Origin of the sequence: Rhizobium sp. NFR07 (assembly GCF_900111905.1) — a bacterium.
Lineage (GTDB): Bacteria > Pseudomonadota > Alphaproteobacteria > Rhizobiales > Rhizobiaceae > Neorhizobium.
On record NZ_FOKM01000011.1, the window covers coordinates 169509 to 227179 of the forward strand.

The following is a 57671-nucleotide window of genomic DNA, read 5'->3' on the forward strand; positions in this document are numbered from 1 at the left end:
CTTTTACAGCAGACAGCGCTTCACCTTGAACGTGACCCGCGCCGACATGATCGCGGCGGGATGGTCGCCAAGCGTTCGGCTGTTCGAAGCGGCTGCCTGCGGCACGCCGATCATCAGCGATGATTGGCGAGGGCTGAGTGAGCTTCTTCCAGAGGGTGAGGCGATCTTCATTGCGCGCAGCACTGATGATGTTGTTGCTGCCCTTAAGGCGATGGAGGAGCAGCATCGGATCGCTATGAGCAGGGCAGCCCATGCCCGGGTTATGCATTTGCATACCGGCAGTGCCCGCGCTCTTCACCTGGTCTCAGCGCTAGAGAGTCTTGTGATCCACCAACCCGCACAAGTCGAAGCGCTCGAACGTGTTCAACATGAGGACCGAGGAGAACGGAATGTTGCAAAAAGTGCATGACGGTAAAACCAGAACTGTCCTCGTGGCTGGCGGAGCCGGCTTCGTTGGCTCGCATCTGTGCGACGCGCTTCTGTTGCGGGGTGATAAAGTGATATGCGTCGATAGCTTCCTGACAGGATCAAGGGCTAATGTTCGTCCGCTGGAAAATCACCCCAAGTTCCGTCTCGTTGAACAGGATGTGTGCCATCTCTTAAACATCGAAGAGCAGGTTCATCAGGTCTACAACCTGGCCTGCGCGGCATCTCCACCCTCTTATCAAGCCGATCCAGTCCATACGATGATGACCTGCGTGGCTGGAACGGGCAACTTGCTTGCTCTCGCGGAACGCCATAACGCGTCGTTCCTGCAAGCTTCGACGAGCGAAGTGTACGGCGATCCTGAAGAACATCCACAGCGTGAAGATTATCGTGGCAACGTCAGCTGCACCGGGCCGCGGGCTTGCTATGACGAGGGCAAGCGTGCCGCCGAGGCACTTTGCTTCGATATGTTACGGGCCGGTCGCACCGACGCGCGCGTCGTGCGCATATTCAACACTTATGGGCCGCGCATGCAGCCAAACGACGGTCGCATCATCTCGAACCTTCTAGTACAGGCGCTGTCGGGTGACCCATTGACTATTTACGGTAGCGGCGAGCAAACGCGGTCTTTCTGTTTCGTGACAGACCTCGTAGCAGGTTTGATGGCACTGATGGATGTTGATCCGAATCCGGGCGCGCCCGTCAACATTGGTAACCCGGGCGAGTTCACCATCAATGAGCTTGCCGCGATGATCCTGACGATGGTTCCCGGAAGGTCCGAAATCGTCTACCGGCCCCTGCCCAAGGACGATCCGCAGCGTCGTCGCCCAGATATAGCCCGTGCCAAGGAATTGCTCGATTGGGAGCCCAAAGTCCCGCTGTCGCAAGGGCTGCAAGAGACAGCGGATTATTTTGCTTCAGTTCTTTTCGAACCTGGACTGCGTGCGAGGCCCTCAAGAGAAAAACCACGCCCCGGTCTAACCGGTGCGCTGCAGATTGGAGCCTGAGGAATGGACGCTGCAAGAAAAGCAGACGATGACATCAAGCGCCGGCTCGCCGAACTTGGGCCCTGGTTCCAGAACATCCACGTGCAGGGGGTGCCCACCGCCCCCGATCATTTCCTGGGCGATTATCCAACTTTCAAATGGCAGGGGTTCAAGGAGGTGGTCCCGCAAGACTTGGCAGGACGCAGCGTTCTCGACGTCGGATGCAATGCCGGCTTTTATTCCTTCGAGATGAAGAAGCGCAATGCCGGTCGCGTATTAGGGATCGACGCAGACCCACACTACCTTCGGCAGGCCCGCTTTGTGGCCGAGCAGACTGGCCTGGACGTGGAGTTCCGCCAGATGTCGGTTTACGACGTCGGAAAGCTTGGCGAAAAATTCGACCTCGTGATTTTCATGGGCGTGCTTTACCATCTGCGCCACCCTCTGCTTGCGCTCGACCTTCTCTATGAACATGTCGTAGGCGATCAGATGTTGTTCCAATGCCTACAACGCGGGGATGAGCGACTTCCGCAGCTTCAGGAGAACTACGATTTTTCTGAATGGTCCCTGTTCGACCGGCATGATTATCCCAAACTCTTCTTTGTGGAAGAGCGCTACGCTTCCGACCCAACCAACTGGTTCATCCCCAATAGGGCAGCCATGGAAGCCATGCTGCGCAGTTCTGGCTTTGTGATCGACGCCCATCCGGAACGGGAAGTCTATCTTTGTCACCGCAGTGAGCGGCATTATGCGGTCGAAGTGCCACCTCAGATCTGCTGAACAGGCGGCACTGAAAGCTCCTGCAACGACAGCCGCTGTTTTGCAAAATAAGCCGGCTCGGAAACGTGTCGTAGGAGGTGAACTTGCAGAGGAACAGTATCGAAACTGAAAGCCCGACAACAAAGGCTGCTGATGGCCTCACGCCGGCTCTCGCCCGCAACATCGACGCGGTAATGCAGCGGCGGCGCGAAACAGCCGACGCGGCTTCATTGCAAGAACGCGCAGCTGCCGCAATTAGTCGGTTCGCAGGATCAATGCCCTTCGTCTACATTCATCTCGTATTATATGGGACGTGGATTGTAGCCAATCTAAACTGGCTGCCAGGTGTGCGACCGTGGGATCCGTCGCTTGTCATTCTCGCGATGGAAGCGTCAGTCGAAGCCATCTTTTTATCGACCTTTGTTCTGATCAATCAAAATCGGATGGCGGCCGAAGACGATACGCGTGCCGATCTCGATCTACAGGTCAGCCTGTTAAACGAGCATGAAACGACGCGTCTAATCGCTATGGTGGAGGCGATCGCCAAGAGGCTGGATGTGCCGATTGAGGCTGGCGAGGAGCTAAGCGAGCTGAAAGAAGATGTTGCCCCCGAGGCTGTACTCGATCGAATTGAATCCGAAGAGACGCGTTAGTCGGTCATGCAGCCTCTCGAACATCTATCACGTCCGTGTGGGCGCCAGATCATTCCCGCCAAGGGTGACCTTCTACAAACCTTCGCCTCTGAATATGCTGTAGTCGCAAAACCGAAAACCTGTGGAAGCCAATGCTGGACTGATCAAGACCAGAGGTGGCTCGCGATCAGCCCAGCTCATATCCTCTTTGAACAAAACACACGGCATAGAGCACGCGACAAACGGTGGAGCTCTCGTACCCGCCGAGTTTATGCTCACTGCTGCTTTGCCTGTTAATATTCTTCGTCGTCCCAAGACGAAGATTGCTCGCCTGCTCCGGCTTTTCCGGCTTCCCATTCCTTGGTCGCCTGAACCCAGTGCTCCTCGTGGTAGCCGTCCGGCCGGCCGGCCTCCTCCCACAGCTCATACGCCCTTTTTGTGATCCATCCTTCGCGGTCAACTACCATGGCTTCCTTCCTTCACTGTCATCGCCCTTCACACCCGGGCCACACACGAACCATCGGCCTCGAAGATAGTTTCTTCAGTATCTCATTCGAAATTGGGGAGCCTCCTGTGAGCACCACGTCAACCAGCACCCGCCACCTCCCGAGGAAACTTGTCTGGGCCGGTATCGCTCTCGGCTTTGGGCTCGGCGGCTTTTTCGACGGAATTCTGCTTCATCAGGTTTTGCAGTGGCACCACCTCCTTAGCGGGCTGGAGGATGCGCGTCTTGATCTGCGAACCTTGATCCTCACGGACGGCCTGTTTCACGTCCTGATGTACATCATAACCTGCTGTGGGTTATGGGCGCTCTGGCGCAGACGAAGCGATGTAAACTGGCTTGTCCCTGATCGGACAATGGTCGCATTCGCAGCAGCCGGTTTCGGGCTCTGGCATATCGTTGACAGCATCCTTTCTCATTGGCTCCTCGGTATTCACCGCGTCAGAATGAATGTCGAAAACCCTCTCCTTTGGGACCTGATATGGTTTTTCGCCTTCGGGGTGATGCCGGTGATCGCCGCAGCTTACCTAACGAAATTTCCGCCCGCACCACGCACAACAATCTTGAGTTCGCCCCTAGCGCTTGTCATCGCGACCTTCACTACGGGCTCTGCCGCGCTCTTGCCCGCTCCCCAGTCGGGCACGGTGATGGTGATGTTCCGACCCGGCATGAACGTCTCACAGACAGTCGCAGCCATCGGCTCCATCGACGGAAGAATTGTGTGGACCGACGACACGATGCAGGTTTGGGCGATCAAGCTGACAAAGCCCGAAAGGGCTCTTGAACTCTACCTCGAAGGAGCGATGCTCGTCGGCAACTCGATCCTGCCAGCCGGGTGCTTCGGCTGGACAAGCCCTAGCGTAGATAAAGCAGGCCCGCGGCCGCAATCGCGAGAACGATAAACACAAGAAGCCCAAAGCGAAAAATCCCGGATCGCGCCCCCATCGGTCCGACGAGCCGGAAAAACCAGTCCGGGCCTTGGTTGCCAGAGTGGGACATGTTCAAGTTCCTTTGATGAGGCCGTAGCCGGGATGACGGATCTAAGCCCAAGGGCGGTGAGCGCCACGACGAAATCGCCTCGCTACTACCAACAACATTAGGCGGTTCAGGGAGGAAGTTTCACAAAGCGTCCACCTGAAACCGCGTTGGGGTTGCATTGTTCCTTAGCTAGGAGCCGCTAAGTGTGGCTGCTGTAATAGGTTGCCTGGAACGCCGACGCCTGAACGAGACCTGTAGTTACCGACAAGTCGTCAACGACTTCCGGGAAATGAGGAGAGGGCGCACCTCTATCGACGGTGCCGGGCGACCGCTTGTTGGTCTGGGATCATCGCGCGCAAGGCCGTGACGATCTTCACCTATTCTCTGGCACCGCGTGCGAAGAGCCGCTCTGCAATATGATGAGCCGGCGGGAACTCTTCCTGTGGAGCAGGGTTCGTTTCCATCGATCAAGAACCGCGCGAAGCGCGTGACCGGACAGGAGTTACGATGACCAATGCCAGAGTAGGATCGCCACACAACGAGGGCACGAGCACGACCGAGAACCAATTCGGCCGGTCAGTCGAGAGCCAGGCACAAATTGCTGACGCCGAGAAAATTGCGACCGCCACAGAGGTTGGCGAGCTTTTGAACATCTATCGACTGGAACCTGTCGCGCCGCCCAATGATTTTCGCTGGGATCAGGCACCTTCTTTGGGAACCGTGGTTGTCGCTGCGCGGACCGCTGGCGATGCTCGCATTGTTGCAGCTGGCGCGGAGTTGGATTTCCAAGAAATAGACGCCCTTCCGGCTGAGGATGTCTCGACAAGGAACGCGAGCGCGTTTCGAGACGAAAAAGCCTACACCGTCATCGAGGTGGAACACGGGCGGGAAGGCTTGCAGCGAGGCGTGCTCCAGGGCGAAGTCCCTGTCGATCTCGTTCGACCAACGCAGGTCTGAGCTTGCGGCTGGGGTCCGCGCGAGATCACCTTCGGACACTACATTTGGTACCGTCGTGAGCGCCTGATCGGGCTCAGCGGATAAGGGCGTGTGGCTGGTGAATTCAGACTGACTGACTTGAATCTGACTTTTTCGCTTCCTAGCTCACCGGGCGATCGGGGTTTTGAGCTCGGTCCCTTTCACACGCGCGTATGGAGTGAGACTGCATGGAAGACCAGATTGAAACCATCAAGAGTGCCAGCATCCACGAGAGAGAAGAGATCATCACCGATTTCGCTCGATGGCTTGAGACGGCCTCTCAGGATGCTTTTGTCTATGGTGAGGGGCGTTTCGCTTTGATGTCGGCCAGCATGGCTGAAGCGATCCGATTAAACGCCGATGAACTTGCTCGCGAGACGCCCGAAACCGCTGAACGCGTGCTGCAGCAAGCTTGGTCTATGATCTCCCGGTTCAAGGCGGCGTATCCTCATCCCGTTATAAGTCGATCGGTACACTGACGCCGGCCAATTTTTTTCGCAGCAGATCTTGAATCAGAAAATCGGAAAACCAAAATCGATTGTCACCAGCCGCTGAACCAAGGGCTGGTATTGCCGGGAGCGCCGCTTTTGGCATTCCCGTACCCATGTTGCTTCAAGGAGGATATGGCTATGGCAACATCTTACGACTACGCACCTCTCTACCGCTCGAGCGTCGGCTTCGATCGGATCTTCAATCTTCTGGAAAATGCTCAGCGCGTCCGCTCGCCCAATGACTGGCCGCCTTATGACATTATCAAAACGGATGACGACACCTACCGCATCTCGATCGCGGTCGCGGGCTTTTCCCAGGACGATCTGGACATCACCTTTCAGTCCAATCTCCTGATGGTTACCGGCAAGAAGCAGGACGCCGTAACGGAGGCCTACTTGCATCGCGGAATTGCTGGCCGTCCGTTCGAGCACCGCTTTGAACTCGCCGACCATGTTCGGGTGAACGGGGCGGATCTGAGCAATGGGCTCCTGACGATTGAGCTTGTGCGCGAGATCCCGGAAGCTCTGAAACCGCGAAAGATTTCGATCCGGAACGCGCCTTCGTTGACCTCGGTCGCGCCTGCACAAATTGAAGCGCACAAAGCGGCTTGATCCTGAAGTTCGTCCATAGTGCCAGGGCGCCACCGCGGTGGCGCCCGTCAACATTCCGGGTTGGGAAGGGAGAGAGCTATGAAACCCGATATGTTCAGAGAACCCGTAACTATTCTTGTCGGCCTGGGCTTTCCTGCGAAAGTTTGCAGCGTTATGGACGCTTACCGACACCTCGTTGAATGGCCGGGGTCGTTCAGGGATGCGGCACACTCTGTTGCTCTGAATGCATGTCAGGCGGCGCTTCGTGGCGAGATCGAAGCAGACACAGCGCGCGGCCTCTTCGTAGCGTTCGCAGAAAAGCATGAGCTTCTATCGGCCGAAACGCCACTGGTCTTGGGCGCTCGATCGCGTAACGACAGCGATCCCCATGTGCAGTGAGGTGCAGCTATGGGGCACCAAGCGATCATACAGCAGTTCGTCGACGGAGCATCAGCCATCGGACCTATCGTTCTGATGCCACGCATGCAGTTAGGGCGGCCCACCGATGTGTTGCGAGCGCCGTCCCTGTCGATTGATGACAAACGCGCCATATTGGCCGCCTGGGCCTCCGATTTGTATGCCGTCGAGTCAAAACCGGCGTTGCGGCAGTTGCCCGGGACAGCAGAACCAGTCCCAATAGATGAGGTACAGTCGGCACTTATCGAACTCGACCAGCGCTGTCAGCCCTAAACGCCGGCGACTATCTCTTCGACGTGCAAGCTGATTTTTTCCCTGCCGCAGGTCCGATGCTGATCGTCCCGGGCTCTCTTGGCACCAAGGACCATCTGCTTGCGAGCAGCTTCAGACGTCGCGCGCGGACGGTAACAACCTGTTCGTGGAAGGAATTGGTTGCGTTCACGTGGCCACTGCTTCCCGACGAGCGGGCCCAACTTGCGTTCGATTTCACGGAGAACCTTTTGATCATGCCTCCGTCGAGCCGATGTCAGACGTTGGTCCGGTGCCATATGAACTCACGACGGCCAAAAGGCCTAATACGGCGACGCATGATTGGGCCCAAAGTCCCAAGCGGGAACCCGATGGCAAGCTTCTTCATTGGTGGAGCGACGAGAACCTCGTTGAATAGGAGAAAGCAAATGAACAAGAAGCAAGTCGTAGTTTTTGCCACTGCAATGTTCATGGCCGGCGGTGCTATGGCGCAGCAGTCCACCGTCAACGGCGCTGCCGGCGGTGCGGTTACGGGTGCGATTGTCGGTGGTCCGGTGGGAGCAGCTGTTGGCGGTGTTGTTGGCGCAGTCGCCGGTACGGCGATCGACCCGCCGCCGGAACGGGTTGTGACTTACGTTCGGGAAGCTCCCATGCCAGCAGATACCGTTGTTGTGAAAGAAAAGGTCGTAGTCGGTGAACCGCTTCCTTCGACCGTTATGGTTGAGCAGGTCCCGGAGAATCCGAATTATTCGTACGCGATCGTAAACAACCAGCGCGTCATTGTTGAGCCGTCAAGCCGCAAGGTGATCCAGGTGATCAACTAGAAAAGTCGGCCTGTGAGGTACGGTGGGGTGGAGTGGTTCCAGCCCACCATTTTCTTTAGTCGAGGTAGAAAATGAAGTCGCTCATTGTGGGTGTTGTAGCGGTCATGGGTGGAATGATCGTCGTACTCGTCGGCTTCAACGATCCAACAAAGCAGCCTCGCATCGGCTTCATCTCCGACGCAACGGCAAATGGCTCAGCAGGCCTGTCTTCAGAAAAACGCTGACCTATCCAGGATCGGCGTGGCGCCCCTGCAGCCTCCGGAACGTGGACAGAGTTAGTGAGAGCTCGTCGTAGTTTCGTCAATTCCGCTTGGTCTGCCAAGCAAACCTCGATGAGCAACCCTTTCGCGAAGCGCTTCGCCATAGCCACCTCAACAAGTACCGGCTCTATCCCGTTTTGGCGCAGAGGCTGTCTGGCGAGACCTCGTCACAAAAAAGCGGAGAGTTCTGCAACGGGTGTTTCAGGTCAGATGCACGACGAAGCATCTTAAAAGGACGTCTCCGTCTGGGAGACCGGCAATCGACGGCCTCCCAGGATCTCAATATAGTTTAGAACTCTTCCCAATTGTCGGTTGCCGCTGCCGTCGCAGCGCCGCTGCGGCCGCCAAAAGCCTGAGCAATTTTACCGACCATCCCCCGGGCGGGCGATGTTACCGGGGCAGAGCGCATTGAGGCCATCGCTGCAGCGGCCTGACTCAACGCGTTGCTTTGTCTGCCGGACGTACTAGCCTGGCCGAGCTGGAACTGACTAATCAGTTCCCGCAGCCTGCCGGCTTCGGTGGCAAGCGTTGCCCCAGCGGCGTTGGCTTCCTCAACCATGGCAGCGTTCTGTTGGGTTACCTGGTCCATCTGGTTAACGGCGGTGTTAACTTCCGAGAGGCCTACCGACTGCTCGCGCGATGAGGTGGCAATCGACTCCATGTGCTGGTTGATGGTGACGATATGAGCTTCGATCGCGCGCAGCGCCTCACCAGTTTCGCGTACCAACTTAACACCGGTACCTACTTCAACAGAAGATTTGCCGATCAGGTCCTTGATCTCCCTGGCTGCACTCGCCGATCGTTGGGCTAGTTCACGAACTTCCTGCGCAACGACGGCAAAACCCTTGCCGGCCTCACCGGCTCTTGCTGCTTCGACACCCGCGTTGAGGGCGAGAAGGTTGGTCTGGAACGCGATGTCGTCGATCACGCCAATGATGTTGGAGATCTGGCCGGAGGATTCCTCGATCCTGCCCATAGCTTGGACGGCATTTGCAACGACCGCGCCGGAATGGCGTGCGCTTTCATTCGCTTGTATCGCGACCTCACGGGCCTCCTGCGCACGCTTGGAGGAGTTGGAAACATTGACGGTGATCTGGTCCAGTGCCGCTGCGGTTTCCTCAAGCGAGGCGGCCTGCTGCTCGGTGCGCTTGGAAAGGTCGTCGGCGCTTTGGCTGACTTCGCGCGAACCGCTGTCAATCGAGCTGGTTGCCTGAGCGACAGAACCCAGCGTGCCGCGCAACTGGCTAACGGCGGCGTTGAAGTCCGCCCGGAGGGTCTCAAAATCATCGGCAAAGGGACGGTCGAGCTGGAAGGTCAGATCGCCGGACGAGAGATGCTTCAAGCCGGTTGCGAGCCCATTGGTGGCCTCCGCCATTTGCTCAGCGCGGATACGCGCTGCTTCGGCATTGTGACGGCGCTGCTCTTCGGTCATGTTGCGCTGCTCATCGGCCTGCCGCTCCAGTTCTTTGGTCTTCAGCGCATTGTCCTTGAACACCTTTACGGCGCGCGCCATGGCACCGGTTTCATCGGGGCGTTGCTCACCGTCAACGTTAGCGGTGAGGTCGCCCGAAGCCAGGCGCACCATGGTAGAAGTCAGTCGGCCAATAGCGTTACCGAGCGATTTGGCGAACAGGAAGAACGCGGTCAGGGCAAGGAGTGAAATAACAAGGGTAACGCCGAGCATCGTCCAGAGCGACGCACGGGCGCTTGCAAGGATATCGGTCGCATCCGTCCCGACCTCTATGACGCCAATCTTCTCACCGGCGAACGAACTGAATGGGACCGCTTTGATGAACATGTCACGGCCCTCGAGAACGTCTGGTTCGAAGACCGGCCTACCGTCCAGAGCGTCTTGCAGCGATGACGTGTCCAGAAATGCTTGGTTACCATCGGTCGAAGACTGATTGACGATCTTGCCATCCTGAACAACATTGACCGATATCTCGGCGCCGAGCCGTTCGGCCAATGGCCTGAAGTAGGGGTTCGAGAGCTCGGTTCCGATGTCGACGACACCAACAACGTTTCCGCCAATAACGACTGGCGCAACGGCATAGATGCCGATACCCGATTTACCGGGTTCGATACCTGCTGCAAGTTTGCCTGACGCAATCACCGACGCCACGGTCTTGCGACGCCCCAGGTAGTTGTCGCCAAACTTGTCGGGGGCGTGGATGCGGGCGACAACGTTGCCCTTTGCATCTGCGATCGTAACAAGCTGCAGCCCACCGGTCTGCGCCATCGAAGCCAGATTCTGCGACAGCTTTTTGATCAGCGTCTGGCGATCATTGCTTACAATCAGCCCAGGCATGTCTGGCTCGCCGGCAAGCACGAGTGCCAATGCCGATGCAGATCGTTGAATAGCGTCCATGTCCGTCTGGATGACTTGCAGGTCGCTGGCGGCTTTACTGTAAAGCGCCTCATTATTCATGGTACGCTGTTCATACCAGGCGACACCGCCAATGGCAGCGCTGGTGAAAAGCACAGCAGCACATCCGTAAAGTGTGATCTTGCGCCAGAGAGGTTTGGTGACGGTCGAGGTCGCAGTCATAGTTCATCTTCTCGCATTGCTTTGCAATGATCGATAAATGAGAAAGCTGAATTTTAGCTAAATGTAGTTCGTTTTGTCTTTGATTGATCAGCCGGATTTCGCTCGGCTGATGCGGGACGGCCAGGAAGATCTTGTTGCCACTGGTTATCTCGATGATCGCTCCCGCGTGGTCGGGACTGCATACGCCGACCGTCGATGCTCTGAGCCGGCGCCTCGGCCTCTAAACTAACTTTGGAGCTGGACCCGACTGATCCTGTCGTCGAGTGCGGTTAGATTCGGGTCGCCTAAGCCTAAAGTCGCGCCTGACACGTAAGCGATAGCCGCTTCTCGCGGCAAAGGCCGAGACAGGAGGAAGCCCTGTAAATCGTCGCAGCCGAGGCTTTTCAGCGCTGCACGCTGTTCGGCCGTCTCAACGCCCTCCGCCGTGATCTTCAGGCCCTTGGCGCGCGCCATGTCGATCATCGCAACCACAAGCGCTCGGCTGTCACCTCGATGCATTTCATCAACAAAAGACTTGTCGATCTTTATTCGGTCAATCTCGACCTTCTGCACCCTGGAGAAGGAGGAGTAGCCAGTCCCAAAATCATCGATCGCAAAACGCACGCCTGCTGTTCGCAGCGTGGAGATAGTGCGTCCGAGCTCACCATCATTGTCGGTGGTCGCGCTCTCGGTCATCTCGATCTCGAGCCTGTCAGGCCTCAAATTAAAGCGTGCAAGAGTTGTCAGTACGCGAAGGGCGTAGCCAGGGGCTTCCAGTTCACGCGCTGAGGCATTGACCGCAACTGTGATCTCAGGAAGTTCAGCCAGCGTCTTGCACGCGTCTTCAAGCACAAGACAACCGATCTCGCGGATTAGACCCATCTCCTCGGCGAGAGGAATGAACTGGTCGGGACTTATATAACCGAGAGTAGGGTGGTTCCAACGAGCGAGCGCCTCGAGCGAACAGAGCCTACCGTTGCTTGCTGAGAATACGGGTTGATAAAAGGTCTCGATCTGGCTGCAGGTCTCGACTGCGGATCGCAGGTCATTTTCAAGCGCTCTGCGCTTGCGCAGCAGTTCGTCCATATGGTCTCCGAAGATCGCATAGGTATTCCTCCCGGCAGCCTTGGCGTGATACAGCGCGATATCCGCCTTGCGTGTCAGTTCAGCCGGGTCGCATGGTCCGCGTGTAAAGGCCACACCGACGCTTGCCCCGATAACGACATGCGCCGTTTCGATCTCGAATGGCGCCTTCAAGCCATGGACAAGGGTGTCCGCGAGGTCCTCCGCAACGAGCGCGTCATCCCCCTGAAGCAGAATTGTAAATTCGTCGCCCCCAATTCTGGCGATCAGAGCCTCGGGGATGAGATCACGCATGCGTGCGGCCGCCAGGCTGATCAGCTTATCGCCAACCGGGTGGCCAAAGGTGTCATTGACAGCCTTGAAGCGATCGAGATCGACGAACAGCACAGTGTGACCTTCGTCATCCGAAGCTTGCCGCAGCCGACGATTGAGCTCTTCGTTGAAGCGAGCACGATTTGCGAGGCCGGTCAGCGCATCGTGAGAGGCCTGATGGCTGAGCTCTGCACGGCTCGCAGCGAGCCGTTCCGTTCGACGCCAAATCGCGCCTCCAGCCAAGCTGCTCCCGGCGAATAACGCGACGAATGCAAGGACCAGGGCAGGGGTGGTGGCCTCAAGGACATGGTGCCCCGGCCGAAACGGTTTCCATTCGAAGTATCCAAAGATTTCCCCATCTCGCCCTTTCAACGGCACGAATGCTAGATTGCGATCCTGGGGACGCGTTGCCGAAAACTGCAGATCGGAAAACTCGTACTCCGTGCCGATGACGGTCGGCAAATCGCCGTCGAGAAACCGCACCGCGACATGAAGCATTTCACTGCCGGCTGTCTGCTCGACATCGCCCGTGTCGGACACGATTGGTTTGACGCTCACGATCGCTGGACGAAACCCGACATAGGATAGATCCGTTTCGCCGATCGAGAGGATCTTATCGCCGGTGCCTTCGGTGTCACCGGCAGTAAGCCGGGCTTGAAGCGTCTCTGCAAGTGGCAGGTATGCGGCGCGCAGGTCGCCTGGAGTAGGAGCATATTCTACGTCAGAAGAAAATTGGTACAAAGGCACAAGGTCGGGTGTCAGCACAAGGGCGGTGTCATGACCAAAGTAACTATGCATCCACGAGCCGAGATTTGCATCGATCCATTCGATGTCTCTTGCTCGGGCATTTCTTACTGCATCGTCCCAGACCGTCGCGCTTTCCTGATCATGAGCAATTCCCGCCTTTAGTTTTGCAACTGTCAAGGTGACGAGATCGCGTTGCCTCAGAACCGCAACTTCGTCGCTGCGAGCGGCCGCCCAGCTTAAGCTGAAGAAAAGCAGACCGCACAGGACGAGAGAGGCGCAAGCCGGAAGTACCCATCGTAGTAACCACTGAGATTGAAGCTGCATTGTCATTCGCGGTACGCCATCCTGTATTTAATCGAACCGTAAAACAGTGGCTATTAAAACGGCGGCAAGCAAACTGGTTACAGGCTGGTTAAAGGGCGCTCCGTACGCTGGCGTACGGTTATGGTCGGCTGTGTCTGAAAGCGGAGCTGCGACGTTATCAGGCAAGGTTCGCACAAGGCCCAGACCACAAGAGGGGCGGGGCAACCGAGATGCTTGCGGAAGCCAAGCAGCGGATCATGAGGATCGGAAATGACCTTCGACGTCGAAATGATGCTTGACTGGCAACAGCGGGGAATGAATGCCCGAGTGCTTGGTCTTTCCGCAAGCAAGAACCCCGTCGCGCCTTATCTCGAGACAGCAAGCTGTCCGAAAGAAAAGGAAAACTGGATGGAAAAGGCGGAGGCTTGGTTGTTTGGCTGGAATATCGAGAATGCAGCAAGAGCATTCTCATGACGGGCTAGGGGCGAAAGGTAACAGCGATTAAGGACGACCGTCCGGTTTCGTAAACGCGCCGGTTTCCCGGCTCGGCCCAGTGATGTGACACCTCTCCGAGGCTGTCCTTCTTTTCGAAGAGAGCCGGATGTGACTGTCGACGAGGCTGCGGCAAGGTCGAGGGTGCGCGGTTGGCGCGATCGAAAAGCCGTATAAACCTCGCCCCTCGCGAGCTTTTGGGCGAGCCGTGAAGCGACCTGTCAAGGTTCTTCGAGAGGCCGGCACTGGGGTGTGCTGCGACAAAGGCCAAGGCAGAGCGAAAGCATCGGCGGCGGGACTGACAGCAGCGTCAGGTCAGTTGGAATAGGGCAGAGCGCTGAGGAAATACAGCATAATGAATGTGCTTAGAGCTGGCTGGCTTTCCTTCTCAATTCCTACGAAATGTCAGGCGGCTCTGAAATTTAACCTTACAAAGTAATCTTAAATTACGGACGTACTTGCAGTTGCGACGTCTGCGTGCTTCTAGACCGCAATCGGTAGAGGCTATCCATGTCTGAAAAACTTCCTCAGAGCTTTTATGATCGACTAGAGCGCGAATGGCGCATGTTGGATCCCGAGCGACCAAAACCGGAGCCCAGGCTCGAACCGACTGAACCGCTGAAGCGCCTCCGGATATCGCGCGTCGACTAACCTGCACCTGACACCGCGGTTCTGGCGCTTGCAGATCGATCGGCTTGTGACAGGTCAGCGTGACGAAATGCGAACGCGTGTTTAGAAACCCGTAAATTTGCCGAGGTAAAACGGCCGTGGGCGCTGGCTGGGGCTTGTCCCTCCCAAGATCTGCCAAGGCGGGTTTGAAACCAATTTGCAGCGCGAACCGAAGCCGCGCGGGCGCCCCTCCACTTCGCCCCTCCTTGTATCGGCCACCATGTCGCAAAGCGCATCCGTAATTCTTTATGTCGAGCAGGCGGACACTTGCGAGGAAACCCGACACCACCTACTGTTTCGCGGATAGGGGTTTGAGATAACGTGGGGGCACGGATGATTGTGCGGTATGCGCTAGCTGTAGTCACGCTTGCACTTTCGACAGCGTCTGTCCTCGCACAAGCGCCGAGCTTCAACGAAGAGCGATCGAGCGGTGAGACCGCTTATGACATGACGCTCAACCCGGTGGTGACACAGGCAGTGCTGCGGGACTTCGATGCCATTCGCGCCGAATGTGCAAAATCTGATCAGATCTATCGACCGGATTGCATAAGGCAGGGGCTTGAGCTCACGTCGCGACGGATACCCTTTCACGGTGACTATGGCGCAATGCGCCAGACGCTGCGGCAAACATCGATGGAGATCGCATCCGAAGTGTCGTCAAAGAAAGATCCGAACCGAGACCGGCTCGAAATCGATCCGGACACAAATGTCCGTTTTCGATCGAGGCGCTATTACACGCCCGTCAAGATCAGCGAAATGACAACTGTAAAGACCCGCGTGTCCGCTGCCTTGGATGCGTGTCAGTCACGTCTACTCAAGCTTGCTGACAGGTCCACCTCGTGGAACAAGAATTACACAGTCGTTGCGGTCGGGGTCTCGCGCCTGTCGTCGGTACTTCGCTGACATCGCATTGCAAGGGACGGGCTTGACCACCGATACGCCACGTCAGTGTGCAGCGATAACACGCGATCGGCGCTTTCCAGAAACAGCCTTCGCTACCATCTTCCCAGCAGTGGGCTATCGGATCAGCGCCCGGCCTTTGATCTTATTGGGACCTGCGCATCAACGTTGAATGTCGGTAGCTCGCTTGCAGGGACAGGCTTAGAAAGAAGATAACCTTGAAGGTCACTGCACCCGATCGCAATCAGGAAATCACGCTGGGCTTCCGTTTCAACACCCTCGGCGGTCGTTTCAATCCCAAGGCTTCTCCCGAGCGTGGTGATCGCCGCTGCGATCGCAGCGCCATTGCTTTGTCGGTCAAGCAGTCGCACGAATGAACGGTCGATTTTAATTCGGTCGATACCAAACTCAATCAAATGACTAAGCGATGAAAATCCGGTGCCAAAATCGTCTAAGGCGATCTTGATGCCGGCACGACGTAGACGGGATAGATTGTCCTTAACCTGGTCGGGATCATCGACGAGCGCCGTTTCGGTAAGCTCCAGCTCGAGGCTTGTGGTTGCAAGACCGCTTTGCGCCACGATAGCAAGAACCGATTCAGCAAACCCCGCATGCCGCAATTGCTTCGGCGACACATTAACGGCGATAGTTCTTCCCCCGAACTGGCGTTTGGCCACGAGGCATGCCTGATCTAAGATGAACTCTCCAAGGGCTTCGATGAGACCGCAATCTTCTGCGAGTGGGATGAATTTATCCGGAGCCAGAAGGCCAAGCCGCGGGTGTCTCCAGCGCACAAGCGCTTCTGCTCCGGAAATATCTCTCTCGTCGCCGGCTTTGTGAATGGTTTGATAATGGATCTCGAACGCCGCCTCATTGTCGATCAGGGGCTCAGAGTTCCCCCGAGCAGTCTTGAGCCTCGATATTCTGCCAAGCTCGCTGCGCAATTCTTCGATAAGTTGCTCGCGTTCTCTTTGCTCGCTTTCTAGCTCGACGCCGTAGAGCACAAATCGGCCACGCCCTGAGGCTTTGGCTTGATAGAGGGCAACGTCAGCGCGTCGAAGCAACTCATCGGCAGAGCAAGACATATCCGTGAGAGCGCATGCTCCGATTGAGCAGCCTATATTGACGATGACCTCACCGTGGTGCAGTTCGAACGGACGCTTGAATTCTGCGACAATCGCCTCAAACAGTGACAATCGATCCGCGCCCTCATCAGCTTTCGTGGTCAGGATGAGCGCAAACTCATCCCCGCCGAGACGAGCCAGCGTGTCGCTCCCCGACAGCATTGTGTTGATGCGCGCCGTTGCTTGCAACAGAAGCTCGTCGCCAGCGGCATGTCCATAGGAATCGTTGACTGCCTTGAAGCGATCAAGATCGATCAGAGCGACGGTGGTGAAACCGTTCTGGCAATTTTGCGCCTGATAACAGACCTCGAGCCTTTGGGCGAAAAGCTCACGATTTGGCAATTTCGTCAAAACATCATGGAGCGCCAAGGCACGCGAGCGCTGCTCACTGCGCCTCAAGGCGTCCCAGCTTCGATTAAGCCGAAATACCAGAAAAAAGAACAGGATGGCGAGAACGGCAACTGCTGCACAAACGTATGGCGTTAGGCGATCGATTACGCGGGAGCCCGGAAGATCTGGCGTCCATATGATCACACCTATCGGATCACCCGTTGCAGTCGCTTCGACCTGAAACGCGACCTCACTCTCCTCCGCATCCAAGGTGCGGGCGTAGCGCGCTCCATTGAGCCCCATCTCGCGACTGAAGTCATCAAGGGCCGCGCCATCGAGGAACCGGAAACCGATGAGGTAGTAGGAAGGCAACGGGACGCTTGTCGTCTGCGTTCTATGCGGATCCAACTGTTCACTAATTGGGACGATACCGACAAGTGATGGGCGGCCCTCAAGTCGCATCAGTTCGGCCTGGACACCTTTTGATGACGCGGGCGGCTCAAGCCCGCCTGACTTGCGCGATTCATTGAGCTGGACCCGTTGGAGCATGTCACCCAACAGTGGACGGACCCACTGATAGCGGCGCACCGTGTCCACGTCTTCTCGAAACGGGAAGTTGCCCTCCCGGTTGACGATGAGAAGCTTTTCGAAGCCAAATACGGATGTGACTGTGTGCCCAAAGCGCCTTGCGTCGTCAAAGCGAGGACTACGACCGTCCCGATCACCTGACACCGAAAGCAAGGAGCCATAACCCGCAGCCAGCAGACTCATGTCGTCGGCGACCTGCTTTACTTGGTCATCGAGCCGCTTTGTCACCAACTGTTTCTGTCGTTCAAGTGCTGCAAGGTCGCTCTCGGCACCCGCCCATACCGTTGCCAATACCGCCAAAAGCAACGCAGCAATGCCGCTTGCGGCAATTGGCACGAAAATCATACGGTTATTCTTGCGGAGCGAGATACCGTTCAGTAACGCCTGCGATAAACGTGTAAGCAATTCCGCCCCCTTAAGTCGAGACAGAGTTCCGCAAAAACATTTCAGAAAGCTTATGAACGCATATGAAAATCAAGCGATATGTGAACTAAATTTTTAAAGCGGGTGTGCTCCAATGCGTTCAGTCATCATGGATGGAGCAAGGGGAAGCTATGAATATATATAGACGCTGGGGGTTCAACCAGAAGCAAAAGAGCGGTTTGACCGTCTGCGTAGCTCTTGCACTGTCGGGGATGCCTCTATCTGCCGCCGTAGCACAAACCGTTACTAAGATCGCAGTTGAAGGCATTTTTCCGCCATTCAACTATCTAGATTCAAAAGACCAGCTTCAGGGTTTCGACGTCGAAATTGCCAAGGCACTCTGTGAAAGCGCTAAACTTACCTGCGATTTTGTCGTGCAGGACTGGGATGGCATGATCCCCAACCTGCTCGCGTCGAAATTCGACGCGATTGTCTCATCGATGTCGATGAGTGCCGAACGCAAGCAGCAAGTCGCTTTCACCGACCGTTACTACGACAGTCCGTCGGTCTTCGTCGTGCAGAAGACATCTGCGATAAAAACAACCGATGCGGAGGGCCTCATGAAGGCGAAACTCGGCGTCACCCTGTCGACCTCCCAGGCGAGTTACGCTGAAGATCACTATCCTCATCTCGACAGGGTGGTCTTCCAATCCTCGCCCGAACTTTACAAGGCGCTGGAAACCGGCGACGTCGATGTCATCCTCGAGGACAAGCTTGCCATCTACGACTGGCTGACCAACACCAAGGCGGGGCTCTGCTGTGAGTTCCGTGGCGGGGATGTCAAGGATGTAACATACTTTGGCGAAGGGGCAGGCATCGCCGTCCGGCCGGGCGATAAAGCCCTCTTGGACACGCTCAACCAGGCCTTGAGAGAGATACAGGCAAACGGAACCTACGATCAGATCAACGCGAAGTATTTCCCCTTCAGCATCCGATGAGGAGGAAAGCCAGGCGAACCGGTTCAATCTGCTGATTGTTCTCTGTGTTCCAAATAGGCCGCGACAAACGATTCTCGTGAGCGCTCGAGGTGACGGGAATTGGCCGTCGCGGCCATACAGACCAGGATGGCGCTGCAATAGGCATGGCCCGAGTGGTCAGCCATATCTTCTCTGAGGTAGCGGAGCGCTTCTCGCGGACCATCTATCGCGAGTTCATGACCTTGATCGTCCAGGACATAAACCACGTTTGCCCATAGTCTGCGAAAGCTTGCTTCGATGACTGAACTCAAGGCATTCTCCCTCATGGACTTGCCGCAACGGTCGAGCCGAAAGTCGTTGGTTGATGGAACAGATCAGGATCCCGCATTTGCCAGGCGGGCCAGTTGATTGCGAACTGCGCGTTATATGATGCGGTCGAACAAGAGGCTCTTTTCTTCCGGTAAGGCAAGGCCGGCTATCGACTGGGTCTTGAAACTCAGGCGACCCGCTGAAATCTTGGCTTGAATTCTTCAAGATAGAATTGGCCCGGCGATTTCGCCGTTGCCATCGCCTCCGCCGCAGCCCTCGAGACCCCTTCAAACAAACCATCCCTTCCATCGGAAAATCGCAGAAGAAGCTTGCCATCGGTCGGGCTGAAATGAATGGACTGGATCATCCGGGATTGCACCGCAAGTTCGGTCGTCTTAGCCGTTGCCATAAAAAGTTGCATCCGCCGCCGACTGTTCTTCTGCTCAATGCGGCGTCGGATCCTGCGACCCATCGTCACCACCAGCAGGCCGACGAAGCAGCCGATAACACCGCCAGCCGATTTGATCAGCACATCCGCCAGGTCCGCGTGCCTTGTTGGGGAGAGGGCCTGCATCATCTCCAATGCTGCCGGCAAAACGAATGAGGCGATAAGCGCGTACCGTAGCCGCCGCGGATAGGCGATCACAACAAGCGTAACAAGGCCTGCAAAGGCGAGGAACCGATCCGTGTTGACGGTGAAGATCACCGGGGGACGAAAAGAAAGCGGTGACAATGTTGCGAATGCTATCACAATAAAGGTCACAACGATGGCGGCGAGGGCGAATTGTTTTCTCATGTAACCATCCTCGTTGCTGGATCTTTCCAACTTCTTTCCAGCCAATATTTGAATGGCCACAAGGTTAATCGTCTATTCTATTTTGATGACGCTCGTGATCTTGCCAGCCGTTGGACTGAGGGCATTGCACATGTAGAGGGAAGGGCGGGGAGATTATCTCGATGACGCAGTGCTCGCCGAATACCCTGCAACCTCATGAAGACCCGAGCGCGCCGAATGGAATGCAGCAGGCGCGCCGGATGATGGTAGGCGCGGCGGGCAGAAGTGCAACCTAGTAGTGGTTACCGTCCATCCGTTGTCGGAGTGCTTGCCACGGCATGCATCTCTTCGAGCACCGCGCCAAGGGCGAGCTCCAGGAGATATTTTGGGAACTGGACATCAAGATCTGTCGCGGTCTGGCTTGCGAACAAAATCATTCGAGTAAGAGAGGTGAGTTCCTGAAGCTTGTTGGAGTTAGCGATCTTGTCCAGACTTTCAGTTTGACGGCCCATTGTTCTCTCCTCAAAAATCAAGCTTCTATGGAGCAAGCGCGGGGTCGATCCGGGAGGCAATGGTGGATGCCGTAGGGCACATTGCAGCGTCCCGTTCGAAGCGCTAGCTCGTCGCTATAGAGTAGCGTGATAATTGCAGCGCAACCGTGAGGTGAATAGTAGGTGAGGTAAATATATTCTCGATATATGAGACAGAACAATATCCCAGGACGCTCCGCCGCTGCGTCACGATTGCTAATCAGAAGAGGCAATGTTGAGCCGGCCCAACACAAGAAGCGACCATGATTGGCACTCTCAGCAGCAGCCAGCACTCGTCTGCGTCGCGCAGAGCCGCCGTAACGGAAAACACGCAGCCCGCACATTTCGCACAACTTGAGCCAATGGTTTTGGCCGCGAGCTGCAGAGATCATCCGCGGCTTAAGTTTCAGAGGTCAGGCACGGCGTTTAACCGGTATACTCTCGCAATTCAATTTGGGATTGAAGCCAGGCGGAACGCCTCTCGACGAAAGCCAGTAAAGACGCGCGAGGCTACAATGAACGCAGACGCAGGTCGCGACAGGGGTTCTCAGACGAGGCGTTTCTCCTGAACCGCCGTCACCTCCGATCTCTACGTCGATGAGACCGAGCTCGTCGGTTGAAGGCGAAACGATAGGCGGTGGTCGCCAGATCAGGCCTTCGTCAAACGCAGTCGCCGAAGAATCGTGATCAGCATTCTCAGACTGTTGGTCGCGCTCCATGTCACGCAGGATCCAGCGGTAGAATATCAGGATCGCGAACGCGAATAAGACAAGCGGTACGGCGTCTTGAAATTGGACCATATCGTCTGCTCTTGATGAGGAGCCGCTTCATGCGGCGATGGCCGGATTGTAAGAAGAGAACGTCTTCTTGTGATTAATTAAAACGATAAAAATGTAATAATTTGCGTTAATGCTCGACATGTCGTTGTATTTCAAGCGGATGTGCCGGCTCACGTAATGATGGGCGCTAGTGTTTTTAGTTTATCAGGGTCTCTTAGTCCCATCCGGTATAAGTAAATTACCGTTCTAATCAGTTGGCGTGCATCGACAGTACTTGGTAAGCCGGCGCCGATAAGCTCGTCGCAGACCGTCTTGATGATCCTGAAATCAGCAAGGGTTGGGTCGGGCTCATCTTGCTTTTCTGGCTTAAGCACGGATGGCAATATCAGGGTTGAGTTTGTAATAACTGCCTCCGGGCGTGTATTGCGGTCTGGCAATTAGAGCATATCCCGAGCGCGTCGATATACTACTTGTAGTACATCTAAGGGCGCCCCTAAGCTGGCAACGCCCAAGAGTAAGGCGCGAAGCTGGAGTTGTCGGAATTTATCCAGCACAAACAATCGGGTTTCAGTCATGTCAGGGCTGTGCGAAACATATTCTACGCTCGGAGTATTCGCCGAAAGAGCAGTGGTTACTGCAGCAGAAAGATATCTCCGCGCGGCGAGAGCCTCCAGGCTTAGTGGCGCTTAGAGCAAGCCCTGTTAGGCAAAAAAACAAGCGGTTATTATTTGACGTGAAAGCGAGGCGAGAAAGGCAGGCCATGCGGATTGCTTCCGCTTCAATGACCAGTTGCGCCGGGCCGTCGGTACCTGAACCAAAGTGCGCGAAAGTGAGGGTGAGTATGTCAGGCGATAAGGCGCGCTTCCATGGCGGCCGCGATGAAAGCATCGCGCGCCACTTCACTGTCGCATCTTTGCTCGGTGACGCCGATACAGGCTGCGCGGGCGGTGTGATAGTGGTAACCTCGAGGACCAGGCCACTCGGTTTCCATGAACAACAAGGCCCTGGTCGGCCCATCAATGCGTTGCGGCCAGCCATGGCGGATCTGAATGTGGACGGGTCGCTGCCACAGATAGATAATTCGATCGTCGTGCGTCGTGGATTCCATCATGTCATCCCCAGTCAAGATCGACATAAAAGCTCTCTGGTTGATGAAGATCAAGGGGGGTATGCATGCCAGCAGGAAGTGCGGGCTGACCTTCTTCTCTCCGTTTCTAATACAGGTCTTTGACAAAGCTAGACAATTGCCTTAAAGACGCGAGCATATATCACTTTTGTTGACGAAGTTTATTGGTCTGAGAGCCGCGTGGGCGCTTTTCGTTGCTTATCGATCAGCAAGATGATCTGGAACATTCGGAACGCGCGGAGAGACTGAGATCTTACTCTAGCCATGAGCCCTGGGATGCGTTGGTTGTTTCCTGCTCGAAGAGGTTGCAGCATGCTTCGATCATCTGGACAATACATTCCAGGCGATCGGCAAGGCGACGAGGATAAGGCTTGGACGAGTGCGAACTGGCGTTAACTCAAGATCCGAGCAGACCTGTCGTCAGACGAACATCTTTGTCTCACCATCGATCTTCAACACGGTCAAATTGCCGGTATAAAACGCGCCTGTATCAATCCCGATGCGACCAGGCCCGACGCTCGGTTCGTTGCCTGGTGTATGGCCGTGCACGACGGTGATCGCCCAGCCGGGACCCTGAGCGAGAAAAGGCTCGCGGATCCACATCAGGTCCTCATCATCTTGCTCTGCGATTTGAACTCTTGGTCGAAGGCCCGCGTGAACGAATACGAGGTCGCCGATTTTCAGGAGTATTGGCAAATGAGCGAGAAACTCGACATGGGATGCGGGCACCGCATCACCCAACAACCGCTTCAAATCGCCTGATTTGCTCTTCTGTCTCAGGTTTAAATGTCCGACGTCGATGCCGTAGGACATCAATGTCTGCTCTCCACCAAGATCGAGCCAATCCATGTACCGCTGCGGCTGTGCGATGAATTTGCTGAAGACGTCATCGTGGTTTCCGCACAACGCAAGCCGGCGCAACCCGAGATCGCTTGGCCGAAGAAGATGTTCGACCACCTGAAATGATGCCGGACCGCGATCTATATAATCGCCGAGGAGAACGACCAGCCCGGCGCGGCCGGTCTGACGGATGTCTTCCGCAATGCGAATTTCCGCCGCCTGCAATTCCTTTATGCAGCCGTGGACATCGCCGATCGCATATATCGGATAGGTTGCCGGCTCGTCGCCGAGATCAATTCGACGACGCGCCGGGATCGAGAAGGGAGCATCCGGGCGACGCGTCATCCAGTTAATGATCTTTTTCATATTTATCGCCAGGCCGATGCATTGGTCTCCCGCCCCGACAATGGGAATGCGCTTGCTAAGGTACCGTTAAGCTCCCCGGAACAAATCTTGCAAAGATGCAGACCTGCGATCAATTTTTCAGTGATGGCGCAGATCTGGTATGGAATGTCTCAATGACTTGCCCCCTCACTTAGTCGCGGCAGATCACCAAAACCAACGCGCTTCAATGCAAAGATCAGATTTCCCCTGGTGGGGTCGTTCAACTCCCGGCGAAAGCTGACACCGAAACGGTCGATCAATAGGGAAAAATCTTCCAGTGCGATCAGCCTCGTCTCGATCTCGTCGCGTAGCGCTTGATCGATGATCGGTAATGGCAGAAATGCGCCGGCGAAACTGACCGCCCGCGACGCAAGTTCCGGCGTCATCGTGCCGCCGTTCAAGTTAAACTTGGCTCTGACGCTGCGGGTCTCCACGGATGATCCTCGCGCCTGCAGGAAGAGGGTCGACTGGGCGTGACCGATCGGCGGCGTTAAGAACGCGCATTCCCAACTGTCGTCCTGGCTGACGAACGTTGGTGGAGCATTGGGCTCTGGCGGGGAAAGCGAGGCGCAGGTTGCAGCCGGTTGAGTGAGTGTTGTCAGCGGCCTAGCGGCATCTCCTGCGATAAACGGCCAGGACGGGGCAGGCGGGTCGATGGGCGCTGCCGGCGATGCGCCAATCTTTTGCGCGGCCTCTGGCTTTATCCCGAGCCACAGTTTCAGTACCTTGAGATTTTTTCCGTCATTCGCAAGCAAAACCGTAGCGGCAATGGCGCCAATAGAAGCAAGCAGACATAAGACAAGCGGCCAACGGTTCGCCGGCCTGGGGGGCAGGCCCGCTCTTGCCATCGGTTTGGCCTCTTCGTCCACCAGACCTTGAAGCTCTGCGCTATCCAAAGATGACGTAACCATGTTTTATCGCCAGTTTAGCGACCTTGATATTAACGGCGATGGAATGCCTTGACTATAACTTCTCGACACGACCTTCTGAGGTTCGCCATTTCCGTTAGTCGGGGGCCTTCTTCTGATAGTGCATTTCAAAAGAGCGCGAGAAACTGCCGGGAGCTGTCTGCCGAGGCGTCTGTTCCTAACTACAATTTTACCAGTGGCCTTTAGGCGCTGTGACCACTATCGAACCTGAACTCCCTTGGGCTAATGAGTGACATGACCGGCAAGAGAATAAACACCGTCCGTTCGCCAAGGATCACGTTCAGGAAGCGAAAACGGCCACTGATTAAGAACGTCCCGGAGCGACGCGGCCCATTGTCAGTGTCACCGCAGGTTGAGGAAGATTGGCCAGCCCTTGCCAAAAGACGCAAAGGCGATGAGGGGGAAATCAAAGACGACGACTAATGGCGTCACCAATGTAGCGACGTGGTCGCGAGCGCTACAGGTTTCGTCGCCAGGGTCCGGTCCATTCTCTTAGACAGACGTGTCTGGCGGTAGCGCGGTCACTGTTTCGCCGGTGGTTCGCGGCCAAGCGCCTTTGCAAGCTTTAACCAGTCGCGTCCGCTGACATTTGAGATCCGCAGGATCTCGTAGGTCGATAAACCGGCGAGATCGGCGACGGTCGAGTACCCTCTCTGCGTCAACGACAGCAGAGCGGCCGGACTTAGCTTTAGGTATGCGAGCTTCGTGTTCATCAAGTCAAACTAGGCAGGTCATCTTTCGCGGGATACCCGCAAATGGGGGATGTCTGGCCCGTTAGCGTATCTCGTTGAAAATTGCAGCATCCGAAAATGCCATCTTCGGCTCCTCCAACCTTTTTTTCTTTGGCCGCGTGTTATCCGGCGTATTAGGACCGCCGCGGATAGCCGCCACAATTCCGCCACCACGACCTGAGGGGCCGTTGCTCTCGTTACCACTAAAGGCGGGTTCCTAGGCAACAGGATGCGTATCACGAAACCCTTCGGGAGAGGCGGGACAATCTTCCGGCGCTTGGGCCAGTCGCAAGTTCATTCGCGACCATTTCTCTGCTTGAAGAGAAGAATGAGCAGTGCGCCGAAGTAACCGACTTGCATCAGCAGGAGCGAGCCAACGCCGAAGGCAAGACTCCACCCAACGCTATAGCCACTGAAGGCGCTGGCAGTTCCCATCAGGATTGCCATCAGCAACATCCTCAAGAAGGCGCATGGGATAAGAAGCGAGGGACAAAGGCGTTCCATTGGAATTAGCACCTATATCATGGTTAACGCCGCATTTACACGAGTCTACGCCAAATTCAAATAATTATTGCTATAGGAAATAACCTAATTTTAGATGGATGACGGCTAAAAACATAAAATTAAGGCGAAAGACAATTTATGATATACTAAATTTAGTAGTCTTTTATTCGGCAGTTCAGGGTGTATAGTAGTTATCATTGAAGTGAGCTTCAGCGGGAGCGAAGCGCTTGTTTTATCAGCGACGAGGCACCCAGTATGATGAAAAGCGATAGTTCAGCACGAGAAGAACTCACTTTGCCTCGGGTCTATGGGGTGGATGAAACTGTACGGCCGCATCTCTCCAGGTTCGATTATGTGATCGGCATTCCCGCGATCGTCGTCGGCGTGTTGTTTATTCTTGTTTTGGCAGTTTTGCTGGTGCCTTTCGCAATCATCCGATCTTTATTCGGACGCATCCATGACGTGCTCGAGGAGCGGCGGGTTCGGTCCAGGATACCCCCTACGTCCGGGTCGATCCATGACTCGGTCTATTCGATGTCCGACGGCGGTGTTCGAAAGCCCCGTTGACGTGGATCATTTGACGCTGCTCCGCAAGGCGCCTTGAATAGTCCTCCGGCAATTCTGAACGCTTACGACGCGCCCGGCATCCTAAGACGCAGTGTTTATCGCCTCGCAAGAAGCTTATCGGAGCGCTGCTGATCGCTGTGGACGATCAATGATCGATTATCAGACCTGCCTGGACCGCTACGAAATCACCGGCAGATCGCCGTACCATTTCCGTCGACTACGCAGCTTCTCATTGTGGCGCCTACGCTTCCCGACCGTCGCGAGCGACGTTCCTCGATAACGTTGGGGCGCCGACCGCCAAGGTGGCCAGACTGGCCTGCGCCCGGCCGTATCTCGAAATTCTGATTGCCGTAGGTACCGTAATATCCGCCGGTACCGTCAGGCTGGACCTCGAAGTTTCGGTATTGCTGTGCGCAGGCGCTATGCCCCGCGACGACTGCAAAAACGATCGAAAGTATCAGGTGAGAGCGGAGAGCTTGGCGGCCATGCGACACTGTATCGTCCTCAACGCAAGCGTGGTTTTGACCCTGGTCGGTGCCGGCCTTTTGCACAAAGCGCGTGGAAGTGCGTTTCCAGACATCGGGTGGACCAAGATCAATGAGGAGCCGGAAATTTTCCGCGAATATTGGTCATATAGAACTCTCCGGGGGACTTCGCAGATGCAAGTAAGTCCACCGTCGGTTTCGGCACGCCGATAAACTCCCGTAATGTCCCATTGGCAAGAAAGAGCCGAAGGACCTGGTTGTCTTCGTCATAAGACACAGTGTCGATCAATCTCGATTTTAGTTCTACTTGCATTGTCACCTCCAGTAAAAGGTTAACGCAATATTATGGTGCGCTGCGGAATCGTCAACGGACAATTATATAAAAGAGCGGCAGGGGTTTTGTCGTGAAACGTCGACCCAGCTCGCGTGCCTGCGGCAGCGTAGAGTGTTTCTGTCAAATCGATGGAGTGACACTCTGACTTTGAGTATTCACTTTGTGTTATTGCATTCGGATTTCAGTTTTTACCGTTTAAGAAAAATATAATTAAGAAAATATGCCGTCAGTGTTTTCGCGATACTGATTGTCGCGTCGATAATGATGAGAAGTATTCAACTTCGATATAACATTAAATATTATTGTGTATTGACTGTCGGGATTAAGGTCATAAAGTTAATTAACATCGAGTGTGTGCATCAAACGGCGTGATTACGACTATTCATCAATGGGAATTTTGCGAGATATGCCGGAGCCAAGTATTGCGTTTGCATTTGGCGAGGAGTGGACGGTGGCTTAATGATAAGAACGGTAGACGGCCAATATGAATTTCGAGCCAACTGAAATTCTGGATGTCGTGGTTATTACACCAAAACGCTTCGGCGATGCCCGCGGCTATTTTATGGAGACATTTCGCCAGACGCTTTTTGAAGAGCATATCGGTCGGCAGATATTCGTTCAGGACAATCAGTCGATGTCGGTGCAGGCTGGCACGGTGCGCGGGCTACATTTTCAGCTGGACCCAATGGCGCAAGGGAAGCTTGTCCGGTGCTTTGCCGGCGCACTGCTCGATGTGGCTGTCGATATTCGCCATGGCTCACCGAGCTACGGGAAACATGTCGCGGTCGAACTCACGGCCGAGAACGGACGGCAATTATGGGTGCCGCCTGGCTTCGCGCATGGCTTCTGTACGCTCCTGCCGAACACTGAGATTAGCTACAAGGTCACCAATTATTACAGTGCCGAGCATGACCGAGGCTTGCAATGGAATGACCCCAAGCTGGGCATCGCATGGCCGGTCGATGAGGCGAGCGCACTTCTCTCCGACAAGGATCGGAAGCAACCGACCTTAGATGACGTGCCGGCGAGCTTCCTGTTTAAGGCGACGTCGTAGCGATGGAAGACAATTTGCCAGCCGTGCTCTCAGCCGCCCGTCCAGCATCTCAGCAATTTGACCTCGAAGTAGGGGGAGATTACCGATGCGAGTTGCAGTAACGGGCGGTGCGGGTTTTATCGGATCCGCTCTCGTAAGACATCTCGTTCTCGATAAGGGCTACGAAGTCCTAAATATCGACAAACTCACCTATGCGGGAACTGAAACCTCGCTGAAGGCAGTCGGTGGACGTGCCAACTATCGGTTCCTGCACGCGGACGTCTGCGACAGAGCAGCTATCACAGATGCTCTTTTGGGCTTCCGACCGCAAAGGATCATGCATCTCGCCGCCGAAAGCCACGTCGACCGGTCAATCACGGGCGCCAAAGATTTCGTCGATACCAATGTTCTGGGCACCTTCACGATGCTCGAATGTGCCAGGCACTACTGGATGGGCCTGGATGCCGACGCGAAAGGCAAGTTTCGATTTCTTCATGTCTCCACCGACGAGGTCTATGGTTCCCTCGGGGAAAAGGGCTTGTTCACCGAGCAGACGCCTTATGACCCGAGTTCACCCTATTCGGCGTCTAAGGCCGCCTCGGACCATATCGCCAAGGCCTGGGCCCGCACCTACGGGCTTCCGGTTGTCGTGTCCAACTGCTCCAACAACTACGGACCGTATCATTTTCCCGAAAAGCTTATTCCGTTGATGATCTTGAACGCGATGGAAGGACAGACGCTTCCGGTTTACGGCAACGGTACGAATATCCGTGACTGGCTCTACGTCGACGACCATGCCCGGGCACTCGACATTATCGCCGAGCGCGGGCGGATAGGCGAGACTTACAATGTCGGAGGCCGCAACGAGCGGCGCAATATCGAAGTGGTGGAGCGCATTTGCTTGCTTATGGATGCCATGCGTCCCAGCACCGGCCCCCACAACCGTCTGATAACATATGTTGGCGATCGGCCAGGCCACGACGCGCGCTATGCGATCGACGCGACCAAACTGGAAACCGAGCTTGGTTGGAAGGCGCGGGAGACTTTCGATACCGGTATCGAAAAGACGGTCGGTTGGTACCTCGACAATGAATGGTGGTGGGCACCCTTGCGCAAAGGATATGGGGGCGCTCGCCTTGGCCTTATCGAAGCCACAGACAAGGTCGTGGCATGAGCTCTGCAAAACAGCGAATGGTTGTCACCGGCCGGGAAGGGCAGGTCGTAACATCCCTGATTGAGCGGGCCAGCGTCGCCGGACGGTTCGAGGTCATTGCCGTGGGGCGCCCAGAACTTGATCTCTCGCGGCCTGAGACGGTCGCACCTGCTCTCAAAGCGGCTCGCGCCGACGTGATTGTTGCAGCGGCCGCCTATACGGCCGTCGATCAGGCCGAGACTGATGAGCATCTGGCAACGATCGTCAACGGCGTAGCAGCCGGAAGCATCGCGAGTGCGGCGCATGAACTTGGCGTTCCCATGCTGCATATCTCAACCGATTACGTGTTTGATGGGACCAAGCTGTCTGCCTACGACGAGACCGATCCGGTGTCGCCGATCGGCGCTTACGGTCGATCCAAACTGGCAGGCGAGCGAGCGGTTTCACGTGCTCATCGAGATCACGCCATTTTGCGCACCGCATGGGTCTACAGCCCCTTCGGCAAAAATTTCCTCAAAACCATGTTGAGGCTCGCCGCCTCGCGCGACCACCTTGATGTCGTTGCCGATCAGATGGGTAATCCGACCTCGGCACTAGACATTGCGGACGCGGTGTTCGCCGTCGCCGGCAACCTACTCGACAGTAATGAGGCGCATCTGCGCGGCATCTTTCATATGACGGGTGAGGGCGATGCGAGCTGGGCCGATTTTGCCGAACAGATTTTGACGTGTTCGGCGGAGAGGGGCGGTCCGAATGCATCAGTCGGCAGGATTCCGTCGAGCGCATATCTTACGCCGGCAAAACGGCCAGCCAATTCGCGTCTCGATTGCAGCAAGCTGTTCGCTACGCACGGCGTCAAACTACCGCATTGGCACGGCTCGACGGCATTGAGCGTGGCGAGGCTTAGCTGAAAGCAGGGAGAATTGTGATCTATGAAGGGCATTATTCTTGCGGGCGGCAGTGGAACGCGACTTCACCCTATGACCAGTGTGATCTCAAAGCAGCTCATGCCGATCTACGATAAGCCAATGATCTATTACCCCCTGTCAACCCTGATGCTCGCCGGGATCCGGAACATCCTGATCATCTCGACGCCACTCGACATGCCGCTCTTCGAACGGTTGCTCGGAGATGGGTCGCAATGGGGGATCAGTCTCAGCTACGCTGTCCAGCCTGAGCCGAACGGTCTGGCTCAAGCTTACCTTATCGGTGCCGATTTCGTCGGTGATAGCCCATCCTGCCTCATCCTCGGTGACAACGTCTTCTATGGTCACGGGATTACCGAAACCATTGAGAAGGCGGTCTTGTCGGGAGGGGCGACTGTGTTCGCCTATCACGTTGCCGATCCCGAACGTTATGGCGTGGTCGAGTTCGACAAAACGAACAAGGCCATCTCGATTGAGGAAAAGCCAGCCGCGCCGCGGTCAAACTACGCTGTGACCGGGCTCTATTTCTATGACAAGGATGTCGTTGACATCGCCGCCAACCTTAAGCCGTCGGCAAGAGGGGAGCTCGAGATAACGGATGTAAACCGCGCCTATCTCGAGCAGGGGCGTCTGAATGTGGAGATCCTCGGTCGTGGATTTGCCTGGCTCGACACAGGAACACCCGATAGCCTGCTTGACGCCGCTGAGTTCGTTGCCACCCTTGAGCGCCGCCAAGGCGTTAAAATTTGTTGCCCGGAAGAAGTCGCCTTCTACAAGGGCTTCATCAATCGCGATGGCCTTGAGAGCTTAGCGCACGCTTATGGGAAAAGTGCTTACGGTAGATATTTGCGCGAGAGAGTGTTGCGTTAACTTGACGGGCATGCAGCACACTCGGGCGTTTGCGAGATTGCGAGAGAGCTACCGTCGATGATGAGTGGTTTGCCTTATTCCGCGTGAACTCAGGCCCCAGACTGCCCCGCTTCCTTTGCCACCATCATCCCTAAGGGCCAGCAACAAATGGCGGTGATGTTCATGTCGACCATTCGGCTCCGTAGCGTCGCGCCCATCTCGCCCTGCCGGTGACAGGTACTCCTTAATGATCTGGGGCATCGAAAGATGCCGGAACCTGATGGAAGCTCGCAATTTTGGTTTCCGTAAGTACCGGAATAGCCGCGGATTCTATCCGCTGGACTTCGATGTGACGGTATTGCTGAGAATATGCGGCATATCCAGCAGGGTGGCGGTGATCTGGAGGTTGCCACTTCGGATCATTCCGGCGCTGCGAGGCTTGCTGGATCGGGTCTTTGCGATGAGGAATCTCAAGGAATTGGATGGGATGCCATCTGTGGCAGCCGAATAGACCGCCATCGAATGGATATGAACCGAGATCAAAGCGCGGTCTAATATTTTCCTCGGATATCGTTGATGTAAAACTCACCTGAAGATTTACCTGAGGAAAGCAATTCGGCGGTTCGCTTTGGTATGCCGATATATTCTTACAAAGTGCCGTTCGCCAGAAATAAACGAACTAGGTGATAGCCTCCGTCATAGAAAACGGGGGCGATCGACTTGGATTTTAGATCGCTTTGGATCGCATCTAAATTAGCGGTCAAGCAATTATCATCGTGCGGTGCAAAATCGTTGATCGTAACGACCTTAACGTCGCGATCAGTTCGATGGAGGCTATTACCGCGACCGAATTCAAGCAATTTCCTAAAACATTAGTTGAGGCTAATTAAAGAGCGCAACGATCAAGTCGGAATAAAATGAGTTCCTCAGAGGAAAAGGTAATTGGCAGTCAGGAAAATCCTGATTCAGATAGTCACGGATGCTGTTCGTCAGACTATACGCTGGTATACCCCATTTAGACGCATTCAGCAGTAAACTAAAATATTCTCTTCAACCACAAAACTTGTTCCCCAGTTTTTATAGGTTAACCAATTCTTAAATTTATGCTGACAGCGACACCGTTTTCAGTCTAAATGCGGTGCAGCATTTCAGTTTGGTATATTTAAGGTGACTCTGGTGAGCAACGGGCAGGCACTACTGAGAGAAGATGGTTTTGTGGCGCCTTTAGCCCCGATTCCTGCGAACGAGAATTCGCAGTTCCATCGTCCATTGGGGGCCGGCTCCTGGGAATTTGCCGCTAAACGCACGGTGGACGTCTTTGTGTCGTCCGTCGCATTGCTCGTGCTGTTGCCGCTTCTTCTTCTGATCGCGGCCGCTATTCGCCTCGAAAGTCGAGGGAACGTCCTCTTTACCCAGACCCGCTGGGGCCTGAATGGTCAGAAATTTAAGGTCTACAAGCTTCGATCCATGTATGCCGATCGTGGTGACGTAACCGGTGTAGCTCAGACGACAGCCGACGACCCAAGAGTGACCCGCGTCGGGAAGTTCATTCGCCGCTACAATGTCGATGAGTTGCCACAGCTGCTGAATGTCTTGAAGGGCGACATGTCGCTTGTTGGGCCACGGTGTCATGCCGTTGGAATGCTTGCGGCTGGGGTGCCTTACGAAGAATTGGTCCCCGCCTATCACGGTCGCCACGCAGTTCGCCCGGGCCTGACTGGCCTTGCGCAGATGCGAGGCCTTCGTGGCCCGACGACGCGAGCCTCAAAGGCGCGCGCCCGCATCGCAAGCGACCTCTACTATGTGCAGAACTTCTCGATCTGGCTGGACTTCTACATCATGGTCGAAACCGTGCGCCGGGAAATCCGCGGCGGAAACGGATTTTAAGACAGAGCAGTCAGTCTTGCTCCTGCTCGCACATCTCGACAGCCTGCCACAACATCAAGTGAGTTAATACATATGCGGCTTCGGCCGGGCCTGGGTCATATGCTTCTCAATATAACCACTGTGATCTATGCAGCGAGCATAGTGCTGGCTCTTCTCAATTATGGTGCGGCCGATCTCCTAATTGTCACGCTTTTTATTTTTCCGATCTTCGCGATTCTCCTTGTCCTCTTGGTGACGCGCGAAATCCCCAGTCATCTTGTGCCCACTGTCTGTGTCGCGCTGACAATACTGCTCGGCAGTGCTGCCTGGATTGCCTTCCAGACTATACCACTCCCAGGTGGGCTCTACGCCCACCCCGCGTGGAAAGAGGCTGAGGCTCTGGTTCCCGAGGTTCGCGGCACTATTTCTGTCACGCCGGCGGATGATCGCGCAGGTTATCTGCGCATCGCGGCGCCATTTGGCGTTTTCTTATGTGGGCTGTATCTGTTTTCGACAGATGAACGCGCCCGCCGCGCCTTGACCTTTATCGCGGTTGCAGGAGGAGTGATGTCATTCGGATCGATCCTGCAATTCGTTTTCGCGCCCAGTACCCTCTTGTTTGCTAAGAAGATTGCTTATCTGGACAGCCTGACCGGTGTCTTCGTCAACCGCAACACAGCCGCAACCTTCTTCGGCCTCCTTCTTCTTGTCGAGGTCGCTCAGGCCAGGCGCGCGACACAGGCGATCGAATTTCGACGCATTGCCAAGCGCTTCGAAGAGGGCAGGCGGCTCTCGCCTGAGCTCAGAAGCCAAGTCGCCATTGCCGGCCTTTATCTCTGCTTAACTCTCTCGTGCGTCGTTGCGCTCCTACTCACCAAATCCAGAGCCGGGATCGGCGCTTCGTTCATCGCTGTCATCCTTCTGATTGTTTTGGCCTCCTGGGGACCAAGGATGCGGTTGCCTGGACGGTCTCAATCTCGAGGTCCCTCGGCAGGCCGCGGGGCGTCGCTGATCGGGGGGCTCATAATAATTTTGGTGTTCCTCGCATTCGGCGGTCGGGTGCTGTGGCGCGCGCAGGTACAGGGAGGTGATGACGGTAGGTTCTGCATCATACCCGGAATATGGGCTCTTGTTCGCGACAACTTTCCTCTCGGCTCGGGTCTGTCCAGCTTCATCGAGGTTTTTCCGGCTTATCGTGATTATCGGTGCGGTATAACCGGCGTCTGGGACATGGCACATAATTTTTACCTCGAAGGCCTTGTGACGCTAGGCATCGCCTTCGTCGTGCTTGCTCTACTGGCGGTAACTTCGCTCGTGCTCATCTTTGTGACCGGCTTGCGTACAAGGCTGAGTTTTCGTTTCGGTCCGGAAATTGGCATGGCGACGCTGGTATTGATCGCGATCCATTCCGCTTTTGATTTTTCTCTCCAGATATCTGGGCTCGCGATCTTTTACGCTGCGCTGCTCGCGCCATTGACCACCCTGTCTCTGAATGAGCCGGGTCGACGTATGGAGCGCCGAAGGAGCTCGGTTAGCCCTCGTTTTGCACCATCTGAGTAAGCAATGGCAGCGAAAGTCAATGTATTAATTGGAGCTAATATAGGCATTCAGTTGAACAAAAAGTTTATCACCATGTATTTGTTGTTAACGAATTGTGTCGCAGGGGCAACAGTGTGGTACTGCTGCCGAGAGTGAAATTGTTTTAAAGAAATGTTTCCTGGCTTTTACATAGCGATCAAGCATATTGCCGACTGAGGGATTCTAGGGGAATTGCATTGAAAATCTACAGCGTATCGACCTTGCTCCTGTTGGCTGCCACGGCTCTTGCCGGTTGCACGTCCCTCCCGAGTTCCGGCCCCAGTGAAAAAAGTGTAGAGCAGGGCGCTGCCATCAAGGTCACGTCTGCTGGCAAGGCAAAGGCCGTCGGTATCGATTACGCTTTGGTCGATCTCAATAAGACCGTTTTGAACTACGTCTCGGATTCTGTGACAAGTTCTCTCGCGGGAGGCTTCGGCGGTGGTCGCGGCGGTGTGCCGGCATTGCCGTTGGGGGTGGGTGACGTCGTCCAGGTTGCTGTCTTTGAATCCCAGTCGGGAGGCCTGTTCATTCCTTCTGACGCTGGTAGCCGTCCCGGAAACTTCGTAACGCTGCCGCAGCAGACGATTGCCCGAGATGGAACCGTCAGTGTTCCCTATGCTGGCCGTATCCCAGCCGCTGGTCGCGTCGTTGAGGACGTTCAGGCCGATATCGAGGACCGTCTCGCCAACCGGGCAATCGAGCCACAGGCCCTGATCACCAAGATCAGCAGCCGTTCGGCGCAGGTCGCAGTCCTCGGCGACGTCCGCGAGCCCGCCAAGATCGAGCTCAGCGAGGCCGGAGAGCGGGTCCTCGACGTGATTTCGGAAGCGGGTGGCCTGAGCGCTCCGGGCACCGAGACCTACATCACCCTGCAACGACGGGGCCGAAGCGCCACGGTGCATTACGATCACCTTGTCGCGACACCTGCTGAAAATATCTACGTTGCTCCGGGTGATACTATTCTCGTCGATCGAGAGCGGCGGACCTACCTTGCCTTTGGTGCAGCCGGGCTGAACGGCCGGTTTGATTTCGAAGAGTCCGACCTGACCTTTGGCGAAGCTTTGGGTAAGGCCGGCGGCCTGCTCGATTCCCGCGCAAACCCCGGTCAGGTCATGCTCTACCGCGTCGTCAGCAAGTCGATGCTCACCAAGCTGGGTGTCGACGTGTCTAGGTTTGCGACCGATACGGTGCCCGTCATCTTCCGGGCAAACATGCGTGACCCCGCTGCATTCTTCGCCGTTCAGAAGTTTCCGATGCAGGACAAGGACATCCTTTACGTCACCAATTCGGACTCTGTCGAACTGCTCAAGTTCCTCAATATCTTGAACTCCGTGACCTCGACCGCTGCTGGTGTACCGTCTGACGCCGTGTCTGCTCGTGACGCTGTCCGCGAGCTCGCCGACTAAGTAAAATTAGAGCGTTAACGTTCTCTTAGCCTTGTTGTTGTGTACGAATTGTTTTCATGGCAATGAAACCTGGCATTCTGAGTAACAAAACCTTTCCGTGGGGCTAACATGTTATTTAAAGCTACTATTGTGCTTCTATCTGGTTCGGTGGCGTTTGGATCTGCTTTTGCGATTGCGCACGCTCAGACAGCACCTGCGGCGGCGACGGCCGGGGCGGCTGCGGGTTGCTTTGTGTCGCCAGCCGCATTGCCTCCAGGCGATGTCAGCGCATTTGTCGCGGACCCGCCAGGCCTGCTGACCAACTACCCGACCGGCGGACTGCCAATGTCCGGGCGCGTCCGTGGTCTAGCAGGCACCAGCGCTGATACACTGGCACCACTGGTTTCACTTCTTGAGAGCGCCAACCCATCCCAGGTCGCTGCAATTGGCGCAGGGCTTGCTCGCGCAGCTCGCGCCTGTGCCCCGATCAATCCGGAGTATGCGGTACAGATCCAGGAGGCGGTCGCAGGAGCAGGGAATCCCGTGTTTGAGGCTGCGTTCCTCGGAGCCTCTGCTGATACGCAGACTGCGGCGCTTGGTGCCGCTGGCGGTGCACCAGGGGCAGGGGCTATCGGTGGAGGAGGGACGCCGGGTGGCGGCCTTAATGGAACCGGCGGCGGCAACGAAAGTGTCGCTTCTGGCAATTCGAGCTTCAGTGCAGGCGCGAGCGCGCGATTCTTTGCAAGTTCTGGGGCTGGAGCCGCGACCTTCGACTCGGTGAGCCCGAACGGTAATCAGTAGCTCTCCAATTACCGAAAAAGCCAGCTAAGACGAGTGAGGCAAGTTTGCAATTGCACAATCGAAATTTGCCAGCCGTATCTTTTGATGACGAGCTTTCTGGGCCCCCGTCCGCGATCGTTGATGTCGAGGCGCTGATAGGGATAGCACGTCGTCAGTGGCGCGTCGTCGCTCTTGCGAGTGCTGCCGGGATAGCTCTCGGTTTGGCTTATATCGTGACGGCCGTTCCAATATACACGTCAAGTATCAACGTACTGATCGACCGGGGCAACGGACAGCTTGCAAATCAACTTTCGTCGATTGGGGATGGCAGCGTTCTCCTCGATGACGAGGCTTCAGTGTTGAGCCAGGTTGAGGTGTTTGGTTCAGACACGATAGCTCTTGCTGTGGTTGATAAGCTGGATCTAATGAATGATCCCAATTTTAACGCTTCAAGCAATGGGCTTTTGAGTTCGACCTTGGGTGCGATACGAAGCGTCGCCAATATTTCTAACTGGTTCGGGGCCGACAGTTCCGAGCCAGTCGATGAAGAGGTGGCGAGGCAGAATGCGGCCCGTCGATTGGTACGTAGCCTCGAGGTGACGAGGGTTGGTCGCACATACGTCCTAGAGATCGAATACTCGTCGCCGTCGGCTGACCTAGCTGCAAAGATAGCGAATGCGTTTGGCGATGCTTATCTTATTGATAAGTTGAACTCGAAATATGAAGCCACGCGCAGGGCGAGTGGTTGGCTCCAGGAACGTATTGCAGAGCTACGTCAACGATCTTTGGACACCGATTTAGCGGTGCAGCGTTTTCGTACAGCTAATGGACTAGTGGCTGCAGGGTCTGTCCTTGTTGCAGACCAGCAGCTTTCCGAACTTAATAGTGCTCTCATCGTCGCTCAATCCGACACGGCAAGGGCCCAAGCTCGCTTGGAGCAGATACAACAAATCGTCACATCGGGAGTAAGTGACGCGATTGTCACCGATGTTCTGGGGAGCTCGGTTTCTAATGAGCTCCGCCAGAAATATTTGGATGCTTCAAGAAGACAAGCACAGATATCCGCTCGGCTTGGCGAGAACCATGCGCAAGCTGTTAGACTTCGCGGCGAAATGGCCGAATATCAGCGGTTGATGTTTGAAGAGCTTAGCCGTATCGCAGAAAGCTACAAAAGTGACCTTGATGTAGCGAGGGCGCGAGAAAAAGCATTGGCGGAAAGTGTTGCCCAAGCGACAGGCATTAGTGCAAGCGCGAACGAAACGCAGGTGCAGCTTCGTGAACTTGAACGAGAAGCAGAGACTTACAAGAACCTCTACCAGACTTTTCTGCAGCGGTATCAAGAAGCGGTTCAAAGGCAGTCATTCCCTGTAACCGAGGCACGGGTGATAACGCGGGCCACTCCATCCGGTTCGCCGAGCGAGCCGAAGAAGCCGATGGTCCTTGCGCTTTTCGTCGCTTTAGGGGCTGCGATAGGCAGTGGAATAGGAGCGTACCGGGAGTTCCGAGATCGCTTCTTCCGCACTGGGGATCAAGTAAGGGAAAGTCTGAACGCTGAGTTCCTAGGTATGATTCCGCTAGTTCCGACTCGAAATAGCGGTCATGATGGCATTACTGAGAGCAAGGCAATAGCCAAAAGCAATCCAGTTATGCGTCATGTTCTGGATCAACCCTTGTCGTCGTTTGCAGAGACGCTACGCAGCGCAAAGTTGGCGGTAGACCTTGCTTTAACGAACAGGGCCACGAAGATTATTGGAGTTGTTTCGTCTCTTCCAGGTGAAGGCAAGTCGACGGTTGCAGTCAACTTCGCCCAGCTACTGGCGAACCAAGGCAATCGCACGATACTCGTTGATGGAGATCTAAGGAATCCAGGAGCCACGCGGGCGATTGGTCGCCATGCGGATGCTGGACTCCTCGAAGCTCTCTTAGACAGAGCGAGCCCATCGAGCGTGTTTCTGCACGATCCAGTAACAAGACTAGGCTTCCTTCCCGCCGTAATACGTCATCGCGTTCCGCACTCCTCAGAGTTGCTGGCCTCGGCTTCCATGCGCAACCTACTACAAACTCTTAGCGGTCAGGCAGACTACATCGTAGTTGACTTGCCGCCGCTTGGCCCGGTAGTCGACGCTCGCGCGATTGCCTCGCAAATTGATGGTTTCATTTTTGTTGCTGAGTGGGGGCGGACGGCAAGAAAGGTCGCCAAGCAGCTTCTGGACGATGAGCACGAGATACGAGGAAAATGCCTCGGCGTCATCCTGAACAAGGTCGATCAGGAAAAGATGAAGTTATACCGCTCTTATGGATCCAGCGAGTATTATCACTCTCGGTATGCGAGCTACTATCGAGAGGCATGATTTTGCCCTTCCGATCAAGGTTTTTGCTCCAGACTGCGCTTTTCATTCCACTCGTCTCCGTGCTGGCGCTGGCCACAGTCCAGGCTACGAAGTACTCAAATTATAATGAGCTTCGACACCTAAGCAGGCGACTTGAGGAGGCCCCTCAGTCTAGAGCTACTCCTACAGATGTGTCGCTGGCTTTGGTCACCACCATGCTCGCAAGCAGGGAATGCCAGGCACGGTTTCTTTTGCCAGCAGTGACGATCTCACTCACAGCGCTTGATAAAACGCCTGCGAAACCAAACACAATTTCTAGTGATGCGGGCCTGCAAACTACTTCTACCCTCATCCATCACGCCCTTGGATGCCGCCCCACGTCCGGCAATCTTTGGCTGCGCTCGGCGATGGTCGCAGACGCGAGAGGCGCAGATACACGATCCGTATTGACATCGCTCAGTCTCTCGCAAAGGCTGTCCCCGGCGAGTGATCGGGCAATCTATGGTCGCTACCTACTATTCAACCGCCTATCTCGGAAGGCGCTGGCATTCGCAACTGGAGCCATCACACAAGACCTGAGGCTTGTGTGCTCACAATTTGTTCCGAAATGGTTCAAACTTGCTCTGCCGCCCTCGAGCGAGGCTTTTGCTTCAATCGCTGCTACACTCGTCCCATACTGTCGAATGAATACGCAGCATCCGACAAAATAAATGAAGCCAATTTTCGGCTGCAAGCGCTTATCGCAGTAACCGCGCTTGGAAAGAGTGTGTTGAGTGTCTTCCCGATCCATCCGCTGAAGTCGAGCGCCGTCCTTGCTCTCGCCAACCATTTTGGAGTGAACCTGCAAGGAGCCAAAGGAGCGCTGCTATTTTGATCGAAAAGACGGCTGTTCCCCCGATCAACAGGTTGATTCCAAAAAACAGACTGATGGCAAGACCGCACACGCGGGACGAAACCTTAGGCGAGGGGCAGGACAATGAGATAAACATCCATAAGGCGAACAGTCCGGCAACGGTCGTACTAAAAATTACGAAAGGATATCCACTGTCCATAGAACGTCTTGCGGCGTCGAGGTTGCCTACAAACATTGATCCGAAGTCGAGGGACCAAAGTTTCGATATGGTTAGGCTCAACCGCCCCGCGATGTCGTCTCCAGTGGAGGCACCCAGGATCGCGCTGAGGATGAAACCCAGTGCAAGTAGAGATGGAATGATCAAGAATTGCGAGCCGCGAGGTACTTTATGAAAAAGAAAATATCCAATCAGGAAGACGCCACATAACGCGGAGGTTGTCCTTGTGTTATTCGTTATCAACACGATTAGAATGAGCGTCACGAGGAAAGCTCGAGTGGCAGGCTTTAACGCTCTCCATCGGCAAAGGACATAAATTGACAAAACCGCGGCAAAATTCGCTAGTGACACCTGCTCAAGAAAGATAGAAGAAGTTCTCGGGCCGCTGTAAATGCCCCATGTAAATCTACCTTCAAAACCTAGCGCGTTCGCAAAAAGCCCGGTTTCATTCAATGAAAACTCCGCGATACCACGAGTAGCAGCATAGTACTGGGCTGGCTTAAGTAACCATGCATAACTTTCAAGGCTTGTAACTTCGAGTGCTAGAAAGATAGCCACTATGATTGCGCATGTGATGAAGATCTTATCGGTCGTTTCAATTCTAGTTCGAGTGCCAAGGCAATAGAATATCGATATAACTAAAGCGTTACGGATCCCTTCAGTTGGGACTGCCTCAGAGAAGATTCCAACCCACATTGCCAGCACGCACGACGTCAAGAGAAAAGCAATCGGCAGAAAATCGGTTTCAGTGATTCCGTATCGGATGACGATCATTAGACCGCAGGCAAGAATTAGGCCCTCAGTCGCAACAACTATACCGTAGCTCATTGGGATGAAGTGTGCGCCAAGCAGAGCTAAAAAAGCGTTGTAGAGCACTGCGGCTAAGCAAACCCCTGTTACCGAAGTCTTGACCGAGAAGATTGTACCCGCGCGACGGCTGTGACGGGGCGTTGATCGGCGCGCTATGCCGTACATTTCGATTTCATCCTGGTCGCTGCCCGCTGCGGGATCGCCACAGGGGAACCCTCAATTTTGCGCTGCGGCTGAGTAGCCCCTTAAGAGCTAGATGGCAAACTAATCCGAGTACGACGGAGGCTGCAACGCATAGAGCTGTGAACACAGACTGATTGTAGAAAATCGCAACTTCAAACTTATTGAACACAACCCTGCATGCCGCAAGAACGAAAACATGTGTGATGTATATTTCGTAAGACGCGTCGCCGATCAACTTGAAAAGACCAATCTTCTGATCGGTTCGAATGCTCGCCAGGCAAAAGACTATCAACGCTGATGGAACACCCAATAGCAGCCACCGGTATGAGGTTCCAAAGTATAGTTCAGCTGCGATTATGCAGCTCGTAGCGATTGCTATCCCAACACCCGTCCAAGGACGTCTTAGTTCAGAAATTCGCGGGGCGGCAGCAATTATGCAGCCATAGAAAAACTCCAGTACGATGGAACTTCCATAAAACGAAATTATGTAGTTGCTTGGAAAAATTAACCGCAAAATAACACCAAAGGCAATTATTGAGAATATGAACGCTAAGCGATATTTTTGACTCAATAGTAGGGATAAAGCTACAATAGAGTAGAAATAAACCTCATAATTTAGCGTCCAGCCAGGCACAATTACAGGAAATATCTCAGTTGGGCTGATGGGGCTGGGCCATGGAATGAAAAACAACGAAGCGATCGTGTGTGACGCGTCGAAAACGGTTGACTTCAGAATGTCCGGGAAAGCTAGAGCGATTGCCGCGGCAAAGAGTGTCGCCGACCAGTACAGAGGTATGATGCGCTTTATCCGGTTGTATATAAATGAAGCAGGTTCATACTTATTTGACTGAACGGATTTCCAGATAACGTATCCGCTGAGCACAAAGAATAGGTCGACGCCGAATTCACCAAGAGCGGGCACCGTTGTTCCGTTAAAATATATTGTTTTTTCGTATTGCAAGATGGCATGGAAATACACGACAGCTACGGCCGCAATTGCTCGGAGATATTGAAGCTGGACAAGCATTAGAAAATATCCCGGTGGCCGTAAATCACGGCAATAATGATGTCATTTCTTCCAGTGTTACAGAGAGAAATCAAGAGTCTATCTATGATAAGCAAGAACTTGATAAATCGGCGCAGTTTTTTGAATTATGCACTGGCGCTAGGCGCCCTCGGTATCACTAGAGACGTTGCGTCCGGACAGTCTCTCGAGCGGCAATTGCGGGGGGTAAACCTCTCTGGGGCTGAATTTGGAAAACTTTCAGGAGTCGGATATCGCCAGCTGTATCCGACCCGGACTGATGTGGAGTTTTACCGGGCGTTGGGCTGTACAGTCATCAGGCTGCCAATTCGGTGGGAACGTCTTCAGTCGCGCCCGTTTGGATCCTTGTCATCGAGCGACGGCAGTTTTCGAGATCTCGATTGGCTCGAAGAAATTGTTACCCTTATTACGGACGCGGGCATGGTCTGCGTGATCGATCTCCACAATTTCGGTAAGCGGAGTGTTGGCGGCCCTGCTGTGCGACTGGGGACTGCCGACTTGCCGGCCGAGGCTTTAGCTGATTTTTGGCTCAAAGTTGGAGGACTCTTTCGAAATAACCCGCTTGTGTGGTTCGGCTTGATGAATGAACCGGAAGGATATCAGGCGACGGAGTGGTCTGGGATTGTGCAGTCTACGGTGAATTCACTGAGGCATGCTCATATCGGGAACGTCGTACTACTGCCGGGGATAAAATGGTCTTCCGCTGCGCTTTGGATCAAGAGTGGCAATGGCAAAGCGTTCGAGAACTTCAACGATGAAGCGGAAAACTCAATCTTTGAGGTCCATCAATACTTCGATCCTGACGGTTCAGGTACCCGTAGCACGTGCGTTCGCGATGGTGTGCGCCGGCTTGCAGCCTTTGAGCGGTGGGCAGAAGTGAAAGAGGGCAGAAGGGGCTTTCTCGCCGAGTTTGGACTCGGCAGGACAGATCTGCCTGAAAGTGGTGAATGCGGAGAAGAGTTAGACAAGGTAGTTGAGCATCTACACCAACACTCTCAGATCTGGCGCGGATGGACGTTGTGGGGAGGGGGGCGGCACTGGCCACCTAAATATCATCTACGGTTAGAGGGGCCCTGCTGTGGAACAGAGCGGGAAGGGGTAGTGCTTCGCGCATTGCGCGACCGTTTCCGATGAATTTCCGTTCCTTGGCTCTTCTCTGACTGAAACGATCTTGCGGTGAGATAGAATCACGCCGAATTGAGGTATCGGTCGCCGAAGGCTCTTCGCCAGCTAGATTGATTTGCTCAGACCAAAGTGGTTTTCAGCCGCTCTTATAACAAGTTCTCGAATGTTCTTGCCCTCGATGCACTCGGTTGTCGCACCTTGAGCGATCGCTCGATATCACGGTCGTTTAGGGCGAAAGGAAGCGTGCTTACTCTTTATCTGCGCAGCCGATGTCGAGCCCGTGGAAATGTAAGCGTAGACCGGGTGGCTCAATGGCAACGAGAAGGGCCAGACAGGACACCGATCTCCTCGGATATAAGCTGTCCTGCCGTCTCATTGATTGTCGTGACGCTGATATTTCTTTGAAGGAGCCGCCGGCCAGTCAGCGTTTGCGATTTAGCTAGTGTTCATAGCGGAAGACATGCTGCATCTGATCTGTGAGGGGCTTAATCAGGTAGGACATGACTGTCCGCGACTTTCCTGAAAAGAAAACCTCAGCCGGCATGCCTGGATGTAAGGGTAGGCCATCAAGTTCGCGCGCTGAGAGGGAAATTTGGACCGGATAAACGTTTTGTCCCGTTCGTTCATCCACAACTGAGTCAGGGGCAATGTTCAGAACGCTACCTAGCACTTCCGGCGACACTCGTTGATCAAACGCGGGGAACCGAAGCCGCGCGTCTTGACCTACAGAAAGCTTGTCGACGAGAGACGCTTCTACCTTTGCATCAACGATCAGTTTTTCATCAAGGGGAACGAGAAGCATTAAAGTCACCCCTTCTTCAACCACTTCGTTACGAGCGTGAATGTTAAGTTGATGTACTTTACCCGACACGGGAGCCCGGATATCAAGTCGATCTAACTGATCAACGATAGCGATCCGCTTATCTTGCGCTTCCGTCAATTCTTTCATGATTTGCGCGAGTTCCTGCGCGGCGCTGCTACGATAGTCTTCGTCGAGTTGCAATAATTGCAACCCAACTTCGGCTTGTTTGGCGAGCGCCTCCGCACGCCGCGACAGCGTCTCGCCGTAAGTGCCACGAACATCCGCCAAGTCTTTCGCGAGAGCTGAAGCCCGCTGCGTGAGCCCTAGCCCCTTTTTCAAAAGAGCTTCAGCGGACGTGAGTTCACTTTGCAATATTGCGACCTGTTTTTCAGACGCATCTCTTCTAACGTCCAGAGCATTCAACTGCTCCCGGAGCTGTTCGTCACGTGACCGGAGCTGGCTCTTCATACCGTTGAGGCTCGAGAGTTTATTCCGAAAGATCGATTGCTCGACCTCTTGAAAGGCGTTGATCGCGTCCGCTTCCGCGATTACGCCAAGTCCACTGGGTGATAAGAAATTTGTCGATCCTACCAACTGTGCTCGCGCTCGCGCTTGCCGTATTGTCAATTGTGCCACTGTATTGCTGACGACTGCGAGATTCGCGCGGACCGTAGCTCCATCGAGTCTGATCAAGACGTCGCCTTGGTTGACGATTGCCCCTTCAGTGACCAAAACCTCTGAAACGTTTCCGCCAAGCGCGTGCTGTATCTTCTTGACGCGATGCTCAACAGCGACCAGGCCATGAGCTATTGCCGCTGAGCTGATTGACATTGTAGCGGCCCAACCAGCGCCTCCAGCAAACACAAAAAGACAAAGCGCGATGGCAGCCGTCGAATGCCGGACCAGCGAGCGTTCCTCAGAGGGGGGAAGGGCCGTCATGATGCGTCTCCGTGTTCGTCGCTGACCACCTTTAGCATGTGCCTATCGGAGCTTGCCGCTCTGGAGTCGCGTTGTGCAGGCGGTGCGAAGATGACTTCTTTGCGGTCGAAGGCCGTTAATCGTCCCTGCTGCATGACTGCCACAAGGTTCACATTCCCAAGGACGCTTGGTCTATGAGCAACAACAATGACGATCCCGGCGCGATCGCGTACGGACTGGATGGCGTTGGCCAAAGCGTCTTCGCCCTCTCCATCCAAATTTGAATTCGGCTCGTCAAGAATTACCAGAAACGGGTCGCGAAACAGCGCTCTAGCCAAAGCTATTCTTTGCCGTTGTCCGCCCGATAGGTTACACCCGTTGTCTCCGATTTCGGTGTTGTAGCCATTTGGTAGTCGAAGAATGAGTTCGTGGACGTTTGCCGCGCTCGCAGCCTTCAAGACCTCTTGGGGAGAAGCATCCGCAGCAAACCTCGCAATATTTTCTGCTACCGTCCCTGAAAACAATTCGACTGACTGTGGAAGATAGCCGATGTGCGCTCCTAGAGACTGGCGGTCCCACTGGTCCAGCTCCGCGCCATCCAATCGCACGGTCCCACGCGATTTTTCCCATGCTCCAATGAGTAGACGCACAAGGGCCGATTTGCCAGACGCGCTGGGACCAATGACAGCAACGCCGCTTCCTGCCTCCAACGAAAACGAGATGTCACGTACTATATCTGTAGCTTGCCCATGCGCCCGGCCAGCGAGATTGCTGACTGAGAGATGCATCGTTGGACGGGGCAGCGATAATTTCGTTTTATCGTGCGCAACAGGCACTTCAGCAAGAAGCCGGCCTAGGCTCATCCAGCTTGAGTTGATAAGGCGCCAACTCGCAATTGCAGCGTCGAGAGGAGCAAGCGCTCTCGCAGAGAGGACTGAACTTGCTACGATAACTCCAGCTGAAGCATCACCTTTGATAACAACGTATGCGCCTACTGCCATGATGACGGATTGAAGACCCAGGCGGGTGGTCTTTGAGATCGATGAATACTTTATATTTTGATCTGTAAGCCGCCGGTTCGAAGAAGAGAAGAGTTCACTTTTGTTGGACCAGATCTGGCCCATATTATTCGCCATCCCCATTGCCAGCAACACCTCCGAATTGCGGGCGCTCGCTTGCGCATGCGCAATTCTTTCGGCGCCAAATACCGTCAACTCCTTCGATGTTTGCCTCGTGGCGAAATGCGTCAACAGCGTGAGGCAAACGAGGAGTATCGCACCCCCCAAGATCGTAAGCCCGATTAACGGGTGGAAGGTAAATGACAAAAGGAGATATAGAGGTAGCCAGGGCAGGTCTATCAGCGCCAAAGGCGCTGGGCTGGCGAGGAAGAACTTGACCGCGTCGAAGTCTTTAACCTTGGACAACCGATCCGTTCCTGCAGCGGTAGCTTCAGGGGAGATCGATGCATCGAAGACTCCCAAGCGCCAGCGATGATCTAGAAGGGAGGCGATGCGGATGAAAATACGCCCTCGGATTATGTCGAATGCGCATTGAGCCGCAAATAACATTGCGCACAAACAGCAAATCGCTACTAGAGACGGCATGCTCTTGCTGGGAAGTATACGGTCATACACTTCCAGCATAAAAAGGGAGCCGTTTAGGTTTAATACGTTGATAGCAGCGCTCGAGATGACGATGGCTGCCGCAGCCTTCCTCAAACCCGAGTCTCGAATAAAAACAGACCATCCGCCAATCGCCACGACATTGCCCTTCAGAGAGAGAAAAAGCGGGCACGCAAGGCGCGCCCGCGATTGGTTTAGGCAGTCGGAGTGCTCGTAGCGGACCAATCGTGATAGTTAATCGTGATCGGATCGTGATTATCCGGGACAAGACTGGACAGGTAGTCGGTCCAGGCATCAGCGTGCCAGCCCTTATTCTTCAGGGCATCAACGATCACAATGTCCTGATGGATCGTGCCGCGCGCGCCGTCCTCGAACGAGATCGAGATTTTGAGATCGAACATCTTCTCGCTGTTTTTCGAGAATTCAAAGCCGTTGAACGAGTTGCCGGCTGCGTCAGGATCCGCAGTAACGCTCGTGATTTTGAAATTATTGCCTTCGAAGAACCGAAATGACAGCTTGTCGCTATTCGCGTCATTCATGTTCTCAAATTTGAAATCACGAATAACGTCAACGTCATTGTTGTTTGCTTCCTTCCCAAATTGGAAAGTATCTGCGCCACGACCGCCGATCAGAAGATCACTCCCGGCACCGCCAATCAACAGGTCATTTTGACCGTTGCGGCCGATGAGAATGTCGTTCCCTCCTTTACCGACGAGCTTGTTTACCCCAGCCTCAGCAACCAGGACATCGGCCCCGTTTGTACCCGTTTGTTCAATCATTGAAATCTCCCTATGGAAAACCAACAACACCGTTGGTTACAGGGATGATTAATAGACGATTAATACTTTTGCAACCGGTATAAATTTTCTCAGTATTATTGGATAATGCTTACGGTAAACGTCAAATTTAAGCGGGGAAACAATGCAGAAGGGTGGTCTAAGGCGAAAAACGTTGCAAAGTGCATTTGCAATAAGTGATACATAGTCGTAAACAAAGGCGGAGACTGTGATATTCACCAACTTACGCATGGTGATTGAGGATATTTGAAAGACTGGGGGACAAGTAATTAGAATAGTCCTTTGGACAGGAAGCTTTTTCTGATCATCTAAAGCTATGACCGCTCGCCCCGAAGAAACTGACGCCCAACCATCCACAGGAAGTGACTCAATCCTAACGTGTATCGCCGAAAAAGTCTCCGGGGCTCAATGCATAGACGAAACAACCATTCTAACCTAGCCTTTTGAACCATCGCAGGGGCACGAGGTTTGTCGCCCGAAACGAAGTCAAAATAGGCCCCCACCGCCATAAGCAGTGTGCAGCCAGTCTCCGCGCCGTGGCGTAGAAGCCATTCCTCTTGGACCGGATTGCCCATACCGCAGAGCAACAGATCGGCGCCGGAGCTTTTTATCTCGCTTGCAATCCTAGTGCTTTCACTTGCCGGGAAATAACCGTCGCGGAAACCGACAATCTCATGGTTCGGAAATCTTGTCTTCAGAGCAAGAGAAGCACGGGATACTACGTCAGGAGTAGCTCCGAGTAGATAGACACGCCAATTACGCCTGCTTGTCGCAAGGAAATGGCTAGTGAAGTCTGTACCGTTTAGGTTCTCTGGAAATGGCGACCGGTACAAAATCAAACTTGCGATGTCCATGCCGATACCGTCGTTGAAAAAGAGGAGACGCTTGTCGCGGACTAAGGTGTCGCGAGTTGCTGTAGTCGCGAAATTAGTGTTTGCGAACGCAACTATTCGTTGTTGCCCAGCTTCGATCCTGTCAAGGTGCTCCACTGCGTCATTTCGCCGGAACACAGAGACCGGCATGCCCGCAATCATTCTTACCTCGGTCCCAAGGACATTGTGGTAAATGTCGAGGACTTTATCGGTTACGCTGGCAGGACCAAATTGCTGCGTGTACTCCCGTCGCGTCTCAATGGATTTAACGTCCGCCCCACGTTCGTCCCACCATCGGCGGATAAGTATTGCTGCATCAGTTGGACTGTCGAAATCAACGATCAGGCCCTGGCCGCTTTCGCTCACGATTTTTCGATATGACGGGATATCACTCAATATACACGGCAGTCCGGCCGACATTGCCTCGATCGCTGCGACGCCAAAGCCTTCATAAGAGGACGAGCTTATGAAAGCGTCGCAATTCTCCAAGATCTGCCGAACTTCGTTCTCAGGAAGGCCGACGTGGATCTCAACTTGGCCGGCTAAGCCACGTTCCACCGCTGATTGTCGCAGTTGAGCTGCCGAGATGTCACCCTCAACGCCTATGAAGCACAACCGCCACAACTCCTCTCGAGGGAGGGAAGCCAGCAGATCGAGCAATTTTTCTGGGCATTTATTGGAAGAAAATCTGGCGATGGATACCAAAGTCCGAGTGGCCATTTCGCTGCGCGCCTGCGGAGCGAATTTTTCCAGGTCAATAGGGTTATGAACAACAACTAGGCCATTTTCGCGTAAGCTCGTGAAGTTCGAGTAGTCACCATCGCTGATGCAAACGCACGCGCCGTAGCTACGCATGCTGTTACGGGTGACCGTCTTGAAGTAGACTTTTTTGAGGGTTGCGAGCCTCTCCGTATGGAAAAAGCCTCCATGGGTTGAGACGACCATCCGCCGGCGTATCAGTGGGCCGACGATCGCAAAGAAGTCGAAGAAAAAGTCTATCGCGTGAATGTGCAGGATGTCCGTTCGAACGGTATGCAAAATCGCCTGCGGAGCGAGCGGATAGCGAGAAGAGCCGAAATGACGGAGTCGGACGATGTCAACACCGTCAATTTTATCAATGCGCGGCAACTGTTCCGATTGGCCATGTAGCCGCCGGGCAAGCGTTACGACCTTGACGGAATGACCGAGCTTAACCTGTTGGCGAGCTAGATTATGGACGGAGGTTTCAAGGCCGCCGTGGTAAGGAACGTACTGCCGCACAACATGTGTTATACGCATGAAAGCTCATATAAATCTGTTGATACTGTGTAATTTTGTGTGTTGGTATGGCACGAAGATCATTTTCGTCAAGTGGATATAGAGAAGTTAGGTAAACGTGCTGCAGATACCGCTGTGAATTAACGGTATATGAGAAAATCACTTGCGATTTTTGGGTCTAAGCCACATGGATAGGCGCCTGAGTGTGGCGGATTCCATTGCTGAAAAAGTGATCCTGATGTTCTGTTGTGTTGGAAATACCAAGATACAGCCATGCGCTAGCGAAACGTAAGGATTATTGGGCGTTCTCACTTTACATAATCGTTGTGAGCGGCGATTAACATTTGCCACGACTAGGAATGCGAAGATATGCGCAAAGTAGTATTTATTTCGGCATTTCATGACTTTCGTACGATGAAGCGCGCGAGCATCCACCATGTTGCGGCCGGTTTGGCGCAGCAGGGATATGACGTGTCCTTTCTCTCCACCCGCTATAGCTATCTCTCAAAGATTAAAGGCGATTCGCGTCTTTTCCTTTGGAACCGCTCGAATGTCGTCGAGAGCGAGCGGGGCGTTAACTGCTACTTGCAGCGGACGCTGTTACATCCGTTTTCTACTAATGGACAATTTCTTGACAGGCTTATGCCCGCGGCCTTCGCCATTTATGCTAAAACTCCTGACAAGACGTTTGATACGATCGTCTCCAAAGCCGATTTCGTAATAGTCGAATCGAGCGTTGCTGTAATTTACTTGCCGAGGATCAAGCGCCTGAACAGCCATGCAAAGATCATCTACTATGCCACTGACTTGCTCGAGACGGTTGGCGCTCACCACTCGCTCGCGGCCAAACTGGAGCACGAGTGGTCCGATTTGTTTGACCATGTATCCGTGCGTTCAGAAAAAATGGCGCCTTTCTTGAAATGGGCGCGCGGGAAGATGTTCAAGGCTGAGTTTGGGGTTAACAGCGATGACTACCATAGTGTATCTCCGTCGCCTTTTACTAATAAATTAAACGCAGTTTCAGTCGGGTCCATGCTCTTCGACGCAGACTTTTTTACCCGAGCGGCCCCACTATTTCCTGAGGTCGATTTTCACATCATTGGTAGCGGCACAGAATTTGACGCACCGAGGAATGTGATATTCCACTCGGAAATGCCTTTTCGGGCAACACTTCCGTTTATTACTCACACCTCCATCGGCATCGCACCATATCGTTGTGGGCCGGGCGTGGAATATCTGGGCGACTCGAGCTTAAAGCTCGCTCAATTTGAGCATGTTGCGAAACCGACTGTCTGTCCGAATTTCGCGATGGGGTCATCGCGGGGGCGATACGGATACCAGCCCGGCGATACGGAGAGCATCCGTTCGGCGATGTCACTGGCACTCGAAAACGTGGGGAAAATTTCGGCCCGAGCGTTCCCCTCTTGGGGCGAGGTGGGTGAACGAATTCTCTATCCGCAGCGCCATCCCCATCTTCAAATTTCTTGAAGGCAGCGAACAAGCTCTGTCTCGCTCGCTCCTGAAAGCCGATCGATTTCGAATTGTCGTTTCGGTCAGAAGCGTGAGCGGATATGGAGACGGGGAAGGCAGTTGCTTCATCGACGGCCGGTCGGTTTCTCCTGCTGCGCGTTGCAGGGGAGGGCCTCTTGGGAATAATGGGCTAGGAAAAGTGAAATGATGAAAAGTGTGTATCGAAGACTTACCAAATCCTTTTCTCGGCCGGCGAAAGTAGAAATATATCCGCGAGTTGACGTCTTCTCTTGGCAGCCTGGTGATGGCCGAATAAATTTCGGAGATTGCTTGGCTAAGATTGTCGTAGAGCGTGTTTTGATGGCGGGCGGACGAACAAGACATGACGAGACCATGGTTGCTAAACGCCTGCTCGCCATTGGATCTGTGCTGCACTTTGCGGAGAATGGTGATGTAATCTGGGGAAGCGGCGTAAACGGGAAAATTCCAGAGCAAATGCACCGGTTTGAAAGTCTCGACGTGCGGGCTGTCCGCGGGCCATTAACTGCAGACTTCCTAGCTAAGCGCGGCATCCAAGTGCCGAAAATCTACGGCGATCCGGGTCTACTGATTCCACACTTGTTCCCTAGATTTGTAAAGCGAACGGCCGACCGCGAATATAGTTTCGTTCCCAATCTGCACGATCTGGAAGCTTCTCGGCATCAGCCAAACACCCTGAGTCCGTTGTGGGGATGGAATGTTGTCATTGATCATATCATCAGATCGAAATTCATCGTTGCTAGTTCGCTCCATGGTCTAGTGATCGCCGAAGCATACGGCATTCCAGCTCGCTACGTTAGACTGTCGCCTTCTGAAGATATATTTAAATATCAAGATTACTATTATGGAACGGGTCGAGAGAACTTTACATTCGCAAAGAGTGTAGAAGAAGCGCTTGAAATGGGCGGGATGCCGCCACCCATATTCGACCATCAAAGGCTGCTCGATGCGTTTCCTTGGGACCTGTGGTCGTTGCCGGAAGCAGACGAGATCCTCCGATGAGCTTCGCAGCGATAGCGTCTCGCGGGATCATTTACTCCGGCGGTGTGCAAGTAGCCAAGCTCATAATTTCCTTCTCGTCTGCGATTATGACAGCAAGAATCCTGGCGCCGGCCGACTTCGGGATTGTTGCGCTCGCCATGCCTCTTTTTGTGATCTGTCAGGTACTTCAAAGTGCCGGCATCTCACAATCACTTATCCAGAGACAGACGGTCACTGACACTCAACGAGGCGGTATATTCGTCGCGTCGATTGTTTTGAGTGCATTAGTCGCCATTGGGCTCCTTGCGAGTATGCGTGTTTATACGGACTATGTTCATCACGCAGAGCTTCAGAGCTTGGTTGACATCCTCTCCGCTGGACTACTCCTTGGCGCCATAGCGAACCAAGCTGCAGCTTCATTACTTCGGGAAATGCGGTTTCGGTTAATGGCAGCAAGAGATCTCGTGTCTGCAGTGGCGTCTGCAACAATAATGATTTTAACTGCTTATTTTACGAGAGACTATCGCTCATTGGTCGTTCCGTTACTGGTAGATCCGATAGTCACTATCTTCGTTGCCTCCTTTGCAACGAGATGGTTTCCACGAAAAGTGGCGCTAGATGCCGGATTGAAAGAGATGATTTCGTTCGGCATGAGCGTAACCATTCACAACGTTGCCAACGCTATCGCCCGCAATGCGGATAAGTGGATTATCGCCAAATATGAGGGCATTTTCCAACTTGGGCTTTACGACCGAGCTTATCGCCTGCTGCTCCTCCCCGTGACCGAAGTCGTCAACCCGGTTGGGCGAGTTCTAATACCTGTCCTTGCGCGTTGCGGCGAGGATGGACACCAATTCAGACGACTGTTTGGGGTCACTCTGACCATTCTTCTAGCAGCGATCCAGCCGCCAGTGATTGCGCTTACGGTATACTCCCACGTTACGGTAGAGGTTCTACTCGGATCAAGCTGGTCTGGTGCTTCTGATATCTTTGCGTGGCTTGGAGCTGCCGGGGTCGTCCAGGTAGCGACCTACTCACTGGGTTGGATATTCGTGAGCCAAGGCGCGGGTAAGGAGTATGCCAGATTGGGTCTTACATCTGTCCCCGTGACCGTGTCTGGGTTTTTGATCGGGATTCAGTGGGGAGTAATTGGGCTAGCGATCTCGTACGTTTTGACTGAGCTCTGCTTTCGCCTTCCTCTCGCTATAAGATGGGCAGGTGCCCGCGGTCACTTCTCAAGTCGCGACCTTCTCAAACTTCTACTCCCCCACATGCTCGCATGTCTCGGGACCTTGCTTATCGCAATGTCAGTCCCCGTCGATGTCGAGGCCGGATCGCCTTTGTTCTTATCTGCGGCAGTGTGCGGATGCTATTCCTCGTACCTTGCAGTTCTCTTTTGTTTTGCTGCCAAGCGGGAGGTCGCTTTCACACTCATGTCAAAGGTTCGAACTGTATGACCCCCCTGATTTTCCTTTCGGCGTGGCCCAAAAGTGATCCGTTCAACCCATACTTGGAGCTTTTGTATAGTCGGTTCGAAGATGACGGTATCGTGGTCGATGACTACCGGCATAGTTTATCGCTTCCAAAAAAAATTACCGCGCTCCATATTCACTGGCCTGAAGGAGTGTTCTGGGGGCAAGGGGACGGCTGGATAGGTCCTCTTGCTAAAACGCTTATGCTCAGCGTCAATATTCTTCGAATTAAGCTGAGGCGAGGAATAGTGATCACGACCTTGCACAATGCCACCCCCCATCAATCAGTCTCTGGGCCGAAATTACTCGTATCACGTTTGGCCAACTGGATTACTCGTCGCTCCGCGACGTTGGTTCTTGCCATGTCGGAGCATGATCAGAAACTGGTGGCGTCCGAGCAAGACTACGCGGTCAGCCAGGTTATCCTACACCCACATTACCGCGACATTTACAATCGGCTTCGGGACAAGCCTTCGATCACTCCTAACGATGGGCCTTACACTATCGGGATGGTTGGCAGGATGAGACCTTCCAAGCGTGTAGATCATGCCGCCGAACTCTTCAGCCATATCCCGGGTGACCAGACACTTCTAGTGGCTGGCGACGGGGACCAAAAGACCGTTGAAAAATTGAGGAACATCAACAGTGAAGATGAACGTGTAATTCTGGAGTTGGGCGCTCTTTCTGACAAAGGCTTCGTGGACGCCGTTCTCCGCTGTAAAGCAATTCTACTCAATCAATGGGATATCACAAACTCAGGCTCAGTGCTCGCTGCCCTATCTCTAGATACGCCGGTCATCGCACCCTCAGTGCCGAACCTTGAGGAGCTTGCTAGCGAAGTCGGCAGTAACTGGCTCCACCTTTATCAGCCACCCCTCACCAAGGAGGCGCTGGCGAGAGTTCTTTCGGAACTCAGAGAGGCTGGATTAACACAAGCGCGAGCGCCGCTCCAGAAACGTGATCCACAAGTGGTATCGCGAAGAGCTGCCCAAGCTATTCGAAGGCATTGGGAGTGCAAGCGAATAGGACCGGGAGAGCCGCGTCCAGATAGTGCACGTCCTGACAGCGTAGGGAATTAGGGGGCTAACTGTTTTTTAAACGCAGTAGTCGGTTTCCGTGAAGGAACCGGCGGCTCGTCAGCACTGCCCAAGCAGGTTGCTCTGCGCTCAGTCGCGGAGATTAATCGTGCTAGGGCTCGCGCGTTGGGCGTTCCCATAAGTCCAACTGTTTGCGTTTTGTCGAGGCCGGACGTTGAGAGTTTCGCCAGACACCAATCTCCCGCGGCAGAATATACCGACCCTGCCATACGTCACTATGTCGTCGGAGCAGATGCAGCGGTAATCCCCCCGTTTTTAACGGGGCTCCGCAGTAGAATTCACGCGGCCATTTTCAGTTTCTGTGCGGGCGTTATGCCGCCGATGCCCATATTGGGCCGTTCGTTGTTATACGTCCAGAGCCACTGCGTGGCGAATTCCTGCGCCTCCTCGATGCTTTCGATGATGTATTGGTCGAGCCATTCATGTCGGACGGTGCGGTTGTAGCGCTCGACATAGGCATTCTGTTGCGGCTTTCCGGGCTGGATGTGGCTCAAGGCGATTCCTTGCGTTTCGGCCCACTCCATCAGTTTGCCACTGACGTACTCAGGCCCATTATCCACACGAATGACGAACGGTTTTCCGCGCCATTCGATGATCTGGTTCAGACTGCGGATGACGCGTTCAGCAGGCAGCGAAAAGTCTACCTCGATGCCCAGCCCCTCGCGGTTGAAGTCGTCCAGGACATTCAGCAGCCGGAATTGCCTACCGTCCTCCAAACGATCCGCCATGAAATCCATTGACCAAACCAGGTTCGGCGCATCCGGCACAGTCAAGGGATCGGGCTTGTCCCGCTTCAAACGCTTGCGTGGCTTGATCCTGAGGTTCAACTCAAGCTCGCGGTAGATGCGGTATACGCGCTTGTGGTTCCAGCGATGTCCCCGGACATTGCGCAGATAAAGAAAACACAGGCCGAAGCCCCAAGTCTTCTTTGCCCGCGTTAAGCCGACGAGCAGATCGGCGATCTGCTCGTTCTCGTCGTTCAGCTTGGCGCTGTAACGATAGCAGGTCTGGCTGACCGCGAAGGTGCGGCAGGCAAGCGCAACGCTCACCCCGCGCAATGCCACTGCTTTCCCGGCCATCTCTCGGCGTTGAGACGGCCGTGTTATTTTTTTCCCAAAGCCTCCTTCAGCAGTTCTGCCTGCATGCTCATCTCGGCATACATCTTCTTCAACCGACGGTTCTCATCCTCCAGAGCCTTCATCTGGCTGATCATCGACGCGTCCATGCCGCCGTATTTGGATCGCCATTTGTAAAAGGACGCTGTGCTCATCCCATGTTCCCGGCATAGCTCGGGCACAGGGACCCCACCTTCTGCTTGGCGCAGGATGGCTAGGATTTGCGGTTCGCTGAATCTGCTCGTCTTCATCAAAATCTCCTCGATCATAAAGCCCGAGAAAATTCTACTTTTGAAGCCCGTTAATTACCGGGGGGATTACCCAGCGTGCTATCGCGCGCTTCATCCATTCGTCGTTCGGTAAGCGGCAAGGAACCCCTTCCAGTGCGGCCGATGCTCAGCGGGTGTCATGGGCATACGAGTTCTTCGAGGGGTTCATACCTCATAAGCAGGGACAAAAGCGTCTGAGACGGCCATGCTATAGTCCTTTCCGGAAAGATCACAGCGCCCGCAAAACGATACGGTTTCAAAGAACTACATGCCATGATCTAACCTGTCCGTGGAAATACCTGCAGTATGGAGCGGCACGGGATTTATGATGATGACATTCTAACCGTTTTTTCCGATGCCGTGATACGTAAAGCCGTTCGCGATCACGTCCTGGGCACGGTATACGTTGCGTAGATCGACCATTGTTGGGGACTTCATAGTCAGCCTAAGTCGTTGGAGATCAAGCGCCCGAAATTCATTCCATTCTGTCACAAGCACAGCGACGTCAGCACCCTTGGCCGCTTGGTAAGGACCGTCAGCATATTCGATATCAATCAGCTGCTTGGCATTTTCCATCCCTTCCGGGTCATAGCCCGAAACGATCGCACCGGCGTCCTGCAAAGCCTGAACGATGGCGATTGCCGGGCTGTCTCGCATGTCATCGGTGTTTGGCTTGAAGGTAAGTCCGAAGATCGCGACTTTCTTCCCTCGGACATCGCCGCCGGCTGCAGCGATCACCTTGCGTCCCATTGCGCGTTTGCGGTTGTCGTTGATCGCGACAGTGGTCTCGATGAGCCTCACCGGGCTCTCGAAATCCTGCGCGGTCTTGACTAGCGCAAGGGTATCCTTTGGAAAACAGGAGCCACCGTAACCAGGACCTGCATGCAGGAACTTCGATCCGATACGACCGTCAAGTCCAATGCCACGTGATACATCCTGGACGTCAGCATCAACTCGTTCGCATAAATCCGCCATCTCGTTGATGAAGGTTATCTTCATGGCCAGAAACGCGTTGGCGGCATACTTTATCAGCTCCGAGGTGCGTCGGCTTGTAAACAGTAGGGGGGCCTGGTTGAGATAGAGCGGACGATAGACTTCCGTCATTACCTCACGCGCACGGTCGTCGGACAGGCCGACAACAATTCTATCCGGACGTTTGAAGTCCTCGATTGCGGCACCTTCGCGCAGAAACTCTGGATTGGATACGACGGCATAGTCCGCGTCTTGATTGGTCTCGCGGATGATCCGCTCGACCTCGTCACCAGTGCCGACGGGGACCGTCGATTTGGTGACGACAACAGTAAAGCCTTTGATAGCTTCAGCAATTTCGCGGGCGGCGCCGTGGACATAGCCAAGGTCGGCATGTCCATCTCCACGGCGTGAAGGTGTTCCAACGGCGATAAAGACGACATCGGCATCGCCAACTGCAGGCGCGAGCTCTGTAGTGAAAGATAAGCGCCCGGCCTTGACGTTCGTTGCTACGAGTTCGTCTAGGCCCGGTTCGAAAATCGGTATGCGGCCTTCTTTAAGGGCATCGATCTTTTCAGCCGCTTTATCAACGCATATCACGTCGTGACCAAAATCTGCAAAGCAAGCGCCGGATACAAGCCCAACGTATCCCGAACCAACCATCACAATACGCATATAATATTCTCTCTGCTAGTTAGTGGACGGCCGACCGGGTCGGTCGGCGACAAGACCTGATGTTAAGGTGGTTATGCGACAGACGGGCAGAAGACAATAGGCTCAGCCGCGGCCGAATTCGTCAACAATTCTGATGATGTCATCCTCGCCGAGATACGACCCGGTTTGGACCTCGATCATCTCTAGAAGTATCTTTCCAGGATTAGCGAGGCGGTGGACTTCGCCCTGGGGGATGTAAACGGACTCGTTCTCCCGAACGATTTTGACCTCGTCGCCGACAGTCACCTCAGCTGTTCCCTTGACGCAGATCCAATGCTCGGAACGATGATGGTGCTTTTGTAAAGACAATTTCTTGCCAGGCGAGACAAACAGGCGCTTCACTTGA

General features: G+C 54.4%; 52 protein-coding genes (2 of these 52 cut by a window edge). 30 read left to right on the forward strand and 22 right to left on the reverse strand.

Annotation, left to right across the window (positions count from 1 at the left end):
• The 4 genes from BM216_RS22190 to BM216_RS22205 form a co-directional block, all read left to right on the forward strand.
• On the forward strand, positions 1-409 hold the 3' end of the coding sequence (locus BM216_RS22190) for a CgeB family protein (protein ID WP_093001398.1). It extends 743 nt beyond the left edge of the window; 409 of the gene's 1152 nt are visible here — the last part of the coding sequence; the start codon falls outside the window, past its left edge; it ends in the stop codon at positions 407-409.
• A complete protein-coding gene (locus tag BM216_RS22195; protein ID WP_093001399.1) occupies positions 390-1433 on the forward strand; it encodes a UDP-glucuronic acid decarboxylase family protein in 1044 nt (347 codons plus the stop codon). Before BM216_RS22190 ends, BM216_RS22195 begins: the two co-directional genes overlap by 20 nt.
• 3 nt (positions 1434-1436) lie before the next feature.
• Positions 1437-2192, forward strand: a complete 756-nt coding sequence (locus BM216_RS22200) for a TIGR04290 family methyltransferase (RefSeq protein ID WP_093001400.1) — start codon at positions 1437-1439, stop codon at positions 2190-2192.
• A gap of 83 nt (positions 2193-2275) precedes the next feature.
• Positions 2276-2824, forward strand: coding sequence for a DUF1003 domain-containing protein (locus BM216_RS22205; protein ID WP_244530266.1), 549 nt, complete (start codon positions 2276-2278; stop codon positions 2822-2824).
• Between the two features lie 272 nt (positions 2825-3096).
• Here the strand turns inward: BM216_RS22205 and BM216_RS22210 are convergent, their stop codons facing one another.
• Positions 3097-3270, reverse strand: a complete 174-nt coding sequence (locus tag BM216_RS22210; protein WP_093001401.1) for a DUF2934 domain-containing protein — start codon at positions 3268-3270, stop codon at positions 3097-3099.
• Positions 3271-3376: 106 nt separating this feature from the next.
• On the opposite strand from BM216_RS22210, the gene BM216_RS22215 reads away from it, so the two are divergent.
• The 8 genes from BM216_RS22215 to BM216_RS34095 all read left to right on the forward strand — a co-directional run bounded on the left by BM216_RS22215 (position 3377) and on the right by BM216_RS34095 (position 8054).
• The gene (locus tag BM216_RS22215) at positions 3377-4207 is read left to right on the forward strand and encodes a DUF2243 domain-containing protein (RefSeq protein ID WP_244530267.1); all 831 of its coding nucleotides are present in this window, start codon (positions 3377-3379) and stop codon (positions 4205-4207) included.
• Between the two features lie 583 nt (positions 4208-4790).
• Positions 4791-5240 (forward strand): hypothetical protein, encoded by a 450-nt coding sequence (locus BM216_RS22220; RefSeq protein WP_093001403.1) that lies wholly within the window; start codon positions 4791-4793, stop codon positions 5238-5240.
• Between the two features lie 206 nt (positions 5241-5446).
• Positions 5447-5737, forward strand: coding sequence for a hypothetical protein (locus BM216_RS22225; RefSeq protein ID WP_093001404.1), 291 nt, complete (start codon positions 5447-5449; stop codon positions 5735-5737).
• A gap of 150 nt (positions 5738-5887) precedes the next feature.
• Positions 5888-6361 carry an Hsp20 family protein gene (locus tag BM216_RS22230; RefSeq protein WP_093001405.1) on the forward strand — a complete coding sequence of 158 codons (474 nt, stop codon included), beginning with the start codon at positions 5888-5890 and terminating at the stop codon, positions 6359-6361.
• 78 nt (positions 6362-6439) lie between these two features.
• Positions 6440-6739, forward strand: a complete 300-nt coding sequence (locus BM216_RS22235; protein WP_093001406.1) for a DUF982 domain-containing protein — start codon at positions 6440-6442, stop codon at positions 6737-6739.
• A 75-nt stretch (positions 6740-6814) separates the two neighbouring features.
• Complete coding sequence (locus BM216_RS34680) at positions 6815-7030, forward strand: hypothetical protein (protein ID WP_244530270.1); 216 nt, start codon at positions 6815-6817, stop codon at positions 7028-7030.
• Positions 7031-7434: 404 nt separating this feature from the next.
• Positions 7435-7830, forward strand: a complete 396-nt coding sequence (locus tag BM216_RS22245) for a DUF1236 domain-containing protein (RefSeq protein ID WP_093001408.1) — start codon at positions 7435-7437, stop codon at positions 7828-7830.
• A gap of 71 nt (positions 7831-7901) precedes the next feature.
• A complete protein-coding gene (locus BM216_RS34095) occupies positions 7902-8054 on the forward strand; it encodes a hypothetical protein (RefSeq protein WP_177230866.1) in 153 nt (50 codons plus the stop codon).
• A gap of 325 nt (positions 8055-8379) precedes the next feature.
• On the opposite strand, the gene BM216_RS22250 is transcribed toward BM216_RS34095, so the two are convergent.
• Both BM216_RS22250 and BM216_RS22255 read right to left on the reverse strand, forming a co-directional pair.
• Positions 8380-10638: a methyl-accepting chemotaxis protein gene (locus tag BM216_RS22250; protein ID WP_093001409.1), complete on the reverse strand. Its 2259-nt coding sequence runs from the start codon at positions 10636-10638 to the stop codon at positions 8380-8382.
• 225 nt (positions 10639-10863) lie between these two features.
• Positions 10864-13089, reverse strand: coding sequence for a putative bifunctional diguanylate cyclase/phosphodiesterase (locus BM216_RS22255; protein WP_093001410.1), 2226 nt, complete (start codon positions 13087-13089; stop codon positions 10864-10866).
• 243 nt (positions 13090-13332) lie between these two features.
• On the opposite strand from BM216_RS22255, the gene BM216_RS22260 reads away from it, so the two are divergent.
• Positions 13333-13536, forward strand: coding sequence for a CrpP-related protein (locus BM216_RS22260; RefSeq protein ID WP_093001411.1), 204 nt, complete (start codon positions 13333-13335; stop codon positions 13534-13536).
• Between the two features lie 1134 nt (positions 13537-14670).
• The gene (locus tag BM216_RS22265; RefSeq protein WP_143102823.1) at positions 14671-15126 is read left to right on the forward strand and encodes a hypothetical protein; all 456 of its coding nucleotides are present in this window, start codon (positions 14671-14673) and stop codon (positions 15124-15126) included.
• A gap of 122 nt (positions 15127-15248) precedes the next feature.
• On the opposite strand, the gene BM216_RS22270 is transcribed toward BM216_RS22265, so the two are convergent.
• A complete protein-coding gene (locus BM216_RS22270; protein WP_244530268.1) occupies positions 15249-17570 on the reverse strand; it encodes a bifunctional diguanylate cyclase/phosphodiesterase in 2322 nt (773 codons plus the stop codon).
• 230 nt (positions 17571-17800) lie between these two features.
• Between BM216_RS22270 and BM216_RS22275 the strand changes: the two genes are divergently transcribed.
• The gene (locus tag BM216_RS22275; RefSeq protein WP_244530271.1) at positions 17801-18526 is read left to right on the forward strand and encodes a transporter substrate-binding domain-containing protein; all 726 of its coding nucleotides are present in this window, start codon (positions 17801-17803) and stop codon (positions 18524-18526) included.
• A gap of 23 nt (positions 18527-18549) precedes the next feature.
• On the opposite strand, the gene BM216_RS22280 is transcribed toward BM216_RS22275, so the two are convergent.
• The 8 genes from BM216_RS22280 to BM216_RS34100 form a co-directional block, all read right to left on the reverse strand.
• The gene (locus BM216_RS22280) at positions 18550-18816 is read right to left on the reverse strand and encodes a DUF982 domain-containing protein (RefSeq protein WP_177230867.1); all 267 of its coding nucleotides are present in this window, start codon (positions 18814-18816) and stop codon (positions 18550-18552) included.
• Between the two features lie 185 nt (positions 18817-19001).
• Positions 19002-19610, reverse strand: coding sequence for a KTSC domain-containing protein (locus tag BM216_RS22285; RefSeq protein WP_143102824.1), 609 nt, complete (start codon positions 19608-19610; stop codon positions 19002-19004).
• A gap of 281 nt (positions 19611-19891) precedes the next feature.
• Positions 19892-20101, reverse strand: a complete 210-nt coding sequence (locus tag BM216_RS22290) for a hypothetical protein (protein WP_093001417.1) — start codon at positions 20099-20101, stop codon at positions 19892-19894.
• A 1641-nt stretch (positions 20102-21742) separates the two neighbouring features.
• Positions 21743-22060 (reverse strand): DUF982 domain-containing protein, encoded by a 318-nt coding sequence (locus tag BM216_RS22295; RefSeq protein WP_143102825.1) that lies wholly within the window; start codon positions 22058-22060, stop codon positions 21743-21745.
• A 384-nt stretch (positions 22061-22444) separates the two neighbouring features.
• Positions 22445-23230: a metallophosphoesterase family protein gene (locus tag BM216_RS22300; RefSeq protein WP_093001419.1), complete on the reverse strand. Its 786-nt coding sequence runs from the start codon at positions 23228-23230 to the stop codon at positions 22445-22447.
• A 149-nt stretch (positions 23231-23379) separates the two neighbouring features.
• Positions 23380-24159, reverse strand: coding sequence for a DUF6030 family protein (locus tag BM216_RS22305; protein ID WP_093001420.1), 780 nt, complete (start codon positions 24157-24159; stop codon positions 23380-23382).
• Positions 24160-24698: 539 nt separating this feature from the next.
• Complete coding sequence (locus tag BM216_RS22310) at positions 24699-24890, reverse strand: hypothetical protein (RefSeq protein WP_093001421.1); 192 nt, start codon at positions 24888-24890, stop codon at positions 24699-24701.
• Between the two features lie 312 nt (positions 24891-25202).
• Positions 25203-25355 carry a hypothetical protein gene (locus tag BM216_RS34100; RefSeq protein ID WP_177230868.1) on the reverse strand — a complete coding sequence of 51 codons (153 nt, stop codon included), beginning with the start codon at positions 25353-25355 and terminating at the stop codon, positions 25203-25205.
• A 312-nt stretch (positions 25356-25667) separates the two neighbouring features.
• Between BM216_RS34100 and BM216_RS22315 the strand changes: the two genes are divergently transcribed.
• Positions 25668-25979 carry a hypothetical protein gene (locus BM216_RS22315; RefSeq protein WP_093001422.1) on the forward strand — a complete coding sequence of 104 codons (312 nt, stop codon included), beginning with the start codon at positions 25668-25670 and terminating at the stop codon, positions 25977-25979.
• A 594-nt stretch (positions 25980-26573) separates the two neighbouring features.
• Here the strand turns inward: BM216_RS22315 and BM216_RS22320 are convergent.
• On the reverse strand, positions 26574-26777 hold the full coding sequence (locus BM216_RS22320) for a KTSC domain-containing protein (RefSeq protein WP_093001423.1): 204 nt from the start codon (positions 26775-26777) through the stop codon (positions 26574-26576).
• 505 nt (positions 26778-27282) lie between these two features.
• Between BM216_RS22320 and rfbC the strand changes: the two genes are divergently transcribed.
• The 9 genes from rfbC to BM216_RS22365 all read left to right on the forward strand — a co-directional run bounded on the left by rfbC (position 27283) and on the right by BM216_RS22365 (position 38719).
• A complete protein-coding gene (gene rfbC, locus BM216_RS22325; protein WP_093001424.1) occupies positions 27283-27852 on the forward strand; it encodes a dTDP-4-dehydrorhamnose 3,5-epimerase in 570 nt (189 codons plus the stop codon).
• Positions 27853-27937: 85 nt separating this feature from the next.
• A complete protein-coding gene (gene rfbB / locus BM216_RS22330; RefSeq protein WP_093001425.1) occupies positions 27938-29005 on the forward strand; it encodes a dTDP-glucose 4,6-dehydratase in 1068 nt (355 codons plus the stop codon).
• Entirely contained in the window at positions 29002-29895 is an 894-nt protein-coding gene (gene rfbD, locus BM216_RS22335) for a dTDP-4-dehydrorhamnose reductase (protein ID WP_093001426.1), read from the forward strand. The genes rfbB and rfbD overlap by 4 nt, the downstream gene beginning before the upstream one ends.
• A gap of 21 nt (positions 29896-29916) precedes the next feature.
• Entirely contained in the window at positions 29917-30780 is an 864-nt protein-coding gene (gene rfbA, locus BM216_RS22340; RefSeq protein ID WP_093001427.1) for a glucose-1-phosphate thymidylyltransferase RfbA, read from the forward strand.
• 226 nt (positions 30781-31006) lie between these two features.
• A complete protein-coding gene (locus tag BM216_RS33605) occupies positions 31007-31270 on the forward strand; it encodes a hypothetical protein (protein WP_143102826.1) in 264 nt (87 codons plus the stop codon).
• 797 nt (positions 31271-32067) lie between these two features.
• Positions 32068-32646, forward strand: a complete 579-nt coding sequence (locus BM216_RS22350; protein ID WP_143102829.1) for a sugar transferase — start codon at positions 32068-32070, stop codon at positions 32644-32646.
• Positions 32647-32745: 99 nt separating this feature from the next.
• Complete coding sequence (locus tag BM216_RS22355) at positions 32746-34185, forward strand: O-antigen ligase family protein (protein WP_177230869.1); 1440 nt, start codon at positions 32746-32748, stop codon at positions 34183-34185.
• Positions 34186-34400: 215 nt separating this feature from the next.
• A complete protein-coding gene (locus BM216_RS22360) occupies positions 34401-35609 on the forward strand; it encodes a polysaccharide biosynthesis/export family protein (RefSeq protein ID WP_093001430.1) in 1209 nt (402 codons plus the stop codon).
• A gap of 893 nt (positions 35610-36502) precedes the next feature.
• On the forward strand, positions 36503-38719 hold the full coding sequence (locus BM216_RS22365) for a polysaccharide biosynthesis tyrosine autokinase (RefSeq protein WP_093001461.1): 2217 nt from the start codon (positions 36503-36505) through the stop codon (positions 38717-38719).
• Positions 38720-39435: 716 nt separating this feature from the next.
• Here BM216_RS22365 and BM216_RS22370 read toward each other — a convergent pair.
• The gene (locus BM216_RS22370) at positions 39436-40743 is read right to left on the reverse strand and encodes a hypothetical protein (protein WP_093001431.1); all 1308 of its coding nucleotides are present in this window, start codon (positions 40741-40743) and stop codon (positions 39436-39438) included.
• 7 nt (positions 40744-40750) lie between these two features.
• Entirely contained in the window at positions 40751-41788 is a 1038-nt protein-coding gene (locus BM216_RS22375; protein ID WP_093001432.1) for an acyltransferase family protein, read from the reverse strand.
• Positions 41789-41872: 84 nt separating this feature from the next.
• On the opposite strand from BM216_RS22375, the gene BM216_RS22380 reads away from it, so the two are divergent.
• A complete protein-coding gene (locus BM216_RS22380; RefSeq protein ID WP_177230870.1) occupies positions 41873-42940 on the forward strand; it encodes a glycoside hydrolase family 5 protein in 1068 nt (355 codons plus the stop codon).
• Positions 42941-43370: 430 nt separating this feature from the next.
• Here BM216_RS22380 and BM216_RS22385 read toward each other — a convergent pair whose 3' ends face one another.
• From BM216_RS22385 to BM216_RS22400, 4 genes are all read right to left on the reverse strand, one after another.
• A complete protein-coding gene (locus BM216_RS22385) occupies positions 43371-44672 on the reverse strand; it encodes an HlyD family type I secretion periplasmic adaptor subunit (protein ID WP_093001434.1) in 1302 nt (433 codons plus the stop codon).
• Positions 44669-46411 (reverse strand): type I secretion system permease/ATPase, encoded by a 1743-nt coding sequence (locus BM216_RS22390; protein ID WP_093001462.1) that lies wholly within the window; start codon positions 46409-46411, stop codon positions 44669-44671. Before BM216_RS22390 ends, BM216_RS22385 begins: the two co-directional genes overlap by 4 nt.
• A 56-nt stretch (positions 46412-46467) precedes the next feature.
• Positions 46468-47052: a calcium-binding protein gene (locus BM216_RS35065; RefSeq protein WP_093001435.1), complete on the reverse strand. Its 585-nt coding sequence runs from the start codon at positions 47050-47052 to the stop codon at positions 46468-46470.
• Between the two features lie 332 nt (positions 47053-47384).
• On the reverse strand, positions 47385-49220 hold the full coding sequence (locus BM216_RS22400; protein WP_093001436.1) for a WecB/TagA/CpsF family glycosyltransferase: 1836 nt from the start codon (positions 49218-49220) through the stop codon (positions 47385-47387).
• A gap of 348 nt (positions 49221-49568) precedes the next feature.
• Between BM216_RS22400 and BM216_RS22405 the strand changes: the two genes are divergently transcribed.
• The 4 genes from BM216_RS22405 (at position 49569) to BM216_RS22420 (ending at position 54240) form a co-directional block, all read left to right on the forward strand.
• A complete protein-coding gene (locus tag BM216_RS22405; protein WP_093001437.1) occupies positions 49569-50687 on the forward strand; it encodes a GumK N-terminal domain-containing glycosyltransferase in 1119 nt (372 codons plus the stop codon).
• Between the two features lie 312 nt (positions 50688-50999).
• Positions 51000-51710, forward strand: a complete 711-nt coding sequence (locus tag BM216_RS22410) for a polysaccharide pyruvyl transferase family protein (RefSeq protein WP_210217060.1) — start codon at positions 51000-51002, stop codon at positions 51708-51710.
• On the forward strand, positions 51707-53146 hold the full coding sequence (locus BM216_RS22415; RefSeq protein WP_093001438.1) for a lipopolysaccharide biosynthesis protein: 1440 nt from the start codon (positions 51707-51709) through the stop codon (positions 53144-53146). The genes BM216_RS22410 and BM216_RS22415 overlap by 4 nt, the downstream gene beginning before the upstream one ends.
• Positions 53143-54240 carry a glycosyltransferase gene (locus tag BM216_RS22420; RefSeq protein ID WP_093001439.1) on the forward strand — a complete coding sequence of 366 codons (1098 nt, stop codon included), beginning with the start codon at positions 53143-53145 and terminating at the stop codon, positions 54238-54240. The genes BM216_RS22415 and BM216_RS22420 overlap by 4 nt, the downstream gene beginning before the upstream one ends.
• 296 nt (positions 54241-54536) lie before the next feature.
• Here the strand turns inward: BM216_RS22420 and BM216_RS22425 are convergent.
• From BM216_RS22425 to BM216_RS22435, 3 genes are all read right to left on the reverse strand, one after another.
• Positions 54537-55624, reverse strand: a protein-coding gene (locus BM216_RS22425; protein ID WP_093001440.1) for an IS3 family transposase whose coding sequence is annotated in 2 segments (ribosomal slippage) — positions 54537-55363 and positions 55363-55624 — 1089 coding nt in all. Because the reading frame shifts where the segments join, the coding sequence is not laid out codon by codon here.
• A gap of 357 nt (positions 55625-55981) precedes the next feature.
• Positions 55982-57286: a UDP-glucose dehydrogenase family protein gene (locus BM216_RS22430; RefSeq protein ID WP_093001441.1), complete on the reverse strand. Its 1305-nt coding sequence runs from the start codon at positions 57284-57286 to the stop codon at positions 55982-55984.
• A 102-nt stretch (positions 57287-57388) separates the two neighbouring features.
• Positions 57389-57671, reverse strand: the final stretch of a protein-coding gene (locus BM216_RS22435; RefSeq protein WP_093001442.1) for a mannose-1-phosphate guanylyltransferase/mannose-6-phosphate isomerase. Its footprint extends 1145 nt past the window's final position; only the last 283 of its 1428 coding nucleotides appear in the window; its start codon lies off the right edge, out of view; it ends in the stop codon at positions 57389-57391.

Excerpts from the sequence above, each read along its gene's own strand:
- BM216_RS34095 (WP_177230866.1), top strand. The coding sequence starts at position 7,902 with ATGAAGTCGCTCATTGTGGGTGTTGTAGCGGTCATGGGTGGAATGATC.
- BM216_RS22400 (WP_093001436.1), bottom strand. The coding sequence starts at position 49,220 with ATGCGTATAACACATGTTGTGCGGCAGTACGTTCCTTACCACGGCGGC.
- BM216_RS22370 (WP_093001431.1), bottom strand. The coding sequence starts at position 40,743 with ATGTACGGCATAGCGCGCCGATCAACGCCCCGTCACAGCCGTCGCGCG.
- BM216_RS22275 (WP_244530271.1), top strand. The coding sequence starts at position 17,801 with ATGCCTCTATCTGCCGCCGTAGCACAAACCGTTACTAAGATCGCAGTT.
- BM216_RS22290 (WP_093001417.1), bottom strand. The coding sequence starts at position 20,101 with ATGGGCCGTCAAACTGAAAGTCTGGACAAGATCGCTAACTCCAACAAG.
- BM216_RS34100 (WP_177230868.1), bottom strand. The coding sequence starts at position 25,355 with ATGGCAATCCTGATGGGAACTGCCAGCGCCTTCAGTGGCTATAGCGTT.
- BM216_RS22225 (WP_093001404.1), top strand. The coding sequence starts at position 5,447 with ATGGAAGACCAGATTGAAACCATCAAGAGTGCCAGCATCCACGAGAGA.
- rfbB (WP_093001425.1), top strand. The coding sequence starts at position 27,938 with ATGCGAGTTGCAGTAACGGGCGGTGCGGGTTTTATCGGATCCGCTCTC.
- BM216_RS35065 (WP_093001435.1), bottom strand. The coding sequence starts at position 47,052 with ATGATTGAACAAACGGGTACAAACGGGGCCGATGTCCTGGTTGCTGAG.
- BM216_RS22405 (WP_093001437.1), top strand. The coding sequence starts at position 49,569 with ATGCGCAAAGTAGTATTTATTTCGGCATTTCATGACTTTCGTACGATG.
- BM216_RS33605 (WP_143102826.1), top strand. The coding sequence starts at position 31,007 with ATGATCTGGGGCATCGAAAGATGCCGGAACCTGATGGAAGCTCGCAAT.
- BM216_RS22195 (WP_093001399.1), top strand. The coding sequence starts at position 390 with ATGTTGCAAAAAGTGCATGACGGTAAAACCAGAACTGTCCTCGTGGCT.
- BM216_RS34680 (WP_244530270.1), top strand. The coding sequence starts at position 6,815 with ATGCCACGCATGCAGTTAGGGCGGCCCACCGATGTGTTGCGAGCGCCG.
- BM216_RS22375 (WP_093001432.1), bottom strand. The coding sequence starts at position 41,788 with ATGCTTGTCCAGCTTCAATATCTCCGAGCAATTGCGGCCGTAGCTGTC.
- BM216_RS22265 (WP_143102823.1), top strand. The coding sequence starts at position 14,671 with ATGACGCTCAACCCGGTGGTGACACAGGCAGTGCTGCGGGACTTCGAT.
- BM216_RS22355 (WP_177230869.1), top strand. The coding sequence starts at position 32,746 with ATGCTTCTCAATATAACCACTGTGATCTATGCAGCGAGCATAGTGCTG.
- rfbD (WP_093001426.1), top strand. The coding sequence starts at position 29,002 with ATGAGCTCTGCAAAACAGCGAATGGTTGTCACCGGCCGGGAAGGGCAG.
- BM216_RS22200 (WP_093001400.1), top strand. The coding sequence starts at position 1,437 with ATGGACGCTGCAAGAAAAGCAGACGATGACATCAAGCGCCGGCTCGCC.
- BM216_RS22415 (WP_093001438.1), top strand. The coding sequence starts at position 51,707 with ATGAGCTTCGCAGCGATAGCGTCTCGCGGGATCATTTACTCCGGCGGT.
- BM216_RS22300 (WP_093001419.1), bottom strand. The coding sequence starts at position 23,230 with ATGAAAAAGATCATTAACTGGATGACGCGTCGCCCGGATGCTCCCTTC.
- BM216_RS22210 (WP_093001401.1), bottom strand. The coding sequence starts at position 3,270 with ATGGTAGTTGACCGCGAAGGATGGATCACAAAAAGGGCGTATGAGCTG.
- BM216_RS22250 (WP_093001409.1), bottom strand. The coding sequence starts at position 10,638 with ATGACTGCGACCTCGACCGTCACCAAACCTCTCTGGCGCAAGATCACA.
- BM216_RS22255 (WP_093001410.1), bottom strand. The coding sequence starts at position 13,089 with ATGACAATGCAGCTTCAATCTCAGTGGTTACTACGATGGGTACTTCCG.
- BM216_RS22310 (WP_093001421.1), bottom strand. The coding sequence starts at position 24,890 with ATGAACACGAAGCTCGCATACCTAAAGCTAAGTCCGGCCGCTCTGCTG.
- BM216_RS22245 (WP_093001408.1), top strand. The coding sequence starts at position 7,435 with ATGAACAAGAAGCAAGTCGTAGTTTTTGCCACTGCAATGTTCATGGCC.
- rfbC (WP_093001424.1), top strand. The coding sequence starts at position 27,283 with ATGAATTTCGAGCCAACTGAAATTCTGGATGTCGTGGTTATTACACCA.
- BM216_RS22305 (WP_093001420.1), bottom strand. The coding sequence starts at position 24,159 with ATGGTTACGTCATCTTTGGATAGCGCAGAGCTTCAAGGTCTGGTGGAC.
- BM216_RS22320 (WP_093001423.1), bottom strand. The coding sequence starts at position 26,777 with ATGCAAGTAGAACTAAAATCGAGATTGATCGACACTGTGTCTTATGAC.
- BM216_RS22385 (WP_093001434.1), bottom strand. The coding sequence starts at position 44,672 with ATGACGGCCCTTCCCCCCTCTGAGGAACGCTCGCTGGTCCGGCATTCG.
- BM216_RS22285 (WP_143102824.1), bottom strand. The coding sequence starts at position 19,610 with ATGAGAAAACAATTCGCCCTCGCCGCCATCGTTGTGACCTTTATTGTG.
- BM216_RS22260 (WP_093001411.1), top strand. The coding sequence starts at position 13,333 with ATGACCTTCGACGTCGAAATGATGCTTGACTGGCAACAGCGGGGAATG.
- BM216_RS22220 (WP_093001403.1), top strand. The coding sequence starts at position 4,791 with ATGACCAATGCCAGAGTAGGATCGCCACACAACGAGGGCACGAGCACG.
- BM216_RS22235 (WP_093001406.1), top strand. The coding sequence starts at position 6,440 with ATGAAACCCGATATGTTCAGAGAACCCGTAACTATTCTTGTCGGCCTG.
- BM216_RS22430 (WP_093001441.1), bottom strand. The coding sequence starts at position 57,286 with ATGCGTATTGTGATGGTTGGTTCGGGATACGTTGGGCTTGTATCCGGC.
- BM216_RS22230 (WP_093001405.1), top strand. The coding sequence starts at position 5,888 with ATGGCAACATCTTACGACTACGCACCTCTCTACCGCTCGAGCGTCGGC.
- BM216_RS22420 (WP_093001439.1), top strand. The coding sequence starts at position 53,143 with ATGACCCCCCTGATTTTCCTTTCGGCGTGGCCCAAAAGTGATCCGTTC.
- BM216_RS22380 (WP_177230870.1), top strand. The coding sequence starts at position 41,873 with ATGATAAGCAAGAACTTGATAAATCGGCGCAGTTTTTTGAATTATGCA.
- BM216_RS22315 (WP_093001422.1), top strand. The coding sequence starts at position 25,668 with ATGATGAAAAGCGATAGTTCAGCACGAGAAGAACTCACTTTGCCTCGG.
- rfbA (WP_093001427.1), top strand. The coding sequence starts at position 29,917 with ATGAAGGGCATTATTCTTGCGGGCGGCAGTGGAACGCGACTTCACCCT.